The 57,671-nt window shown below is 36.4% G+C and carries 53 protein-coding genes and 2 pseudogenes (1 of these 55 running past the window's edge); 8 read left to right on the plus strand and 47 right to left on the minus strand.

Annotated elements, in window-relative coordinates; translation table 11 throughout:
• The 11 genes and pseudogenes from FNK51_RS19615 to FNK51_RS19670 all read right to left on the minus strand — a co-directional run.
• Positions 1 to 1,156, minus strand: a 1,156-nt coding sequence (locus tag FNK51_RS19615; RefSeq protein ID WP_141994385.1) for a glycosyltransferase, incomplete at its 3' end; no start/stop codon positions are given.
• On the minus strand, positions 1,153 to 1,494 hold the full coding sequence (locus tag FNK51_RS19620) for a hypothetical protein (protein ID WP_141994386.1): 342 nt from the start codon (positions 1,492 to 1,494) through the stop codon (positions 1,153 to 1,155). The genes FNK51_RS19620 and FNK51_RS19615, both read right to left, overlap by 4 nt.
• Before the next feature lie 103 nt (positions 1,495 to 1,597).
• Positions 1,598 to 2,361, minus strand: a pseudogene (locus FNK51_RS27580) (sugar phosphate nucleotidyltransferase).
• Between the two features lie 846 nt (positions 2,362 to 3,207).
• Entirely contained in the window at positions 3,208 to 4,170 is a 963-nt protein-coding gene (locus FNK51_RS19635; protein WP_141994387.1) for a Gfo/Idh/MocA family protein, read from the minus strand.
• A complete protein-coding gene (locus FNK51_RS19640; protein ID WP_141994388.1) occupies positions 4,155 to 5,117 on the minus strand; it encodes a Gfo/Idh/MocA family oxidoreductase in 963 nt (320 codons plus the stop codon). Before FNK51_RS19640 ends, FNK51_RS19635 begins: the two co-directional genes overlap by 16 nt.
• 3 nt (positions 5,118 to 5,120) lie before the next feature.
• Entirely contained in the window at positions 5,121 to 6,599 is a 1,479-nt protein-coding gene (locus tag FNK51_RS19645; RefSeq protein WP_141994389.1) for a CDP-glycerol glycerophosphotransferase family protein, read from the minus strand.
• A 403-nt stretch (positions 6,600 to 7,002) separates the two neighbouring features.
• Complete coding sequence (locus tag FNK51_RS19650; protein ID WP_141994390.1) at positions 7,003 to 8,463, minus strand: glycosyltransferase family protein; 1,461 nt, start codon at positions 8,461 to 8,463, stop codon at positions 7,003 to 7,005.
• Positions 8,464 to 8,526: 63 nt separating this feature from the next.
• Positions 8,527 to 9,240: an acylneuraminate cytidylyltransferase family protein gene (locus tag FNK51_RS19655; RefSeq protein ID WP_098369585.1), complete on the minus strand. Its 714-nt coding sequence runs from the start codon at positions 9,238 to 9,240 to the stop codon at positions 8,527 to 8,529.
• Positions 9,241 to 9,261: 21 nt separating this feature from the next.
• Entirely contained in the window at positions 9,262 to 10,422 is a 1,161-nt protein-coding gene (gene neuC / locus FNK51_RS19660) for a UDP-N-acetylglucosamine 2-epimerase (RefSeq protein WP_141994391.1), read from the minus strand.
• Complete coding sequence (gene neuB, locus FNK51_RS19665) at positions 10,415 to 11,461, minus strand: N-acetylneuraminate synthase (RefSeq protein ID WP_141994392.1); 1,047 nt, start codon at positions 11,459 to 11,461, stop codon at positions 10,415 to 10,417. The genes neuC and neuB overlap by 8 nt, the downstream gene beginning before the upstream one ends.
• On the minus strand, positions 11,458 to 12,576 hold the full coding sequence (locus FNK51_RS19670) for a DegT/DnrJ/EryC1/StrS family aminotransferase (RefSeq protein ID WP_141994393.1): 1,119 nt from the start codon (positions 12,574 to 12,576) through the stop codon (positions 11,458 to 11,460). Before FNK51_RS19670 ends, neuB begins: the two co-directional genes overlap by 4 nt.
• A 459-nt stretch (positions 12,577 to 13,035) precedes the next feature.
• On the opposite strand from FNK51_RS19670, the gene FNK51_RS19675 reads away from it, so the two are divergent.
• The 3 genes from FNK51_RS19675 (at position 13,036) to FNK51_RS19685 (ending at position 15,224) form a co-directional block, all read left to right on the plus strand.
• Positions 13,036 to 14,061, plus strand: coding sequence for an SDR family NAD(P)-dependent oxidoreductase (locus tag FNK51_RS19675; protein WP_286178789.1), 1,026 nt, complete (start codon positions 13,036 to 13,038; stop codon positions 14,059 to 14,061).
• Positions 14,058 to 14,714, plus strand: coding sequence for an acetyltransferase (locus FNK51_RS19680; protein WP_141994395.1), 657 nt, complete (start codon positions 14,058 to 14,060; stop codon positions 14,712 to 14,714). Before FNK51_RS19675 ends, FNK51_RS19680 begins: the two co-directional genes overlap by 4 nt.
• Before the next feature lie 144 nt (positions 14,715 to 14,858).
• The gene (locus tag FNK51_RS19685) at positions 14,859 to 15,224 is read left to right on the plus strand and encodes a hypothetical protein (protein ID WP_141994396.1); all 366 of its coding nucleotides are present in this window, start codon (positions 14,859 to 14,861) and stop codon (positions 15,222 to 15,224) included.
• A gap of 782 nt (positions 15,225 to 16,006) precedes the next feature.
• On the opposite strand, the gene FNK51_RS19690 is transcribed toward FNK51_RS19685, so the two are convergent.
• From FNK51_RS19690 to FNK51_RS19725, 7 genes and pseudogenes are all read right to left on the minus strand, one after another.
• On the minus strand, positions 16,007 to 17,011 hold the full coding sequence (locus FNK51_RS19690; RefSeq protein ID WP_141994397.1) for an NAD-dependent epimerase: 1,005 nt from the start codon (positions 17,009 to 17,011) through the stop codon (positions 16,007 to 16,009).
• Positions 17,012 to 17,426: 415 nt separating this feature from the next.
• On the minus strand, positions 17,427 to 18,608 hold the full coding sequence (locus FNK51_RS19695) for a hypothetical protein (RefSeq protein WP_141994398.1): 1,182 nt from the start codon (positions 18,606 to 18,608) through the stop codon (positions 17,427 to 17,429).
• Positions 18,595 to 20,217 (minus strand): glycosyltransferase, encoded by a 1,623-nt coding sequence (locus tag FNK51_RS19700; RefSeq protein ID WP_141994399.1) that lies wholly within the window; start codon positions 20,215 to 20,217, stop codon positions 18,595 to 18,597. Before FNK51_RS19700 ends, FNK51_RS19695 begins: the two co-directional genes overlap by 14 nt.
• 405 nt (positions 20,218 to 20,622) lie before the next feature.
• Positions 20,623 to 21,942, minus strand: a complete 1,320-nt coding sequence (locus FNK51_RS19705) for a UDP-glucose dehydrogenase family protein (RefSeq protein ID WP_141994400.1) — start codon at positions 21,940 to 21,942, stop codon at positions 20,623 to 20,625.
• A 1-nt stretch (position 21,943) separates the two neighbouring features.
• On the minus strand, positions 21,944 to 22,849 hold the full coding sequence (galU, locus tag FNK51_RS19710) for a UTP--glucose-1-phosphate uridylyltransferase GalU (protein ID WP_061463341.1): 906 nt from the start codon (positions 22,847 to 22,849) through the stop codon (positions 21,944 to 21,946).
• A 951-nt stretch (positions 22,850 to 23,800) separates the two neighbouring features.
• A pseudogene (locus FNK51_RS19720) lies at positions 23,801 to 25,005 on the minus strand (IS3 family transposase).
• A gap of 213 nt (positions 25,006 to 25,218) precedes the next feature.
• Positions 25,219 to 25,815, minus strand: a complete 597-nt coding sequence (locus FNK51_RS19725) for a serine/threonine protein kinase (protein ID WP_141994401.1) — start codon at positions 25,813 to 25,815, stop codon at positions 25,219 to 25,221.
• A gap of 342 nt (positions 25,816 to 26,157) precedes the next feature.
• On the opposite strand from FNK51_RS19725, the gene FNK51_RS19730 reads away from it, so the two are divergent.
• From FNK51_RS19730 to FNK51_RS19740, 3 genes are all read left to right on the plus strand, one after another.
• On the plus strand, positions 26,158 to 26,631 hold the full coding sequence (locus tag FNK51_RS19730; RefSeq protein WP_141994402.1) for an NUDIX hydrolase: 474 nt from the start codon (positions 26,158 to 26,160) through the stop codon (positions 26,629 to 26,631).
• Complete coding sequence (locus tag FNK51_RS19735) at positions 26,631 to 27,719, plus strand: glycosyltransferase (RefSeq protein WP_286178790.1); 1,089 nt, start codon at positions 26,631 to 26,633, stop codon at positions 27,717 to 27,719. Before FNK51_RS19730 ends, FNK51_RS19735 begins: the two co-directional genes overlap by 1 nt.
• 568 nt (positions 27,720 to 28,287) lie before the next feature.
• Positions 28,288 to 29,076: a HipA family kinase gene (locus FNK51_RS19740; protein WP_141994404.1), complete on the plus strand. Its 789-nt coding sequence runs from the start codon at positions 28,288 to 28,290 to the stop codon at positions 29,074 to 29,076.
• Here the strand turns inward: FNK51_RS19740 and FNK51_RS19745 are convergent.
• On the minus strand, positions 29,008 to 29,529 hold the full coding sequence (locus tag FNK51_RS19745; RefSeq protein ID WP_141994405.1) for a kinase: 522 nt from the start codon (positions 29,527 to 29,529) through the stop codon (positions 29,008 to 29,010). The genes FNK51_RS19740 and FNK51_RS19745 overlap by 69 nt on opposite strands.
• Positions 29,530 to 30,139: 610 nt before the next feature.
• Here FNK51_RS19745 and FNK51_RS19750 point away from each other — a divergent pair.
• A complete protein-coding gene (locus FNK51_RS19750) occupies positions 30,140 to 30,784 on the plus strand; it encodes a 2OG-Fe(II) oxygenase (protein WP_141994406.1) in 645 nt (214 codons plus the stop codon).
• 197 nt (positions 30,785 to 30,981) lie between these two features.
• On the opposite strand, the gene FNK51_RS19755 is transcribed toward FNK51_RS19750, so the two are convergent.
• The 8 genes from FNK51_RS19755 to FNK51_RS19790 form a co-directional block, all read right to left on the minus strand.
• The gene (locus tag FNK51_RS19755) at positions 30,982 to 31,761 is read right to left on the minus strand and encodes a hypothetical protein (protein ID WP_141994407.1); all 780 of its coding nucleotides are present in this window, start codon (positions 31,759 to 31,761) and stop codon (positions 30,982 to 30,984) included.
• Positions 31,762 to 32,372: 611 nt separating this feature from the next.
• Positions 32,373 to 32,798, minus strand: a complete 426-nt coding sequence (locus FNK51_RS19760; RefSeq protein ID WP_141994408.1) for a VOC family protein — start codon at positions 32,796 to 32,798, stop codon at positions 32,373 to 32,375.
• Between the two features lie 410 nt (positions 32,799 to 33,208).
• Positions 33,209 to 33,637, minus strand: a complete 429-nt coding sequence (locus FNK51_RS19765) for a DoxX family protein (RefSeq protein WP_141994409.1) — start codon at positions 33,635 to 33,637, stop codon at positions 33,209 to 33,211.
• Between the two features lie 69 nt (positions 33,638 to 33,706).
• Complete coding sequence (locus FNK51_RS19770) at positions 33,707 to 34,561, minus strand: M56 family metallopeptidase (protein WP_141994410.1); 855 nt, start codon at positions 34,559 to 34,561, stop codon at positions 33,707 to 33,709.
• A complete protein-coding gene (locus FNK51_RS19775) occupies positions 34,561 to 34,977 on the minus strand; it encodes a BlaI/MecI/CopY family transcriptional regulator (protein WP_063233685.1) in 417 nt (138 codons plus the stop codon). The genes FNK51_RS19770 and FNK51_RS19775 overlap by 1 nt, the downstream gene beginning before the upstream one ends.
• A 259-nt stretch (positions 34,978 to 35,236) precedes the next feature.
• Complete coding sequence (locus FNK51_RS19780; RefSeq protein ID WP_286178791.1) at positions 35,237 to 35,917, minus strand: NAD(P)H-binding protein; 681 nt, start codon at positions 35,915 to 35,917, stop codon at positions 35,237 to 35,239.
• 73 nt (positions 35,918 to 35,990) lie between these two features.
• Entirely contained in the window at positions 35,991 to 36,560 is a 570-nt protein-coding gene (locus tag FNK51_RS19785; RefSeq protein ID WP_141994442.1) for a histidine phosphatase family protein, read from the minus strand.
• A gap of 27 nt (positions 36,561 to 36,587) precedes the next feature.
• Positions 36,588 to 36,932, minus strand: a complete 345-nt coding sequence (locus FNK51_RS19790) for an avidin-fold protein (RefSeq protein WP_141994412.1) — start codon at positions 36,930 to 36,932, stop codon at positions 36,588 to 36,590.
• 242 nt (positions 36,933 to 37,174) lie between these two features.
• On the opposite strand from FNK51_RS19790, the gene FNK51_RS19795 reads away from it, so the two are divergent.
• Entirely contained in the window at positions 37,175 to 37,696 is a 522-nt protein-coding gene (locus FNK51_RS19795) for a DUF2179 domain-containing protein (protein WP_034306915.1), read from the plus strand.
• 115 nt (positions 37,697 to 37,811) lie between these two features.
• Here FNK51_RS19795 and FNK51_RS19800 read toward each other — a convergent pair whose 3' ends face one another.
• From FNK51_RS19800 to sat, 20 genes are all read right to left on the minus strand, one after another.
• A complete protein-coding gene (locus FNK51_RS19800; RefSeq protein ID WP_311624931.1) occupies positions 37,812 to 38,015 on the minus strand; it encodes an HNH endonuclease in 204 nt (67 codons plus the stop codon).
• A 15-nt stretch (positions 38,016 to 38,030) separates the two neighbouring features.
• Complete coding sequence (locus tag FNK51_RS19805) at positions 38,031 to 38,435, minus strand: cytosolic protein (RefSeq protein ID WP_141994413.1); 405 nt, start codon at positions 38,433 to 38,435, stop codon at positions 38,031 to 38,033.
• Between the two features lie 62 nt (positions 38,436 to 38,497).
• Positions 38,498 to 39,253: an exodeoxyribonuclease III gene (locus FNK51_RS19810; RefSeq protein WP_098369565.1), complete on the minus strand. Its 756-nt coding sequence runs from the start codon at positions 39,251 to 39,253 to the stop codon at positions 38,498 to 38,500.
• A 75-nt stretch (positions 39,254 to 39,328) separates the two neighbouring features.
• Positions 39,329 to 40,834: a cardiolipin synthase gene (gene cls / locus FNK51_RS19815; protein ID WP_141994414.1), complete on the minus strand. Its 1,506-nt coding sequence runs from the start codon at positions 40,832 to 40,834 to the stop codon at positions 39,329 to 39,331.
• 127 nt (positions 40,835 to 40,961) lie between these two features.
• The gene (gene glgA, locus FNK51_RS19820) at positions 40,962 to 42,398 is read right to left on the minus strand and encodes a glycogen synthase GlgA (RefSeq protein ID WP_141994415.1); all 1,437 of its coding nucleotides are present in this window, start codon (positions 42,396 to 42,398) and stop codon (positions 40,962 to 40,964) included.
• Between the two features lie 16 nt (positions 42,399 to 42,414).
• Positions 42,415 to 43,521, minus strand: a complete 1,107-nt coding sequence (gene glgD / locus FNK51_RS19825; protein WP_141994416.1) for a glucose-1-phosphate adenylyltransferase subunit GlgD — start codon at positions 43,519 to 43,521, stop codon at positions 42,415 to 42,417.
• Between the two features lie 21 nt (positions 43,522 to 43,542).
• Positions 43,543 to 44,709 carry a glucose-1-phosphate adenylyltransferase gene (locus FNK51_RS19830; protein ID WP_098369561.1) on the minus strand — a complete coding sequence of 389 codons (1,167 nt, stop codon included), beginning with the start codon at positions 44,707 to 44,709 and terminating at the stop codon, positions 43,543 to 43,545.
• Positions 44,709 to 46,649 (minus strand): 1,4-alpha-glucan branching protein GlgB, encoded by a 1,941-nt coding sequence (gene glgB, locus FNK51_RS19835; protein WP_141994417.1) that lies wholly within the window; start codon positions 46,647 to 46,649, stop codon positions 44,709 to 44,711. The genes FNK51_RS19830 and glgB overlap by 1 nt, the downstream gene beginning before the upstream one ends.
• Before the next feature lie 246 nt (positions 46,650 to 46,895).
• A complete protein-coding gene (locus FNK51_RS19840) occupies positions 46,896 to 47,909 on the minus strand; it encodes a glycoside hydrolase family 15 protein (RefSeq protein ID WP_098369559.1) in 1,014 nt (337 codons plus the stop codon).
• A gap of 326 nt (positions 47,910 to 48,235) precedes the next feature.
• Entirely contained in the window at positions 48,236 to 48,562 is a 327-nt protein-coding gene (locus FNK51_RS19845; RefSeq protein WP_141994418.1) for an AzlD domain-containing protein, read from the minus strand.
• A complete protein-coding gene (locus tag FNK51_RS19850; RefSeq protein ID WP_141994419.1) occupies positions 48,553 to 49,293 on the minus strand; it encodes an AzlC family ABC transporter permease in 741 nt (246 codons plus the stop codon). Before FNK51_RS19850 ends, FNK51_RS19845 begins: the two co-directional genes overlap by 10 nt.
• Before the next feature lie 30 nt (positions 49,294 to 49,323).
• Positions 49,324 to 49,842, minus strand: coding sequence for a mismatch-specific DNA-glycosylase (locus FNK51_RS19855; protein WP_141994420.1), 519 nt, complete (start codon positions 49,840 to 49,842; stop codon positions 49,324 to 49,326).
• Positions 49,843 to 51,014: 1,172 nt separating this feature from the next.
• Entirely contained in the window at positions 51,015 to 51,914 is a 900-nt protein-coding gene (locus FNK51_RS19860) for a sulfite exporter TauE/SafE family protein (RefSeq protein ID WP_098369554.1), read from the minus strand.
• Positions 51,915 to 52,067: 153 nt separating this feature from the next.
• On the minus strand, positions 52,068 to 52,700 hold the full coding sequence (locus FNK51_RS19865) for an NAD(P)-binding protein (protein ID WP_141994421.1): 633 nt from the start codon (positions 52,698 to 52,700) through the stop codon (positions 52,068 to 52,070).
• A complete protein-coding gene (locus tag FNK51_RS19870; protein WP_141994422.1) occupies positions 52,681 to 53,442 on the minus strand; it encodes a sirohydrochlorin chelatase in 762 nt (253 codons plus the stop codon). Before FNK51_RS19870 ends, FNK51_RS19865 begins: the two co-directional genes overlap by 20 nt.
• On the minus strand, positions 53,442 to 54,218 hold the full coding sequence (gene cobA / locus FNK51_RS19875) for a uroporphyrinogen-III C-methyltransferase (protein WP_141994423.1): 777 nt from the start codon (positions 54,216 to 54,218) through the stop codon (positions 53,442 to 53,444). Before cobA ends, FNK51_RS19870 begins: the two co-directional genes overlap by 1 nt.
• Positions 54,219 to 54,237: 19 nt before the next feature.
• A complete protein-coding gene (locus FNK51_RS19880) occupies positions 54,238 to 54,453 on the minus strand; it encodes a DUF3906 family protein (RefSeq protein ID WP_076369513.1) in 216 nt (71 codons plus the stop codon).
• 20 nt (positions 54,454 to 54,473) lie between these two features.
• Positions 54,474 to 56,099, minus strand: a complete 1,626-nt coding sequence (locus tag FNK51_RS19885; RefSeq protein ID WP_141994424.1) for a nitrite/sulfite reductase — start codon at positions 56,097 to 56,099, stop codon at positions 54,474 to 54,476.
• A 16-nt stretch (positions 56,100 to 56,115) separates the two neighbouring features.
• Positions 56,116 to 56,715, minus strand: coding sequence for an adenylyl-sulfate kinase (gene cysC / locus FNK51_RS19890; protein ID WP_061463380.1), 600 nt, complete (start codon positions 56,713 to 56,715; stop codon positions 56,116 to 56,118).
• A 43-nt stretch (positions 56,716 to 56,758) separates the two neighbouring features.
• A protein-coding gene (sat, locus tag FNK51_RS19895; RefSeq protein WP_141994425.1) for a sulfate adenylyltransferase crosses the window boundary here: on the minus strand, positions 56,759 to 57,671 show its 3' portion. 236 nt of this gene lie beyond the right edge of the window; the window shows 913 of its 1,149 coding nt (coding positions 237-1,149); the start codon falls outside the window, past its right edge; the stop codon is at positions 56,759 to 56,761.

Genomic DNA, 57,671 nt, shown 5'->3' on the forward strand with positions numbered 1-57,671 from the left:
CCGTTTTCGTTTCCATTTCGGCTTCCGTCTTCGTTTCCATTTCGGCTTCCGTCTTCGTTTCCATTTCGGCTTCCGTCTTCGTTTCCGTTGTATTAACGAGAGAATATAATCTTTCTTGCTCCATAATTTGTTTATTGACATCAAATTTTTCTTCAATGACTTTCCGTGCTCTTTCCGTATAGGCGTTCCAAATCTCTGGATGGTCTAAAAAGAATTGTATACCTTTCGCTAACTCAATATCATTTTTTTCTGGAGCTAGGTAACCTGTTCTCTGGTGTTCAATTAATTCAGGGATTCCCGCGTGTTGAGTGGAAACGACAGGTAAACCGCTAGCCATTGCTTCTTTTAAGACATTAGGGATGCCTTCGATATCACCAGTTTTAGCTGTCTGACTTGCAAGACAAAAGATATGAGCTTTTTTTAATTCGTTCGAAACTTGTTTTGAATCCATAGCTCCTCTAAGAATCACAACATCTTTAAGGTTAAATTCTGTAATGACCGATTTAATTTTTTCCTCATCTTCACCTGTTCCAATAATATGCAGTCTAGCCCTTGGATATTGTGAATAAATCCGTTTAAATGCATTTATAAGAGTAACAAATCCTTTTTTGTCTACAAGTCTACCTACAGATAAAACTCTTATTTCGCCTTCTTTAGGAAGAATGGGGGTAGAATAGGCGAAAAGATCTGTTTCGATACCACCATATAACACATGAATTTTTTCATCCGGAATTCCTAAACTTCTTAATCCTTCTGCAAGATATTGGCAAACAGGAAAAAAGTGTGCACCATGTTTAATAAATGATGAATATCGCTTAGCATTTTTTCTGAAAATTTCTGGTCTATCAGAACCATCACGTCCTCTAATGCTAACAATCAATGGGATATTATATTTTTCACATACAGGCAAAATTTCTTGTCCATGTTTTCCGTGATGAGCATGAATGGCTATGATTTCTTGTTCTTTGAAGAAATTTTCTAGATCTTTAATCTTGTTTAAATTATAGTAGTTTTCAAAGGGGAATTCTGTTTGGTTGGTATCGTCGAATGGGCCGATTACGATTGAGCGATAGCTACTTATTTTTACGATTTGATTATATATAAAACGTTGGTGTGTTTTAATGTTTTCACTTACAAAATAAGCAATGGTTTTCATCCTGCCTCAGTCCCTTTAACAAGAAATTCATATTTGCTCTTCTCGCGTCCTGCTAAAACTAATAGCTCTTGATAATTGCCTAATTTTTTTATTTTTCCTTGTTCTCCAATTTGTTTCACTTGCTTGTGAAATTCATGAGGGAACATGGAATCAGCTTTATAAAAAATGTCTTTGTATGGTAGGTCTTCAGAACAAACTTTAAGGTAGTTTTCAAACAGAGGATTTAATTTGAATAGAAGATCTTTTGCAGAATTACGTGTAAGGGACGTCATGAGAAAATCTGATAAATTATACTCTTTAAGAACTTCCAATGGAGTTTTCATATTTTCAGGGTTCAAATTACTTTCTCCTTTTATTAACTTACATATTTTTTGCTTGCATGTAATTTACCTATTTACCTATCTCTTTTTATTTGATTTTAGGCTTTTACTCATTAAATTTTTAATTATATTGATCTGCTGCCTTGTACACTTCAAATCTACTAATATCGAATCTGTCTCCATCAATCGTTTTCCCCATAGACATTTTCTAATTTTCAGCATTTCATTAATGGCATCTGTTATTTGACCTTTCATCACCAACTCCAGGATTTTTTCTAAACAAGAAAAATTAAATGGTTTCAAATGACAGCTAAATTTGAAGGTGGATCGTTTGATGGTTTTCAACGATATTGATAACTTTACCTATACCACTATCTATATTTTTCAATTCATCACACCGTAGTTTGACAACAACTGTTTTTCAACTTCATTTAGACCGAGTACACTTTTTTTATTTTTTTCAAAAACTCTTACTGACTGACCTAATCCAGCCGTCTCTTTTTCAATAATAACTTCATCAGGCAACAATACAGCAAGTGGTTCATTTCCAACAAAGTTTTTCCCTAAGAGGATTGCATCACCAAGCCCACTAGCATAGGGCTGTATAGTGTATTGGATATGAAAATTGGGAATCTTGTTTTTTTCTAATAAATGAGTTTTTTGTTTTTTATCAAGAAATGCTTCAAATTCAAGTGACCGATCAAAATAGTTTGCAATCAGATTTTATGATGGTGAAACGACGATTAATATTTCCTCAATGCCTGACGCCATTGCCTCCTCTACGACATAATGAATAGCAGGCTTAACAACTATCGGAAATAATTCTTTTGGAACAACCTTCGTTACGGGTAAACCCCTCGTTCCATATCCAGCCGCAGGAATAATTGCTTTTTAAATTATCGCAAAACCCCTCCTTTACTTTTTTTGTTTAGTTTGGTAATCGTCTAGCAATGTGAAAATTGAATTTTCTATAGGGTAAAGTAAACCTTTTTATTATTAAATGAACTAGTCCTCTTTATTGTTTGTACTATTGTCTATATGCAAAACAATTATTAATTATTTAAGAATTTGTAAATATTGAATGGCAAAAGTCTATTATAAAAAAAGTAGACATTCCTACGCTAATTGGGAGCCTGATAGTCTTTCCGGAAAATATACCACCCTAAGATGTGTTACAAAATTCAACTATTTATTGCATTTAAACATTCCCTATATCACTCAAATTTAAAATGCTTCAGCTTTAAGTTTCATTGAAAGGATTTAATTGAAGAAGGAGTGAACATTTATTATGATTTGCACATGAACTTATGGTGCGATTGTTATATACCCGAATAATATATACTAATAAAAAAGTGCCCTCTAATTCGGGTTTTTCTATGTCTCTCAATGGTAAATATAAAGAGTCCACCCACTAGCCAAATAAGATAGAACCGCTGTTAAATTATTAAGGTTCCTCCCTGAAACTGAACCGGTAAGCCGAAATAAAACCTGCTCTAAAATGCTTCATTTGAGACAAGTATCCCTTTCGTTAGCGAAGAAAAGCATAGCCGTCGATTCAGCTTCATAGTCGTTAGTTAAATCCTCCCTGGCGATCAAACCAATCATATATTCACTTATCCTGTCCCGAGCCATCAAGAACCTTGTATGGCATTTCCCTTTCCTCCTTCACCTTCTATATTAACTTTGAGGAAAAGTAGCATCCTATAAGTTTTTTTCACAAATATTATTACTCTATTTTTGTTTATATCCAAATAATATTGAGTTGTATACCCTGTTAACGGATTGTATCTGCTCTGACACATCGACTAAGTGCCTTTTATCAGTAAGAAAAGCTTGGACTTGTTTAAAAAGACCAGGTTTGAATTCTGTATCATGATGTTTTATGAGGGATATTTCTTCTATATGAAAGGAATTGTGTTTCATTATATATAATCTTTCGAGCGGTTGAAGAATAAGTTTGTATTGGTCAGTCATTACTTCAATTCCCCACCTACCTGGTGATTTCCAATTCGCGTGATAACTGAACAATACATCATTGTTTGTCATTCCAGAGCCTGTAAAGATAGCCGCATCAGGGTGCCAAGCTAGATGATTTGTGGACAAAGATTGTATTACTTTTGGTTTTCCAGCAATAAAAAATGCTAGATCGATGACATGTGAAGAATTGGCAATTAGCCAATTTTTCTTCACTTCATTTGTATTTTTACTTTTTTCTATTTGCTTGCTAAGTTCTGTAAAATCAAAATGTATAGAGCGAATAGGATTGTCTTCTGTGACATACGAAAGCAACTTGTTAACCGATTCATAAAACCTTCTATTGTACCCAATAAATACTTTTGAATTAAATATTTGAGCTACTGCTTGCAATTCTATTAATTCATCACCACTAACTGCTCCTGGTTTTTCAAGCAGGATTTCTTTAACACCGTTTTGCATAAGCGTAATGGCGACTTCTTTTAAATGTTCTACGGAAACGGCCACGATTGCCCTATCATATGAATGCTTTTCATGCAATATTTGATCTAGATTTCCAAATGAAGCCTCCTTTCCAATTAACTCTTGAAAATGAAGAGCTGTTTCCTCAGATCTTGTGAATACATGAAATGATTGATTCATTTGCTTTAAAACTTTTGCATACTCAGAGCCCATATTCCCTGCGCCTACAAGAAGTATTGGTTTTAAGTGATTGGACATTCTATCACCCTATGACCTAGAACCTTTGAGAAGAAAGTATTTAGATTAATAATCAAGTTTACATGTAGTTTTTTAGATGTCTCATAATCCGGAAGAGAACATTTTCCAAGTAATAATAAATCAGTTACTAAGAGAGAGGTAATCGAACTTTGCTTTGGATAGTTGATAACCTTTTCTATAATTTCATTATTTTGAGTGTCTTCTACCGTGATTTTCTCCAACAAAGGGAATATCGTCCAAATTTCTTCGTTAAATTTATATTTCATGACATACTCAAGACTTGATTGGTTACTTGATGAAATGATCAATGTATCTTCCTTATTCGTACAAGCTGTTAATACTCCCAAAACCTCCAAATATCCCTTTCTTTTACTCTCAACTACATTTTCCAATTTACTCGTTTCAATCTTCAGGTCTAGACAATTTGTCAAAAAGGAAAATAAATCTAATTGGTGAATGCTGTTACAACCAATCCCAAAATTACTATATTCAATATAATAGTTTAAACTAGTTTTGATTTTCTCTTTCAGTTCCATAAATATAGGTAGGGTTCTTAACGGACAGTTCACCCAACAACCTTTTACATTGAATTCCTTAAGAAGAGATGACATTTGATCGTAGTCACTCACTTTTTGGAATAGCACTTTTTCTAAAATCAAATATTTCACTGAAGTAGTTTTTAATATCCTTTCAGCAACTTCCAATCTAACTTTTGAGCTGGTAGCAATGATACATAGATCCATTTGACCTGGAATATCTTTTATAGATTCGAAAAAATAACATGTTTTCTCTATTGGATTAGAATCCTCATAACACCTCTGCACTCGATTTAAAGCTTCTACGTTTGGATCAATTACATAAATCACGAGAGATAAATCTGTCTTGAGCAGTCCTTCGAAATGTCTAAATCCAATATTCCCGCCCCCGATAATGATAACTTTAAACATTTGTCATCTCTCTCCCTCCATTAATGAATGTTTTATCATAATTTCTTCTATTTTACTTTTCGCTAAAATAGGAGCCTGCTCTACAGATATAAGTGTCTTTGATAGAAATTTATTTCCTTTCTTTTTTAAATCATCCACATAACTTTGATCGGTTGTTATTTTTGTTACAGCTTTAATTAAATCTGTCGCATTTTCTATTATTTCTCCAGCCTGAGCTTTTGCTAAGTGAGCATTGAGTTTATTATTGTTTAATCTATAATGATAGGGAATGTTGGGTTGTAGGATGAAAAGTGGCTTGTCTAAAATTGCTGCCTCAATTGCGGTATTGGAGGAAATTGTCATTAAACAATTGATATAATGTAAAAAATCATACAATGGGTAATCACTAGATAGGATTTTCACATTCTTATTTTTACCTGATATTGGGTATTCATAGTGATCTCCCTTATGTTTTTTAATTAATATGGTTAAGGGAAGACTTTCGGGAAATGTTTCTATCCATTTCTCTATCTGACAATTGGTATCTAGAAATGGTTGGGTTGTAAAACCTAGGATTTGATGATTGCTTGGAATGTTCAATTTTTGATAAAACGCTTCTTTTGAACTAACAGGACTTTTTTTTTCATAATAAAATCTTATATTTCCAGTCTCAGTAAGTTTATCCTCTTTAATCTTTCGATCGAAAAACCAGTTTTTTTGATTTTTTCCCCATGCAAAATAATAGTCGGCTCTAGAGGGAATTATGGTCCGATCCCCAATTATATAAAGTGGCATGTCGATAAATGGTATCTGATATTTTTTTGCAAGCATTCCTAGAATTGCACCAAATATACTGGCTTCTGAAGGAATTATTATTACAGATGGTCTGGTATTTAAAATTAACTGATCTAAGATATAAACCCATTTTATAATGTTTAAACATACTTTTAATAACCATTGTTGAAATAGGGGTGTACTAAAATAATGATGAGGCACAGACTTTAAAATCTTTTCTACCTGAGCTTTTAATAGTACTTGATTTTGCTTAACCTCCACGTTATTGACTTTTAAGAGTTCATTCCTAAAAAGATATTTTTCAAACTGTTTTGGGAGATTATTATTTTGCCCTTTATCTTGAACACCAAACAGTGTAACTTCGTATTCTTTCAGTTGATCAACCGCAAAGACATAATAGTCATCCGAAAGTAATATTGCATTCTTATTTTTTTTGATTATAACAGGAGAAATATTTTCAAAAGTTAATAATTTTTGATTGATATCTCCCATTGTCTGAAACCTGCTTTGCATACGAAATTTTTTAATCAGAGCTTGATTTACTCGGTTTCGATCAACAAATGGTTGAATATGCAATTCAAATTGTGCTGCTAAACATTGAGCTAATGGTAGTCCATAAATTTTAACCGAAGAAAAATACTGAAAAAAATCATATATTAAATTATATTTGACTAGATGATAATCATTTATCTCGATTTCACCGTACATTAAAACCACTCCTATGAATAAAGATTATTTATTACAAAAAAATCATATAGCAAAGAATATTTTAGTAGATGATAATCATTTACCTCATTTTCACCGAACATTTAAAAGCCCTCCATAAATTATATTATTTACTCTTTTTTTCTCTTTTTTTCTCCTACTCTGCCAAGGCTTAAATTTATCCTTACTAGGTAAGTATTTGGAATTTAACAAAACTGAAATATATGTTTTATATGGTGCTCAAATTAACGAGCCAAAAGCACTAATACAAACTTGGATGAAGGTTGCCATTAACACCTATTTTCACGCGTGTATTTACAAAAAAACTTGGGATAAGAGTGTTTAATTCTCCCCCAAAAGACTTCACTTTTTAACTCAAAAATCACATCCAAATTCGACAAACACTTTATAAATGCTTTAAAATAATTTCTTCTATTTTTTTTTTTGCTAAAATAGGAGTCTGATCCACAGGTACATGCGCCTCTGCAAGAAATTTATTTCCTTTCCTCTTTAAATCATCTATAAAACTTGGATCAGTCGTTATTTTTGTTACAACCTGTATTAAATCTTTAGCACTTTCTATAACTTCTCCTGCTTTAGCTTGGGCAAAGAAGGCATTGTTTTGATTGTTACTTAATACATAATTATAGGGAATAATAGGTTGAAGGATTAAGAGAGGTTTACCTAATAGTGCAGCTTCAAATGCAGTAGTCGATGCAATAGTCATTAAACCATTTATGTTGTATAAAAAGTCATATAATGGATAATGACTAGATAGGATTCTCACATTGCTTTTTTTGTTTATCAACGGGTATTTGTATTGATCTAGCCTGTGTTTTTTAACTATTATTGTTATCGGAAGATTATTTGGTATTTCTTCTATCCATTTTTCAAGCTTATCATTGGTTTGATGTGGTTGAGTTGTAAAACCTAGAATATAATGATTGCTTGGAATATTGAATTTCCCACAAAATGTTTCTTTAAAGCTAGCAGTATATTTCTGTTCATAATAGAACTTCACATTTCCAGTAACCATAATTTTATCTTCTCTAATCTTTCGCTCCATAAACCACTTTTTTTGATATCCCCCCCACGCAAAATAATAATCGGCTCTCGAAGGAATGATGGACCGGTCTCCAATTGCGGTAATTGGCATAAAGATAATTGGTATTTGGTACTTTTTTGAGAGAAGCCCAAGTATTGAGCCAAAAGGGCTTGCTTCTGAAGGTATGATGATTACAGATGGTCTCGTTTTCAAAATTAACCGATTTAAAATATAAACCCATCTAATAATGCCACCACAGGATTTTGAAACCCATTGGTAAAATGATGGTTTACTGAAGTAATAATGTTGTGGCATACCCTTTAACCTATCATCCACCTGTTTTTTCAGGAGTACTTGTTGTTGTTTAACTTCCTGGTTATTAGTTTTTAAAAATTCCTCCCTAAATAGGTAATTTTCAAAATGATTCGGTAGATTATCATGCAGTTCATTATCGGCAACAGCAAATAATGTGACTTCGTAATCTTTTAGTTGATCAGTCGCGAAAGCATAATAATCGTTCGAGAGGAGTATAGACTTCTGATTTTTTTGAATAGTTACCTGAGATATATTTTCGAAAGCTACAAGTTTTTCATAAACATCCCCCATTGTGTGAAATTTTTGTTGCTTATGCAACTGTTCAATGAGGCTTTGATTTACCCTGTTCTTATCAACGAATGGTTGGATATGGACTAAAAATTGTGCTGCTAAACATTGAGGTAAAGGCAAACCTGAAATTTCAATTGAAGAAAAACTGTTAAAAAAATCATACAGTAAAGAATACTTCACTAGATGATAATCATTCACCTCATTTTCACCGTACATTATAAACCTCCCGCTAATAAGTGAAATTTCTATTCAAATCTCATATCAAAAGGTCAACGTTCCTTATTGATCATTTAATCTCTTTTCTATAAGCATCTCTGCTATTAAAAAGTCCATTTCTTCATCAATATCAACCGCTCTTTCTTTCGGAATAATGATTCCCCCCGGATGGTTACCAAGAAATTGTTCATTTTCTTCATTTATCTCATTTAGATAAAACGCATAAACAGCACCATTAAGTTGGTAAGCTTTCGGAAGCTTTTGTCGTGGCAAAAAGGGATTTGCCTTTTCTATGAAAGTTATGGGACTTGTATCCTCAAAAACCCACGCTCTTATTGGGTTTAATTCAGCTTCTGAAAAAGTCGCAACTGCTCTGTAACCTTGATTATTTTCAATAAGAAGATCTAAACAATCATAAATATCTTCTTTGGAGCGAAGAGGAGAGGTCGGTTGCAAATAGAGCATAATATCATAGATCTCCTTTTGTTCATTTATTACATCAATTGTATGCTTAACTACATCAATCGCCAAAGCGTGATCCCCTGATATATGTTCAGGCCTCTTTATGACATCAGCACCAAAATGTTGGGAAATGATCGAAATATTTATATCATCAGTTGATACGACTACTTTATCGATTTCAGGAATTTCCTTTACTAGGTCAAGGGTCCAAGCGATAAGGGGCTTTTGACAAAGAAGTTTTATATTTTTATAAGGAACGGCTTTGCTTCCTCCTCTTGCTGGTACTAAAGCAATAATTTTTTTGCCTTTATACAATCTTGTTCACCCCCACTTGTTTTATTTATTAAAGCTTTTATTGATTAACATCCATTTATCAATTGTCATTTCTTTTAACACCTTAATAACCTGAGTTTCCGGACATTTTACAGTATCATATGGATTTGAACTAATTCTCTTTTCCGTTTGCAAAACAGTTTTTATTGCTGCGATAATTTGAACCTCATTATAGGGAGTCTCTACTACATTACTCCCCCGTTCTCTTCCCTTTTGCCGATTTCCTATTAAGACATACGGGAGATTAAAAAAGGGCGCTTCTATCAATCCACTACTCGAATTGCCAACCAATACGTTCGCTTGACTTAAAAGAAACAAATAATCCTCTTGCGGTATTGAATGATAAAAAGATGTGGCAGCTTTATTAAAGTGGCAAAATTCCTTTATTTTTTGATTAAAGAAATCCCCTCCAGCGTCACTATTTGCCCCAATAAAGATTAATTGTTCATGACAAAATGGTTTTAATGAACAAAGTAGAGTCTCCACTTGTTTTTCAACAGGGACAGCATCACGGGAATCCGGATGAAAAGCCACTATCAGGAGATTTTTATTAGATTGAATAGAATATTTTTTCCTGAACAACTCATTTTCAGAAATGGACTGATTTTTCACCTGATTAATTTCAGTTTTTCGAAGGCTGCCTATCACGTGTATCCGCCAGTCTTCCTCACCTAATCGGAGTAAGGTCCTGTATGATTTTTCAGTAGAAGCAAAATGAAGATGTGCTAATTTTGTAATCGCATGACGAATTGAATCATCGGCCGATCCACTAATTTCTCCTCCATGAAAATGAACAATCGGGATATTTAAATAATGCGCTGTGATTGCAGCAGCAAGCATTTCTCCTCGATCCCCTAAGACTAATAAAAAGTCAGGGTTCTTCTCCTTTAAAATTTCGGAAAAATATATTATTCCCAACCCCAACGATTGGGACATGGAAGCCTTATTATCTCCTTTCACTAATATGGAAGGAGTTGCTGATATCTTTAGTTGATCTTTTTTAATCTCTTGAATGGTCTCCCCATACTCACTAAACAAATGCATTCCCGTTACGATAAGGGAGAGGTTGAATTCTGAATCCTCCTCCAGTTTAAGCAATAAGGGCCGATAGATTCCATAGTCTGCTCTTGTACCAGTAACACAAAGAACTTCTTTTTTAGTCATTGAAATCAGTCCACGATAAAGGTTCATATTTCTTTTTTGGAACTCTTAAGACTTTCCCGATTACTTTTTCAAATTCATTAGCCTCTATTCCAGCTAACGGGCGAAGAGCGATAAGATCATTTTCTGAAATGACGGTTCCGATGGGGACATTTGATTTTAAATAAAGGCTTCTCCTTACTAAAGGTTTCACTCTTTTTTCATTTTCCGTTAACTGCTTTTGTTCGGAACCAAGGGATAATTCCGTTAATCGTACTAATTGAACCATTTCCTTGAATTCCTTTATATTGATAGAAGCTAAATGATCCGGGCCGGGCAAGGTGTTGTCGAGGGTTATATGCTTTTCGAGAATCCTTGCACCCAAAGCAGTCGCAGCAATAGGAATATGGGTCCCGATTGAGTGGTCAGAGTAGCCGATCACATAAGGATATCTATTTAAGTAATCGCTAATGACTTTTAAATTAATTTGTTGCTCGGGAGTTGGATAACTGGAGGTACAATGGAGAATACTAATTTGCAAGTTTTCTTTTAATGCCCTTAAATAGGCGATGGTTTGGTCAATTTCGGATATTAAAGACATTCCCGTAGAAAGAATAATTGGTTTATCTGTTTCAACAATACGTTTTAAGAGGGGGTAGTTCGTAAGGTCTCCGCTTCCCACTTTAAAAGCGTACATATCCAAATCGTTTAAAAAATCAACACTCTTCAAATCAAAAGGAGTTGCTAAAAAAATAATATTTTTTTTGTCACAGTATTTTTTTAGATTTATGAATTCGGCAGATGATAACTCTAATTTCTTTAACATGTCATACTGGTTTTTTTCCTTCGTCTTTTTTTGATACTCTGCTAAATCCGCTTGTCTTGTTGTCAATTCTTCGGTGTCAAACATTTGAAATTTCACGGCATCTGCACCTGCATCAATGGCTGCATCCACTAATTTTTTAGCCAATTCTAATGACCCATTATGATTTACTCCGATTTCAGCAATAATGAATGTTGGACTGTCACGGTCAATCAATATATGCTTTAATTCTAGTTTCATTGAGTATCCCTCGTTAATATATCTAACAGAGTTGTAATAACATATTTTTGTTCCTTTTCACTTAAATCATTAAAAAACGGAATTGCCAGAGATCGTTTTGCCAACATTTCACAGACTGGAAAATCACCATCATTTGTTTGAAAAAGATCTTTATAAAAAGGTTGTAAATGTATCGATGGGAAATATGGTTTTGACTGAATGCCCTTTTTAAGAAGCTCTTCCACCACTTTATCTCGATTCGTATATTCAGGAAGCAATACAGGATACACAAACCAGCTAATCGTTGCATGTTGATGATTTTTTAAGTACATCACTGGAACTTGGTATTCATTTATGAGCTTATGGTATTGTTCGGCAACCTTTTCTCGTTTTTTTAAGATTTCTGGAAGTCTTTCCATTTGGGCAACTCCTATTGCCGCATGGATATCTGAAAGTCTATAATTGTATCCGAGCCTTTCATGGCTTAACCATTCATTGCTTATGCTTCTACCCTGATTTCGTAGACTGGCTGCCATGTTATATATTTCTTCATCATTCGTAACTAACATTCCTCCCTCACCCGTTGTTATTTGTTTATTAGGGTAAAAGGCAAATACACTTACATCTCCAAAGGTTCCGGCAAGCCTGCCATTCCAGGTAGCCCCTATTGCTTCACAAGCATCCTCAATGATCCTTAAATTATATTTTTTGGCTATTTTAACAATTTCATCCATATTGCAAGGGTGACCGAATATATGGACAACTAAAATGGCTTTTGTTTTATCTGTAATTGCTTTTTCTATTAAACTTTCATGCATAACGGTTGTATCAGGATGAACATCCACGAAAACAGGCTTTACTCCTTCATAGAGTAAACAATTACTTGAAGCCACAAAACTATACGGTGACGTAATAACCTCATCACCTTCCTTTAGTCCCAATGCCTTAACTGCAACATGCAGAGCACTAGTACCACTATTCATTCCTACTGCATAGGAAACGTTTAATAATTCTTGGAATTTCCGCTCAAACTCGATAATTTTGTTCCCTAAACTTAATTCCCCTGTATTCAAAACATCCATTACATATGTCTTTTCTATGTGAGTTATATCAGGCTTAGATAATGGAATTTGCACATACATTCTCCTTTCTATTCTAAATAAGGGCTTATTCTAAAATATTCTTTTTGGATTCAACCTCTAAAAATCACTCAGATCCCGATGGTTTTTATTTAAGGGGCTATTGGCTATGCTTTTACTCTAGTCATTCAACCCTTTATGAGTTTTGTACTTAACGTAACACCGAAGTCTTTTTATTATATTAAGATAAGGAATTTCTGTTCACACCAAAAACCTAGCCTATCAATAAAAGGCGCATCCCCATGCTTTGCCTCCATTCGATATTTCTCATAAAATACTTTATCCAAGGAAAATATTATCATTCCAACATTATTCTTCAATTAAAAGGAGCTTTCCAAATCTTTTCTAGTTTTACTTGTAAAATGTTTGAATTCACTAACGCCTTTTGTTATAGATCGACATAATATGATTAATGATAATTTTTACCAAATCTTATTAATTAGGAGGTTTTATATTTTGCAGGGTTCTTCTTTAAATATTAATCCTGATCTATATGATCATTATCAAGATAAAGTCATTCTCATTACTGGCGGCACTGGTTCAATTGGCAGTCAAATTGTAATGGAACTAGTCAAATATTCTCCTAAAAAAATCATTATTTATAGTAAAGACGATAGCAAACAATATTTAATGAAAAAAAGAATGAAAGAATTTAATAACATTTATTATATACTAGGAGATATTCGTGATTTCCAGAGAGTGGAATATGTATCACGAGGGGTAGATTATATTTTTCATACTGCTGCATTGAAACAGGTACCTATATGCGAAGAAAATCCAGATGAGGCCATAAAAACAAACCTTTTAGGGAGTCTAAATATTATTGAAGCTGCCATAAATAATGGAGTAAAGAAAGTTATAAATATTAGTACTGATAAGGCAGTCAACCCGACAAACACCATGGGGGTAACTAAACTTTTAGCAGAAAAATTATTTAAGCAGGCTAATTTAAAATTAAATAATCACCATACAAAGTTCTCTTCTGTTCGTTTTGGGAATGTTCTCGGATCACGCGGTTCTGTCTTTCCTCTCCTATTTGAACAGCTTATGAATCAAGAGCCCTTGACCATTACCGACCTTGGAATGACACGTTTTTTTATGTCTATCAAAGAAGGAGTTCTACTTACTATTAAGGCAGGCGCTTATGCTGAGGGCGAAGAAATATACATTCTTAAAATGAAAGCTTTAAAGCTTTCAGATCTAGTAGTTGGTTTAAAAGAGTATTCAAAACAAAAACAGGTAAAAGAACCTGAAGTGCAAATTATTGGAATAAGACAAGGAGAAAAATTATACGAAGAATTAGTACTGGAATCGGAACTTGAAAATTTGTATGAAAACGAAGAGATGTATGTAATTTCGCCTAACTCCCCCGATACAACCCTATTCAAAAAATTATACTTATCTGATTATCGATCAGATAAAGTTAATCTAATTACTCAGAAGGAAGTTCTCCAAATACTCAAGGATCTTGACCGAACATGAAGTGGGGAATAATCGGGACAGGAGGTCACAGCAAAGTAGTTCTTGAAGCCATTAAATCCTTCGGTCATTATGTTCAGGTTACTTGTTTTTCAAAAGCACTTCCTAATCATCCCTTTTTCCTTCCATATCCGATCGTTTTAGATGAAGAAAAAATGATTCATTTGCATGAAAATACTATTGATAGTTGGCATGTAGCGATTGGAGATATTTCCATCAGGGAAAAAAAGCTAGAACAGTTAGAACAAAAAAAACTAATCATTTCTTCTATTATTCACAAGAACTCTATTGTTAGCCCTTCTGCAACTATAGATGAAGGTACCTTTGTAAATGCAGGTGCAGTAGTTAATGCGTCTACAAGAATTGGCAGAGGCTGTATTATCAATACCTCTGCAAGCATTGATCACGATTGTATGATAGGTGATTTTGTAAATATTGGACCAGGTTCCCGTTTAGCAGGTCATGTTTCAGTTGGAACAAAAACTGAATTAGGGACTGGGGTTTCTGTGGCACCACATGTAAAAATAGGAAAAGGCTGTATAATCGGGATAGGTTCTGTAGTAGTAAAAAACATACCAGACTTCAGCTTGGCTTATGGTGTTCCAGCTCAAGTAATAAAACTTTTAGAGGACAAACAGTGTAAGAAAACCATTTAGATTTAATCTTGCTTACCTTAATCTATATAAGTATTATCCATTTTTCTCAAATTCCACTATTTATCCATAACAATCATTCCAATTATTTCATATAACTAATGGATGAAAGTCAAATTTCTACTATAAAAAGGGGAATTAAATTTTATGTCAGTACTATACTCAACAGGTCCAGTTGAAAACGTGAATGGTGACGGTTCCTTAGACCCTTCATTTACGTTGGACAAGCTTTTTTACACTGTCGTAGTAAACATTCTAAATAATAGTGAAAAAAAGAAGAACAAATTTGATATAGAAGTATTTAATATAGATGGTCTAAAAACCAGAGTAGGACGGTATAAGGGTGAAGTAGAGGAACAATATGGTTACACTTCTGAATTAGAAGTATCTGAATTAAACCGTTTTGAAATTCAAATTGAGCTACGAAAAGACGATGTCCTCGTATCTGTGACCGGGAAAAATGCTTTAGGAGAAATTATAAGAGAACTGCCGTTAACACGCATAAAATCATAAAAAGCTACTTTAATCATCGTGTTTAAGCAAGCTAACATAACTGGTTTTTACTGTGGCTTGCTTTTTTTAGATTATATGAATTGCAGACTTAAATGCGACACCTAGAAAAAAAGCCCTACTTGCCTCTTGTAAAATAGAAGTTACCACACAACTTTTTACATGGAGGACGAGTATGAGCTTACCACATTTGAGCGTGGACAACTAGAAGTGCTCCATAAACTAGGGCATTCTACAAGAGGAAATTAGTGCTGTTCTTAATCGTCATCATTCCTGTTTTGAGCGTGAGTATCCATAAATATAAGCGCTATATATAATATAACAGCTAGGAAGCTCAAGAGCAGTATGCTGAGCGCCGTAAAACTTGAAACCCTTTGGAAAGTATTCTTTAGACTTAGCCAAACAGATTCCAAAGTAGGATCATACACGGTAACCTGAACTAATTCAATTTCCTTACAGAGTAATTATCTTTTTAAACAAATTATTACTGGCTTTATTACGGGAAGTTATTACCATACTGAGTCATTAATGATAGCGCGCCAAAATCCAAGAGAGACCCGGGCCGTTTTAATGTTGGCACCTCCATCTAAAAATGCCCAAAGGAAGTAAAAACACTTGAAATATTTGGTCATTGGAAACTAGATTCATTACCTCCTCTTTTGTTATCATTAACAAAGTTGACGTGATTGATATTTTTTAATCTTACTGACTGAAGCAGAGATTCCATCATTATTTTTTATCCACTAATATCCCACTTAGTAAAAAATTCACTACTTCCTTTTTCCTTATTTATTGTACTTATTGTACCAATTTACAAAATGAGTTAAACCTTCTTCTATTGTTGTTGAAGGATAGAACCCCACATCAGCATGCAAATCGGCAATATCTGCATATGTCTCCTTAACATCTCCCTGTTGCATTGGTAAGAATTCTATTTTTGCCTTTTTGCCAATTAGTTTCTCTAATGTGTTAATGAAATCCATTAATTTTATGGGCTTATTGTTACCGATATTATAAATTTTGTATGGGGCATAACTTGAACTTGAATCAGGATTAGCTCTATCCCATCCAATATTACAAACCGGTGGTTTATCAAGTAATCGGATTATTCCTTCAACAATATCATCAATATAAGTAAAGTCTCTTCTCATATCCCCATTATTAAAAACCTTTATTGTATTCTCTTCAATAATATTTTTAGTAAAAGAGTAATAAGCCATATCAGGTCTCCCCCATGGACCATACACCGTAAAGAAACGGAGTCCGGTGGTTGGAATATTATATAAATGACTATAAGTATGAGCCATTAATTCATTAGACTTTTTAGTGGCAGCATATAAACTTACTGGATGATCCACTGGGTCTTTGGTTGAGAAGGGGATATTAATATTTGCTCCATATACAGAACTTGAGGATGCATAAATTAAGTGCTTTACATTATTTTGTCGACAGACCTCTAAGATATTTACAAACCCAACTAGGTTGGAATTAACATAAGAATCCGGGTTGTCTATGCTATAACGTACTCCAGCCTGAGCTGCTAAGTTGATGACTATATCAATGGTTCTGTCTTTAAATAATTGATTTAATTTTTCTTTATTCAACAAATCCATTTTATAGAATTCGAAATCAGGGTTTTCTTCTAATATCTTGAGTCGATTGTTCTTTAAAGAAACATCATAATAATCATTAATATTGTCTACTCCTATAACATTGATATCTTGGGCTAACAAACGTTTTGTTAAATGGAAACCAATGAAACCTGCAGCCCCTGTTACTATAATGTTCATAGTATTGATTTCAATCCTTTCTATACAATAGGATTTTGACACCTTTCTGGAACACTGAGTAAGCATCCGTATATATATATTGATACTTTCGATCCTTTACAATAACAGAACAGTGTTCATTATGACGGATATAAAGAGGAAGCAAACTCAAAATCTTCATGGGGAGAGACTTACGTTTTATTCGTAATCCACCAATGACATGATATCCTTTTTCGCTTTAAGCCTTATGAGTTTTCCACTCTTATACCCGCTGTGAACTAGCACCTACGAATGAAGTTTAAGCTAAAACGATCTCGGAAACCGTTGAATGCAAAATCAGCATAGGTTTTGATATGCTCATTTTTGTGATAACTAAAACTTCAACAATTAGGAGTAATACCTTTTTAATTTTTTCGTTAGGATTCAGTTGATTCAGTTACATAAGCGTATTTTCATTTTCATCTAATGGGATTGGTGTTTTTGTCCATTCAGCATACGTACCAGGGTCTATCGCCTTCACTTGTTTTAGAAAAGAATCTAAAAAATTTCTTTCTCGCAGGTCTTTAAATAACTCGAGAGGTCTTTTTTGTTCACGTGAAAACGAGTACACATGGTCGACTAATTTAAAACCATTCCTGGTTATAATAATATGCCGTAATGGGGCATCAATTTGCTTAAAACCTGATTTTTCCATTGTTTTTAATATATAGAGTAAACGTTTTGTTATGTCCTCAGAAAGTACTGATTGTTTTTTAAGAAACGTATTTAAATCTGGTCCTAATAGATATTCCATTAAAATATAATTTGGTCCTGTTTCAAAGACTTTCGGGATAAAAGGCAAGTCTTGACTTGATAAAAGAACCATTTTTTCCTGATTTGCATGTTCAGTTTTTCCGTAAAGTTTTACGCATGTGTCTTCAGACACTCGATAAACAGCACCTTGATGCCCTTTTCCAATGAGTGTTTGTGTTATAGCGCTATCTACTTTTACTCCATTCCCTGACCCTCCTGAGAGGACGGGAATGTTTCTAAAGTCCAAACTATTTTGATTGAAATAATCCTCCCACTCATTGAAGGTGTCCGGTTCGAGCTTTTTCACTTGGGCTAAGAACGAGTCCTTTAAAAGGATTATTTTTAAATCTCTTAATAATTTTAATGGTACAGGATGCATTCTTTTAAAGGAATTTACATGGTCAATCACCTTAAGTTCCTCATTCCCAACGACAAAAATATGGCGTAGGGGAGCATCTATCATGGTGAATTTTGCTTGTTTTAATTCCCTTAATATATAGAGAAGTTTCTTTACTATAGAATCAGGGATATACGTACAATTTCTCAGGTATTCTTTTAAGGTTGGAGCATTAAAATATTCCATGACTATATAGTTTGGTCCTGTATCATATACCAAAGGCATAAAGGGTAGATTTTTTCCAGCATTAAGAGCTTCATCCTCCATTTTCGCTTGTACCGGGTCTGAATAGATTTTTACACATTTATCTTCTGAAAGTTTAAATACTGCACCTTGAGCACCCATTCCAATCAGCGAATAGGTTGTGGGATTATGAATTTCCAAAGATTTTTCACCTTTGGTTACAGTAATGGTTTTAAAATTCTCCATGATCTCCTCCTAACTGCTCATCCATCGACTTCTGTTGAAACTGTTGAATTTTATTAAGGGCTTTTTTAACTTTTTCGGATTTTTGAGCTTTATTTTTATTTTTACGAGATGCTATTGTTTCCTCATTACCTTTAGTCTTTTGTTGAATCTTTGCTTTTTTGTCTTTTTTATTAGATGCTACATGTTTATCTTTGACTTTATCTTTAGTCTGCTGCTTAAGCTGCTGAAGCTGCTGAAGCTTTGGAAGCTGTGAAAGCTGTTGAAGCTGCTGAAGCTGTTGAAGCCGTGGAAGCTGTTGAAGCTGTTGAAGCTGTTGAAGCTGTTGAAGCTGTTGAAGCTGTTGATGCTGTTGAAGCTGTTGATGCTCTTGATGCTCTTGATGCTCTTGATGCTGTTGCATATAAATAAGGGCTTTTCTGGCTAAACCGGCTTTTTTTCTAGGCGCTATTGTTTCGCCATCATACTTATCTTGCTGTTGAGGCTTTGTATTCTCCTTAAGGGTTTTTTTATCTATTTGGCGAGGTGTTACTGAATTTTGTTTACTTACTTTATAAGGGGCTAAAAGTTCATCATAAAATTCAGCTTGTTGTTGAAGCTGTTGGACGAGGTTAAAGTTTTGTTCGATTTTTTGACGAGCCACTACTGTATATGTTTCCCATAATTCTCTGTTAGTTAGCATAAATTCAAGAGCATCTGCCAGTTCATCTACATTATTTTCTTGTACTAAAACACCCTCTTTGTTATTTGTTATTAATTCAGGGATGCCGGCATGATTGGTCGAAATCACTGGTACCCCAATCGCCATAGCTTCTTTTAATGTATTAGGTATACCTTCTACATCTCCATCGGCGGCTTCTAGGCTCGCGGCGCAAAATAAATCTGCATTGGTCAATTGTTCTCGTACTTGATCTTTAGGTAGATGATTTAATAAATGAAAAGAGTCTCCTAAATTAAGTTGATTTGCCAAAGAAATGAGATATTCTTCAAGCTCCCCTCTTCCGATGATCGTCAGGGTTGCATTTGGAAATTTATCTTTGATTTTTTGAAAAGCTTGCATTAAGATGTGATGTCCTTTTTTTTCCACCAACCTACCGATGGATAAAATGTTTTGAGAGCCCCCTTTATGTGGAGTCCGGTATTTGAATTCGTTAAGGTCAACGCCACCATATAACACTCTAATTTTTTCTGATGGACAACCCCAAGCAATTAACCTATCTGCTAAATACTGACAAACTGGAAAAAAACGCTCACCTCGATCAAATAGCATTTTCATGTTATCTAGATAGCCAATGGGCTGATTAGCTAGGGTTGCATCCCTGCCTCGAATACTTGTTACCAACGGAAGGTTTGTTCCTTCTTTAAAAGGAAGTAATAACATCCCTAATTGACCATGGTGAGCATGTAAGAGGGAGATATCATTTCTTTCCACATATTCTTTTGGTGAGAAAATTTCATTGAGATAATGAACTTTCTCATTCAAAAGGGAAAGATCTATCATATATTTAGGTTGTCGTACCATATGAATATAATCATAATCAGGAACTTCTCGAATCTGTGGGATATATTGGGTCGGATCAACTCTTAAATTCAAATGCATAACTGTGTGCAAATTAATGTTCTCCTTTCTAGCATAGTAAGCAAATTTCCTGCACCTTTTCAAGTATATTATGCAGGACTCTATAAGTACGCATGGACTAATAACATACAGTAAAGCTAAATGGCAGTGAGTATGCGTTTACTTAATGTAACGGTGAGTTAAGTAAGTGCTATGACACAAGAGTATTTGCAAACAATGATACTAATAATTGACGTTTTTCTATGGTTCTAATGGTCGATGAAGATTTTTCTTTTATTTAAAGAAATAAAAAAAAGCACCTAAGAACTATATCAAAGGTGCTGCATTGCCAGTTTGCCCGCCTATAGAATAACAACTCCCTTGAATGGTTAAGTTAACCTAATATATGGCTTTAAAAAATCATGTTCTCGTTAATAAAGTGTTAGAAAAAGTTTCGTTTTATGTCATACCAATAACAATTGCTGGCCTTCCTATTGGATAATATTCAATTTTCTTGCAAGCTCTGATTCGATTTTCTTCAAGACAATTTCTACCATCAAAAACAATCGGTTGTTTCATTGTGTTCATCAATGTCTCCAGATCTAAATGTCTAAACTCATTCCATTCGGTAACAATAAATACAGCATCCGCATCCACTGTCGCTTCGCGAACTGAGCTGGCAAATCTAATTGTATCCCCTAATATGTTCTTCGCATTATCTATTGCAACCGGATCATAAGCTACCACTTCTGCTCCAAGTTTGGTTAATGAACGCGCAATTTTTATTGATGGTGCTTCCCTCATATCGTCTGTCTCTGGCTTGAAAGCAAGACCAAGCATTGCAACCTTTTTCCCTTTTAAATCCCCCAAGCGATTTACCGCTTTCGTTACAAGGAGTTCCTGCTGATAATCATTAATCGCTACTGTTTCTTTTAACAAGGAAAAATGTACTCCATTTAACTTGGCAGTATGAAGCAACGCTTTAACATCCTTTGGAAAACAAGATCCTCCATAACCAATACCGGGCTGTAAAAAAGCTTCTCCAATCCTTTTATCTTTTCCCATTCCCTTTGCTACATCTTTAACATCTGCACCTACTACTCCGCATAAATTGGCAACTTCATTGATAAAGCTAATCTTAGTCGCCAAAAAGGCATTAGAAGCATACTTAATCATTTCCGCACTTCTAATACTTGTTAATATAAATGGTACATTTAACGGACGATACATTTCTTGTACTTTCTTAGCCGCCTCGTCATTTTCAGAACCAATGATGATTCGATCTGCTTGCATCGTATCCATAACAGCTGACCCTTGTCTTAAAAATTCAGGATTTGAAACCATATTGAAGGTGATCCTTTTGTTACAAAGTTCTTCCATAATTTTTTTAATAAAATCATTCGTACCAACTGGCACAGTACTCTTTATAACGACTACTGAACTCTGTACTAGGTTCGCAGCAATATCCTTCGCGGCTTGCACAATATACGATAAATCTGCTCCCCCATCCTCCATTTGCGGTGTTCCTACGGCAATGATGATAATCTCGGCACCATTTAGCGCTTCTCGATGAGATGTTGTAAATAGCAGTCTACCCGCTGCAGCATTTTGAGCAAGCAAATTCTCCAGACCCGGTTCATATATTGGAGAAATCCCCTGACGTAGACTTTTAATTTTCTTGTCATCTGTATCGATACAAATGACACTATGCCCTATTTCTGACAAACAAACACCAGTGGAAAGCCCGACATAACCTGTACCCAAAACAGCAATTTTCATATTATTCAAGCTCTCTCTTTATAATCTGAAGGTTTTCTTTCTTATTTACATCCCTTAAATAGGAAAGTACCTCGTCTCTTATATCATCCCTGCGCAAAGCAAAATCTATTGTTGCCTTAATAAATCCAACTTTATCACCAATATCATATCGGTTTCCCTCAAAATTATATGCTAATACTGCCTGCTGCTTATTTAGCTCATTTATGGCATCAGTAAGTTGTAATTCATTACCATGTCCAACCGGAAGCATTGACATTGTTTCAAAAATCTCAGGTCTAAAAACATAACGCCCCATTATCGCATATCTGGAAGGAGCCTCTTCCCTTTTCGGTTTTTCCACCAAAGAATCAATATGAAAAAGGTTAGGCTCAATCATTGTCCCTTTTGGCTTAATAATTCCATATTTACTGACATCCTTTTCCGGTACATTCTGAACAGCTACGACGGAACTGTTGCAATACTCAAAAACACTGATGATTTGTTTCAGACAGGGTGTTTCAGACATAACGATGTCATCCCCTAACAAAACAGCAAAAGGTTCATTTCCAATGAAGCTTTTAGCACAGAGAATTGCATGTCCTAGCCCCATCGGTTCCTTTTGGCGGACATAATAGATATTTGCCAAACTAGATATTTTCTGAACTTCCTCTAAAATATCGAGCTGATTTTTTCTTAAAAGTGCATCTTCCAACTCATAGGATTTATCAAAATGATCCTCTATTGATCTTTTTCCTCTACCGATTATGATAATAATTTCCTCTATACCTGAAGCTACTGCTTCTTCAACAATATATTGAATCGTTGGTTTATCAACAATCGGCAGCATTTCCTTAGCCTGAGCTTTTGTTGCAGGCAAAAATCGGGTTCCGAGGCCTGCGGCCGGAATAATAGCCTTTCGGATTTTCATAAGCTGCCTCCCTTTTGTCATTCATTAATCCTTTATATGCAATAGGACAACTTTCGGTCTAGTTAGAAGCCCAATTAGTCCTTTTTTTATTTAACAGGGACTAGTAGGCTATACATGTAAGAATCCCAATCTGGCTGTGGCCGAGCCTCGCAACCTATCGGTTACGTGCCAAATTAAAAACTTCATTACACTTTTTATGCAATGGAGTTACCATGGTTTTCGTGTAATGGTCGGTAAACGGTTTGGATAAACCACTGGATGTACATTTGTAGAACAGGATTGGGCAATACTGTGAAACCGGCCTCCGTGTCGGGGACCTTGCTCCGACTAACCACGCAACAGATCCTGGAACTCAAAGGCAAACAAAACAAGATCTCCGGGTCAAGGAAGGCAAAACAGAAAAAATCCGCGATATGTAAATCGCGAATTGCTTTCAGGAGGTCTGTTGCTATGCCAAAAACGTCCAGAGTCCCTACTATTTATTCCCGTCCAGAAAGGGAGGCCTAACTCAGGCCTACAGGCAGTTAAATTAGGCTGCAGAGTTTGCTGGCGTGGAGTATGTCAGAAATCATACCTTATGAAAGACATTTGGCTATTGGTTTTACAAAGCCACGAAGGATATTACCATGCTGCAACAGATCCTGCATCATTCCTATCCTTCTGTCACCCTACGCTACATGGGTATTACCGAAGAAGAAACAATGTACTAAAAACATTTAGCGTTTTCATTATTAAAAAATAAAAATGACGCATTCAAAACGTTCGTAGTTTTACGAACATTAAAAATGGCTGTCTCAGGAAAAAACGCCACCGTTCGCGAACGTGTACTTTTATGAACGGGAGTAAATTTCGAAAATTTTATAGTCTAAGAGAATTCCAACCTAAAAAGTCGAACTCCTTTACGTGAACTGACCCCATAGAGTTAGACAGGTTATCTCGTTAGGCAGCTTGTTAGACATGAGCTCGGTATTGTATCCCGGGCTCATGCCTTTTAATTTTGCCTTGATTCGATTGTGATTATAGTATTCTATATATTTTGCTAGTTCTTGTTTAAAGTGTTCCACACTTTAAAATTCTTTTAGATAAAGAAGTTCCGATTTCATGATACCAAAGAAATTTTCCATAACAGATTTTATCGTAACAATCCCCTTTGCGAGACATACTTTGCGTAATGCCACGCTCCCTAAGGGCATTACAGTATTGTTTCATTTGATAAGGCCAGCCTTGATCTGAATGAATAAGGAGAGTATCGTCGTCTGTTAACCGTTCAAATGCTTGATCTAACATCGTTGATATGAGTGACTAGTGTTGGTCATAAACCGATTGTATACGTAATGATTTCTCCATTAAATAAGTCCAATATCGGCGATAAATATAGCTTTTCTCCAAATAATTTAAACTCTGTAATATCCGTAACCCATTTCTCATTTGGTTTTTCAGCTTTGAAATTGCGATCTAAAATATTTCGTGTAATCTTGTCCACAGTCCATTTGTAAGAGCGGTATTTTTTCATACGGACAAGACATTTTAGCACTAGTTCTTTCATGATACGCTGTACCTTTTGTGGTTTACTTTGTGTCCGCGATTTTTAAATTCATCACGAATACTCCGGTAACCAAACCGACCCTCATGTTCATCGAAAACAGATAATCAATACTTTCAGTTCTGCATCTGGATCAGGACGACCGAAGTTTTTTACCCAATAGTAATACGTGCTACGATAAATGTTTGCCAGCTGTATAAGTGCTTTCATCGGTAATGCATTCCTTAATTCATAGACTACTTGTGCTTTGTCTTGTTTGGTGATTTTTCCTTGTTTTGAACTATAGGCATTCTCCATACGTAAACGTTCATTCTCCGCCTGTAAAGCCTCTATTGATCCTTCTTCCGGTACTTGAGTACTTGATGTCTTATTTTTTCATGGATGGACGCCCCGTGTTCGTTCATATAATTGAGTACATCTAGTTTAAACTTTGCGGGGTAGGGTGTATAGCGTTTTTCAAAAGCATCTAAACCAAAAAGTTCAAATTGTTTAATCCACTGATGGAGTGAACTCGGATGAACACCAATAGATTTAGCAATTGTTTTTCCTCCCTCATTACCATCTATATATTGTCTTACTGCCTGTATTTTTTCTCTGAAGAAAATCTCGCCATAAAAAAACTGCACCTCCAATTGTAAGTTGTGTCTAACAATTGGGGTGCAGTTCAACGTTAAGGAATCGACTCTTTTAGATTTTCCTGCTTGTACAACATAATTGGTTTTGTGAGGTATTCATCATAAATTTTTTTGACGTATGCCATACTTGAACCGGTTAGAGCCTTTGCTGAAGCCATCTGCCCATATTGTCATCCTAACGGGTAGGTTTCCTATATCGCATTGAAATCGATATTTTTCTGCCAGTCTTCATATGATTCAGGATCGATTTTCTTTGCTTGTTCCAGGAATGTATCCAATAACCCCAATTTCTTTAGATCACGAAACATCTTCGGATTATATGGATCATTCATTGTGAGACCATCTGAATGATCGATTGCTTTCAGCACATTCCCCTCTGTTACAACAAAATGTCCGATTGAGGTCTTGATTCTAATAAATCCAACTCTCTTTAGTTCCTTTCGAATCATTATGATTTGTTCTGTAAACGATTCGGGAATATCTTTCGTTTTTTTCAAATAATCTCTTAAATTGGGACCTTTTAAATATTCCATGATTACATAGTTTGGTCCGACTTCATATAACCTCGGAACAATTTGAGTTTCTTTCGCTGCTTCAAGTGCATTCCCCTCTTTAGTTGCTGCATTTGGATTGACATAAATTTTTACGCAAAGATCTTCATCAAGCTGAAAAACTGCACCTTGACTTCCTTCCCCAATTAGTTTTAACGTGGTTGGATTATGAATAATAAGTTCTTTTTTACCGTTCTTTTCTATTCTTTCAACCTTTATTAATTTAAAATCATCCATCTAATCTTGCACCTCTTTTCTTCTTTTTAATAACCATAACCTATAATATGAAATCATCGATTAGTTGCTTTAGGTAAATAACACTTTTTCACAAAATTAAGTCATACCCTCTTTTACTGGGTTCTTAAGGACGAGAAGGACCTATTAGCAATTGGTGCATAATTCTCTTAAGGAAATCTTTTCCCAGCATTTCTTCAGTGTCTTATGCTCATACACATACAATTAAGAAATTTACAAAAAACATACAAATATATGTACTTGTCCGTTTCGAATCTTTTCTATTTTGCATTTACTATAAAAGAGTAAAAACCAGAAAGGAAATGATCAGAAAGGAGACTTGTGATGGGATACATTGAAGATTTACGTGCTCTCGTTGGGACTAGAGCTTTGATCCTTACGGGGGTCACCGTTTTGGTTATCGATCAGAACAGCCGTTTTCTGATGGTACAATCCGATAATATGTGGAAATTTCCAGGCGGCTTTATTGAATTAGGAGAATCTGCGGAAGAGGCATGCAGACGTGAAATTTTGGAGGAAACAGGGATTAACATTGGCAACCTTCAATTAATTGGCGTTTTTTCAGGGAAGGACTATTTTACGAAGCTTCCTAATGGTGATGAATACTTTCCAGTCAATATTGCTTACGTGACCAAAGAAATACTCAGCGGAGATTTAACACCTGATGATTTAGAAATACAAAAGGTACAATTTTTTAAATGGTCCGCTTTTCCGAAAGATTTAACTGAACGAGATCGACAAATATTTCAAAGTTTTATCGAAAATATGATTTTAGAGGGAAGGAAGGGATTGAAATAGTGAAGACAATCGCTTTTTACATTAGAGAGCCTATTAAAATAAATCAAGGATTTATGTACAATCAGATCATTATGTTGGATCAATATCGGCCTATTGTAATAGGACCTTACCCAAATAGCGACAATGTTCAATTTCAGTTTGAACATTATTATAATTTGAACGAAATTCAAGACCTTGGTACCTTCCTTAAGGAGCAAAATGTCGTCGCGATTCACGCTCATCAAGGGAAACATTCCACCGATATTTTACCAATAGCTTTAGAGTATGATATTCCTTTGATTGTACATTTTCGGGGACGTGATTCATCCACTCAAACATATAAGAGATTTCGCAAAAATGTACTCCGATATCAAAATTTAGTAAAACATGGAGCTGGTTGTTTTGCTGTTTGCCATTTTCTTGCAGATGAATTAAAAAAATTAGGATTTAAAGAAGATAAAATACATGTATTATATGGCGGTCTAGATTTAGATTTATACCCATATGTCCAACGTTCCCTACCTAAGGGAGGTGAAATTCGAATCTTGTCTGTAGCCAGGCTTGTCGCGAAAAAAGGATTTTTTACGCTTTTGAAGGCTTTTCAACGGATTCATCAGGAATACCCAAGAACGACACTGCACATCATTGGGACAGGTGAAGATGAAGAGAAGCTAAGAGTTTTCATTGATGAAAACCAATTAAACGAACACGTTTTTCTTAGGGGGCCAATGGATTCTAACCAAATTTCTAAGGAATTAAGAGATTCCCATCTCTTTTGCCTTGCCAGTGAAACGGGCGAAGATGGCGATGTAGAAGGAATCCCAAATGCATTAAAAGAAGCCATGGCAAGCGGTTTACCAGTCATCTCCACCTTTCATGGAGGGATCCCGGAATTGATTGAGCATAAAAAAACAGGATACCTTGTTCCTGAGAAAGATGATATAAAATTGGCTCAAGGTATAAAATATTTCCTGAACCATCCAAGAGTATGGAAGAGATATACCAGAAGTGCAAGACAGGTTATTGATGAAAATTTTGATTTAAAAAAACAAATCATCGAACAACAAAGGCTATACAGCTTAATGGAAAAAAATAACGAAGTTAATTGAATAGTCAAAGTAAATGATTATGTGCTCAGTAAATTAGCGATGTTCCTTCCCTCCTTTTGTTCCCCTCGGACTAGTATATATCCCAGATGGATTCATAAAAGTACTCCTAAATCACATTCCAAAAAATACAAATTCAGTTCAGAATGACAATAAGCGAGATTGGACCATAATCATTTACATTGTAGTACAGGAAGCCGGTAATTATGTCCATTTGATTGATCATGGAACATGTTTGGGTGGATATCATTGGTCTGAAAAAACGCTTACCCAGAATCTGAAATACGATATCCCTTACCAAGAAACTAACCGAGGGGGCTCCTCTATGCTAAAAAAATTGTACCCCTTTCAAACGAATCAACTATGAAGTTACCCAAACCATCCCTGTAGATGGTGGGGTCCCGAAGGAGTAAAGTGAAGCGCTGTACAAATTTATTTTAGAACAAAAAAGTCATTTACCGAATCTTATAACCAATTTCATTGAACAATGCAAGAGCAATATGGTTAATAAAAAAGATAAGGTAAAAAAGAAATAGAGCTAGACAAATCTTTTTAAAGGAGACAAAGTGATATGACAAAATATCCAGTTCGATATGTACAAACATTAAGGGGCGGAACAGCTCATGTCATTCTTTTCAGCGATGGTAAAGAATATGTCGTGAAGTGGTTCGATACTATTAAAGATAGAGAAAAAGAAGTGGTTAATGAATACCTGATCGGCAAATTGGCAGAGCTCCTTTCACTTCCCGTTATCCCATTTGATCTTGTATATATACCAGAAGAATTTATCAAGAAAACTCCTGAATTACAATCCACTAAACACAACTATAGTTCTGGATACCAATATGGCTGTGTTTTTATTAAAAACAGTACAGTTTTCGAAAATGTTAGATTAAATCCTCCCACTAAGTCGGATGTTAAAAACCGCGATATGCTAGCCGGTATAACGGTATTCGACCAATGGGTAAATAACTCTGATCGAGGTACGATGAATGTCATTTTGGAAAATCTCAGTGATGGTGGCTATTATGTCCATATGATTGATCATGGCAGAGTTTTTCCGGGACGTTACCAATGGTCAGCTCAAACGCTGAGAGAAACACCGGTATATAACTACCATTGGCCTTTTTATAAATGGACCTTCTCTCTTCTCGATGATCACACAGAGCTTACATCGTATATAGAAAAAATAGTGAATTTGCCGAACAAATCGATTTTTCAAGTGATTGAATCAATCCCAAAAGAGTGGAATGTGAGTACGGAGGATAGAGATGCTCTCTACAAGTTTCTTTTAGACCAGAAAATTAAATTGCCAGATATCGTTGATCGTATCATCCAGCATCATAGCAATCCAAGATAACGCTGGTTTTTTCCCCAGAAAAAAGTAACTCCTTATTAGCTTTAAAGGAGTTACTTTTTTTATCTGTAAATCTTTCCATTCCATATAGGACTCGGGATCCATTTCTTTTAACTCTTCCAAGAACAATGGTAATAGACCCAACTTTTTTAAACCTTTGAATATCGACTCTGGCCTGTTTCGATTCCTTGTATAGGAGCTATAATGATCAATTACTTTTAATTCCTCATCCTTAGTTACAATAATGTGGCGCAAATAGGCATCCATTCTGATAAACTTTAAACGCTCCATTTCTTTAAGCGCAAAAAGAATTTGCCTCATCAATTTTCCGGATAGGATCCCTCCAAATTCTAAATATTGGAATATAGTTGACCCCTCAAGATATTCCATAATAATATAGTTTTTCCCCACCTCATAAAGCCGTGGAATAGTGGAAGACTCTTGTGCAATTTTCAATACATCCCCCTCTTTAATGGCATATTCTGGTTTTTACAAATTTTCACACATTTGTCTGAAGAAATTTTTAAAACGGCCCCTTGCGACCCCTTACCATTCAGCGGAAACGAAGTTGGATTTTTTATTACATCACCTTTTTAATCCCTTCAGTAACACTGAAAGATTTAAAGTCCTCCGCTTTCGTTCACTTCCTTCACATTTCCTATCATACATTTCTTTTTCTCTTTATCTCTTTTTCTCTAAGTTTCTTGAACGGCTTATTACAAAATGAAATATGTTCCTTTTTTGAAAAGTCCTTCTATAATTGATGAAGAAGGACATAAATTCACGTATGAATTTTGGTGAAAATACACACATGAATATCTTTACAAAGTGACTTGGGCAGATTGTGAGCTTTCTATATTTTATGTAAATGATTAGAGTTTGCCATAATCAAGCGCCAGGTCACCAGTAATTTTTACTGGTCCACCTCATAATCGGTGCACTGTTAGCAAGAACTAAGAAACAGTTATATAACAAGGTTCATGGTATAATTAACATAGTAAAACGCTTACAGTGGCAATTCAAACTAATTGTTCGGAAAATTCTTTCTATTAGGAGTCGATGAAAGTTGACGGTGGAAAATAAAATAAGTAAAGAACAAACTATTTTTAATCATATTGGAAATAAAATCAAAACGGAAGATCGAGAAATTAATGTAATTGCTAGATTAGATGAACCACTAATTGTAATATTAGGGAATGTTTTGAGTGACGAAGAATGTGACGGACTTATTGAATTGTCAAAAGACAGAATGAATCGTTCCAAAATTGGAGTTAAGCACGAAGTAAATGAGATAAGAACGAGCAGTAGTATGTTTTTTCAAGAAAATGAATATGAAATCATTACCAAAATCGAAAAAAGGATTTCAACAATCATGAATATACCCATTGAACATGGAGATGGTATTCAAATTCTTAAATATACTCCTGGGCAAGAATATAAAGCTCATTTTGATTTTTTTACATCCTCAAGTATAGCAGCAAAAAATAATAGAATTAGCACAATCATCATGTACTTAAATGATGTGGAGCATGGGGGAGAAACTTTTTTTCCTAAACTGAATTTTTCAGTGTCCCCGCGAAAGGGAATGGCTGTGTATTTCGAATACTTCTACAACGACAAAAATCTAAACGAACTAACTCTACACGCTGGAGCACCCGTTATCACTGGTGAAAAATGGGTTGCAACACAATGGATGAGGAGACAAAAATAGTCTGCAGCTTGATAATGTTTAAACGATTGACTTTAAAAGTCTTAATTTTAGGTGCCTTTGTTAATTAGGCACCTATTTGTTCATTAGGATTCTGTTTATTAAAAATGGCCAAACGATGAAATCAAAAAAAGAATGATCAATAGTCTAAATTAACACTGGTTGGTCTCTTTGAACTCCAAAATTTCTGAGTACACTATTCATTTACCCTTAGTACTTTTTCTAAAATTATCGTAATCGGTCTTAATGTAATGGAATACCTTCGCGTTGCCATTATGGTCTGGATGAGTTATTTTTAATAACCCTTTATATTCTGCTAATACTTCTTTATTGCTCGCCGTTTTAGAAAGCCCTAATTTTTCACTATAATCATTTGATTGAGTAGTGGAGTCAATATTGTAATTGTTTCTGATGTTTTCTTTTAATTTTATCAATTCATTACGTAATTCAATATTTTCTTTTAATAAATCCTTTGTTTCATTTTGTAATTCACTCTTCTCATTCTTTAGAATGGTAACTTCCTTTTTGAACATATCCCTCTGCTGAATCAATATTCTTTTTGCAGTCTCATGAAGTTCTTCAATACCTTCTATATGCTTATCTTGAGCTTGTATTTTTAATTTTAATCGATGTATGATTTCGTCCTTATTTTGATCTATGATATCATTTATAGCCAGCTTTGAAGCTGAGCCATCGCTTATGTAACCATTGTTCCTCTTTCCGTTTCCAGAGTATTTAATCTTACCTTCGCGAAGCCAGCGTCTTACAGTTTGTACACTATTACTTTCTGTTACTCCTGCATCTTTCAACATTTCAAATGCTTGATCTGTGCCATCCATTATGTATCCGGCTTTTCTATTCTTGTTTCCTCCCTCATATTTAATCTTACCTTCACGAAGCCAGCGTCTTACAGTTTGTATACTGCTACTTTCTGTTACTCCTGCATCCTTTAACAGGTCGAAAGCTTGATCTGTGTTCACATTGTTCCCCCTTTCTCCTTATTACGCAATGTAATGTTACTCGAATGATATTAGCCTATTAAAAGGAATATATTTTTCAACGAATGCGATTAATTTGTATGTCAATGTTTTAAATAATAGCATAGCCATTTTCTAAACAAAGAACAAATAGATGAAGAATATATGACGAATATCACAGAGAGGTAACGATTAGGTATCAAAATTAAAAGTGTGAAACCAGAAATAAATTATCGGTAACTACTAAAGTCATGAAATCAATGGTGGAGTTCAGTTATTATGAGCAATATATACATTCAGATTGAATCCAGGATCATGGGAAAGTGAGAATGAACGCTACATTATACATATCTTACATGCTATGCTACCGTGCGGGATGATTTTTGGCTGCATATGAAAAGAGATAAGAATCATACCAATAATCCCATAAGGAGTACCGCAAGCAATAAGTGGATTTACAGCGTTAAGGAAATTCCAATATTAAAAATCCCAATCTCTCAGTGATATAAATGAGAAATTGGGATTTATTTATTCATCAATTACGATTTAAGCTGCAACTAAAAGACACTAAAACAGCCGCTATTTCCATGTTGATATTATTTAACTACAGAAAATTATTGTTGACCCTCTGTATAAATTTGGAAGGTTACGCCGAATTTGTCTGATACAATCCCATAAGCAGGGCTGAAAAATGCTTCCTGCAGCGGCATTTTCACTTCTCCACCTTGCGACAAAGTTTCAAAGATTCGTTTTGATTTTTCAATATCATTAATTGAAATACAGATCGTGACTTGATCTCCAGATTGACTGGTTTGACCTGGAAACGTATCGGAAAACATGAGGTCCGTTTCCCCAACCTTTAACATTGCGTGCGCCACAAGATCCTTTGCTTCTTCTGGCAGAGGAAATTCCGGGTTTTCTGGCATTTCTCCAAAAGTTTGATTAAAAACGACTTTTGCATCCAATGCTTTTTCGTAAAATTGGATCGCTTCCTTTGTATTTCCGTTCATCATTAAATATGGAGATAATCGCATTGTCATAATTAAATAGCTCCTTTTGCTTTGAGTTTTTTTACAAAGCTTGAGAAATTTCCAAGCTTCCTTTTGAACTGGTCAGTGGCAATAACCACCATACCATTATTACCCATGATTGTATTTTATAACACGGAACATGTGTTCGTCAATTAAAATTTACTGCAAACTATCAATTTTTTTTGTGTTAACGATTGAAATGAAAATTCCAAGGTGGTTGGTCCGGCCTTTAATGCAGTCATGTAAAACTACTTTTGATTACCAAAATCTGATTGATTTATTATCGGTTTTTCAAATCATGAAGCATTTCAAACGAGAACAAGGTGAAATGAAAAAGGCATGACCCCAGTAGATTGCCGGTTTCATGCCTCAAGTCTGTTTAAAAAGTGTTTAATTTTTTGTGATATCGTTTATTTTAATTAACTTGCTATCATTTCAGAATCTTGTCCTTTTTTAAGGTTTGGTAACTTAGAGTCTATAGATAGGAATCGGCTTCCATTCAATACTAGGTGAAGTGCAATAATCATAAGTACGAGATCCAGTTCGTACCCTGTACCTTCTCCATTCCCCATAAAACCTGCTGGGAATTTCACATAAACAATTGCTCCAGCCATGATGAAAACAAGGAGGGCAGAAATTATTCTTGTTCCAAGACCTATAATTAAGGCAATTCCTCCAACCAATTCAATAATACCTACTACATAGGCCATAAATCCCGGAATGCCTATACTTTGAAACCATCCTGCAGTGTTATCCAATCCACCTTTGAATTTTGACAAACCATGCAAGAAAAATGAAATTCCCAACATAACTCTTAATAAAAAGGTACCGATCTCTTGTTTATTCATGTCACATCTCCTTTTTTTTATTTTACACTACAAAGTGTAGTGTAAAGTGGTAAAAAAATCAAGTGAAAGTCATCCGACAATCACTATAGTCATTCCCAGAAGTAAAACCAAAACATAAATTGAAACGAAAATCGTGATAGTTTCAGCCTTCAAAGGAATTGATTTATGGGGATCAATTAATTGCTGAAGTCTATAGTTAACTGATTCATTGGAGAAGTGGACAAGGACAGGAGAGGATTTATCAGTGCAACCATGTTTAATTAACTTCAATAAAGCGGCACTTATGCCTAATTCAGTCCCCATTTTTTTAATCGCATTCTCGTCGGCTGATAATTCACTTATTATTTTGTAATTTTTATGACACCATTTTGTCAGTGGGACAAACCATAACCCATCTGAGATCAACTGTAAAATAAAGATTACCAGCGGATCATATTTTTTTTGGTGAAAGGCTTCATGCTCCACTACCGCTTCTAGTTCATCAAAGTCCAATAATCGAATTAAGCCAATACTGAACACAATGAAAGGCCGCCTGAAACCAAGAGTAAACGCAAGAGGATGTTCAACGTTCACAACTAAGATATCATTGTTGACCCGATTGAATGTTTCATTTATGGACCTTGTCATATCAACGTTTTTTGAAAGAAAAAGCTTTTGTTTAAATCTTCTGGATAAGAAGTATTGCTCAGCAATTTTGAATAATGTGCTCAATATACTATAGGATATTATTATACTGAGCAGGGTGACAACCACAAAGTAGTATACTGAATCTTCCTTGAATAAACTAAAACAAAATTTAAAAAAGTTGGCTTTAATCTTCACACCAAAAAAGATATGTACTAAAAACGCTCCCATTTGGCACCATACTACACATGCAATTAAAAGGCTCAGACTTATAACAAAATAAGACTTTCTCTTCCACATTATAATTTATCCTTTTTTAACGATTGGATTTTTTGTTCCAATTTTTCAATTAAACCTTGGTCAGCGTCTTTCATGGCATCCAGCATATGGCTTATGACCGCCCCACCAAATTCATCCAGCAAATTCTCAGTCAATTTCTTTGACTGCTCTTCTAAAAACTCCGCTTTGGACTGCACCGGGCGAAATAATGAAAGTCTCCCTTCAGACCTCTTTTCAAGAATGCCTTTTTCTACTAAACGATTCATGACGGTCATTACTGTGTTGAAATTGATAGGTTTGTCAAGTTCCAATGATTGCTGAACCGATTTAATGCTCTGTTCATCTTTATCCCATAAATATTCCATGATATTAGCTTCCAATGGACCAAAGAAACGATTCAGTCCAACTTCATCATATTTAAAATTTTTAATATTCATCCTTTAACACCTCCCACTACAAATTGTAGTGGAAATCCTTGTTACAATCAAGTTTCATCCGGAAGATTAGTATCACGGATGTCTATAGATTGACTTTTCAGGTCTCTATTGTCCTTGCTTTACCAAGTTCCTCTGGTCCTCCACCTCTATTACACTCCACTCCTTTTTCAGCAGAAAATGTTCATCCGTTCCTTTTTCCTTATAAGCAGGGATTAAAATTTGCTAATAAATAAAAAAACGAGCCTATTGGAGGCTCGTTTCACTGATTAATAATTTCTCTTTGTGCAAGTTTCTCTATTTCATCAGAATTATAAAAATGATATCCTTTTGCCGTCGTTTGACCCGCAGCGTACATTGCAGCAGCTACTTTGTTTGCTTCTATTGCACGATATGGGCGTATAGGGCCCACAAAGAAATATTTAGCAAAAGTACTTATCAGCCCAGAAATCTTTTCACCTGCCCTGAATTCCTTGCGTTCTCCAAGAAGTAAGGAAGGGCGGAATATATGTACAGTATTCACTTCCAAGTGTTGTAGTGTTCCTTCTACATCGCCCTTAACACGACTGTAGAAAAACTTTGATTTGGAATTCGCTCCCATTGCCGTTATGACGAGTAATTTTTCAACATTGGCCGTCTTTGCCATTTTAGCTGCTTCGATAACATAGTCATAATCCACTTTACGAAAAGCTTCCTTCGATTTAGCCTTTTTGATCGTAGTACCCAAACAAATGAAAACATCGCTGACTTTGAACAAATCGGCGTACTTGGATAAATTATCGAAATCCACCACATGGCCTATGCACTTGGCATCAGTGATTTTCATTTCGCTTCTTGTCAGTAAATGGATTTCACTATAGATTTTGCTGTTGCTTAGCTCTTTAACCAACTGGGTGCCGACCAAACCTGTAGCCCCTAAAATCAATGCCGTCTTATTAGTCATGATTCCCTTCTTTCTATAATTAGCACCTTACTATCAACCATATCCTTTTTAACTATAACCAAGCTTAATAGGACTAAGATAAATGATTTACTTGATTGAAATTATTAATTATCCAAGAGTCGACTTCAAATCTAATCGTACTCAAACATGCATTGAACAATCGCATTTCGTTGGATACGATTGACTCGTTTGACATCAAGCGTAAAATAAAATGAATGACGGCTCCATGTGCAACAAGTATGACTTTCCTCTCAGGATACTCCTTCTGAATTTCCTGGAGTCCATTCATCAGCCTGTTTCGTAAAGATTTCTGATTTTCTTGACCAGGATATTCTTTATTCACGAATGCTGACTCCCTTTCAGCTGCTGTCATTCCTTCAGCGACGCCAAAATTCTTTTCAATGAATTCCATTTTTTCAATAACCGGGACTTCAATATAATGCGAAATGATATCTGCCGTTTCCCTTGCCCTTTTTAAAGGGCTTGAAATAATTACATCCCAATCATCTTTTGACAAAAATTCACCACATTGCCGTGCCTGAATCTTTCCGAGTTCATTTAAAGGAATATCAGTCTGCCCCTGCAGTTTCCCTAGTGCATTCCAATCTGTTTGACCATGCCGCACTAAACAAATAGTAGTAATTGTCCTCAAACCCCTCTAAGTAAATTGTTATTTCTTCACTTCTTCAATGATGGAATGTCCTTCAGTCTGTTCAAGATCTGACCATTTCCATTTTTCATGCAAACGTATCCTTCCATCCGGCAACATTTCAGGGGTGGAAAGACAGCTGCCTCCTCTAATTTCCCCTTTTTCATTGATATGATTATACCTGAATTCAAGAGTTCCATCCAGATTGACAAGCCCTATTAAAGTCCCTTTAACAATCTCTCCGCCCTGATAACTTGCTGAAAGAATTGAGCCTTCTTGTGAATAGTGGAAGGAAGTATTTCCTGACACTTCTCCATTTTCAGAATTGACTTTAGCCTTGAATATCCGACCATCATAATTAAACATCATCATTCCCCCCATATGAATTAATAAGGATAATGATACCAAATTATTCAAAAAAAGAATATTGAAAAATCTTATGGGATTTTAATTCTGTGTCGATGGAAATGACACAAAAAATACATAATATTCCCCATTGAATTCCACTATTATATTGTGGTTAGATTATGGAAGATGTTACTTATGGAATGAACAATCCCCAAGTTGAAACGTCTAATTAAACTGGAAGATGTTGGTGAGGTGCTCAAGTGAAAGAAATACTTCTGATTCTACTATTACAACTTATTTATGTTCCGATTTACACGTTGCGAACCATTTTCTTAGTAAAAAATATTACCATACTTGCCTCGATACTTGGTATAGCAGAAATGTTAATATACGTTTTTGGTTTATCCCTAGTATTTGGCGGTGACCAAAGCATACTCGCCATGGTTGTATATGCAGTCGGTTTTGGAATCGGAATAATTTTTGGTACGAAAATTGAGCAAAAACTTGCCATCGGTTTTATTAATGTAACCGTTAATACTCAAACCAAAAATGAACATTTGGTAGATACACTGAGGAACAACGGATTTGGTGTAACTCTTTATACGGGCGAGGGCAGGGATAGCAACCGTTATCGTATGGAAATTTTGACAAAACGGAATCGGGAACAAGAATTGATAGCAACCGTTGAAAAGTTTGAACCTAAGGCTTTCATCATTTCATATGAACCACGTTATTTTAAAGGTGGATTTTTATTGGACCGGTTGAAAAATAAAGCAAGCTGAATGAAATGCAAAAGCCCATCTTTTCAAGATGGGCTTTTGCATTATTTCGTTTTTGGTTTTCTGATCTTCATTGCCCTCGTTATCGGTTGTTTTTTAATCCACTTTAAGTATTTTTTTATTCTTCATCATCTTTCAGCAATAGCACGGTATTCAGCCGGATGGCCAGCTCTCGGTTTGAATACAGGGCGTGAATCTGTTTGTGACAAGATTTACAGAGATAGGCAATGGGTAAATGGCTGCCGCCTAATTCTCTAGGTGTTAAATGATGGATGGTCAGTTCTATCTCATCCCTGTCACAAAGCTCACAAGTACCCTTCATCTCATTACTCGTCCATTATGGCTTTACGGATTTTCCTTCTTCAACAATATGAAACATCAAATGGGCAAGATGGTGTATTGGTCCATACTCTTCATTGTCATCATCTTCTTCATTCTCCACTTCCACTTCATCCATCCCTTGTAAATAAAGTGCCATGAACTCATAAAAATCATTTTTAGTAAAGGAGTAACAATCACTTGGATCCTGACTATCTTCTTCATACTGTAAAACTAGATGGGATAAATCACCCTCATCATCTTCAGCATCAAAAAAAACGAAATACCCGATATTTGTATCCAGTTCAAATAATCTGCGAAAACCGAGTGATGTTGATTTTTCAAACTCAGCCGACGTCAATTTTTGCACTTGCATGCTGTCTACATTATCTTCCTTATGAAAGCCCACGATAAATGTGTTCATAATCTAACCTCCTGTTGAATATGGATAACCATAGTATTCCCATTTAACCGGATTTATTCGATTTAGAGATTTGCTTCCAAGACAACAGGGCAATGATCGCTGCCCATGACATCGCAGTGAATGTTAGCCTCTAATAAGGAATCCGCCAAACGTTTTGAAACAATGAAATAATCGATTCTCCACCCGATATTCCGCTCTCTCACTTTAGCCATATATGACCACCAACTATAGGCACCTTCCCGGTCCGGATAAAAATAGCGAAAAGTATCGATAAATCCTGCATCAAGTAAATCAGTCATCTTTCCACGCTCTTCATTAGTGAAACCGGAATTCCCAATATTGGTTTTTGGGTTTTTTAAATCAAGCTCAGAATGCGCGACATTAAGGTCCCCACAAAAGATAACCGGCTTCACCAAGTCCAGTTCCTTAAGATAATTTATCATCCCATCTTCCCATTCGAGACGGTAATTCAGCCTGGATAAATCCCTTTTTGCATTGGGTGTATAAACATTCACCATATAAAATTTCTCGAATTCCAGTGTTATGATCCTGCCTTCCGGCTCCTCGTTCAGCTCCCCTACCCCATATTTCACGGAAAGCGGTTTTTCCTTCGTGAAAATGGCTGTACCGGAATATCCTTTTTTCAATGCATAATTCCAATATTGATGGTACCCTTCCAACTCAAGTGAAATCTGCCCTTCTTGTAGTTTAGTTTCTTGAAGGCAAAAAATATCTGCATCCACATCTTTAAAGTAATCTAAAAATCCTTTTTTTACACAAGCCCTTATTCCATTCACATTCCAGGAAACCAATTTCATATTTTCTTTAATTCTCCTTATGGCCAATTAATTTCTTTACATTTCAACTATACTATTTATCTGCTTTTTTTCCCATTAGAGTACATTCGAAAACAATCTGGCAAATGATTCTTTTGAACGTTCCAGTAAACCACGCTTGTTATAAACGATAGAATCTAGTTTTTCACTATCCCCCATATCCTCTTTGTAATGAATGATGAGATCTTCAATGGAACGGCTGCCCATAAGAAAGACATTGACTTCAAAATTCAGATGAAAACTTCTCATATCCATATTTGCCGTTCCTATGGAAGCCATATCACCATCAACGATAATAAGTTTCTGATGTAGAAAACCCTTTTTATACAAGTATACCTCTACACCGAATTGTAGCAGCTCCCCGAAATAGGAGCGACTCCCAAATTGGGTTAAAAACCCATCATTTACTGCCGGAACCATAAGCCTGACTTGTATCCCCTTAATTGCGGCATGTTTAATGGCTGCTTTAATCGCTTGATTAGGTACGAAGTATGGACTTGCAATCCAGATTGATTCAGTCGCGTTTGTGATAAGTGAATAGTAATAATCACTCATGATTCCCTGTTGTGTATCAGGTCCGCTTGCTACCACCTGAACGGCTCCATCCCCTTGTTCCACTTTATTCTTGAATTCTGGACGATCTTGCAATACATCTTCCCCGCTGACATATTCCCAATCCAAAAGGAAAACAGTATGGAGCATAAATACCGCTTCACCTTTAAGTACCATATGTGTATCTCTCCAAAAGCCAATGTTTTTATTTCGGCCCAAATATTCCTCTCCTACGTTTAAACCTCCAACAAAGCCAACTTCCCCATCTATGATGATGATTTTACGGTGATTCCTAAAATTAAACTTTTGATTAAAAAATCCGTGTTTCAGTGGCGAAAATGGATATGCTTTTATCCCGGCATTTTTCATTCGTTTAACTTCATTATTTGAAAGGCTTAAACTTCCGGCCGCATCAAAAATGAATAAAACTTCCACACCATTTTTTGCTTTTTCAATAAGTATATCTATAATTTCAGTACCAAGCCTGTCGGAACGAAAGATATAATATTCAATATGGATGAATTTCTCAGCTTTTTTTAACTGTTTTATGATTTCTGTAAACGTTTCATTACCATTTTTCAATACTTCCGTTTGCGATGATGTACTAATGATGGTCTCAGAAGCATTTTTGGCAAAAGCTGCAAATGATTGCTGATGATTACTCAAGAACGATAAATCTGGAGATGATACCTGTGTGACAAGACTCTTCCATTCTTCACGATCTTTTTTCCTTTTAGTTTGAAATAAATACCCCTTTAAATAGAGCTGACCTGAGAATAGATAAAATACATATCCAAATACCGGGAAAAACAAAAGCACATACATCCACAAAAGGGTCTCGTGGGCAAATCTATTTTCAAGCATGAGTGAAAATATGGTAATAAACATGACTAAAATATATAATCCAATAAAAAATAGCTTCACGTCGAAGCTAACTTGAGTGAATAGGATCATATAGACTGAAGCAATTAAAATAAATAAAAATACAAATTCCATTCTTCTTCTTTTCATCTTTTCATTCTCCTACACAGCAATATTATATATATATCTATACATATACCCATATTTGATGGTAAAAGAAACAAAACACTTACGAAAAAAATATTCGCAAGTGCTTTGTGTATTACCTATCCAATTATCACTTCATGACAGGAATCAAACTTTCATACAGCTCAATATACTTTAAGGAAGATGATGTCCAACTGAAGTCTAGCTTCATTGCACTTTCGGCCATTTTCCTCCATCTTTTCGACTGGAATTTGTACAGACCAACAGATTGCTCAATTGTATGAAGCATATCGTGTGCATTATAATTCGTAAAACTAAAGCCATTGCCTTCACCAGTAAATTGATTATACGGTATGACCGTATCCCGAAGTCCGCCAGTTTCCCTCACTAAAGGCAGAGTACCATAACGCAACGCCAAAAGCTGGCCGATACCACATGGTTCGAATTGTGACGGCATCAGGAATAAATCAGAACCTGCATATATCCGTCTTGCTAAACCCTCATCAAAATATGTATTGACTGAAACCTGATTTGGATATTGGTCAGCTAAATGGCGGAATGCCGATTCATATTGCTCATCACCCGTACCTAAAAGAATGAATTGAACTCCTTGCTTCATCATTTCATGAAAAACATGGAGAATAAGATCAATTCCTTTTTGATCAACAAGCCTGGTTACCATGGATATAACCGGGACCCCATCATTTACAGGAAGATCCAGCGATTCCTGTAGCTGACGCTTATTTTCCATCTTACCCTCATAGGAATCGAATGGAACAGCAAGATATTCATCTGCCGCCGGATTATATTCCTCATAATCGATTCCGTTGATAATCCCTTTAAGGTCACCATTTCTCTTGCGTAAAAACCCATCCAGATTTTCCCCGAAATAAGGACTTTGAATTTCGTCCGCATAACTTGGGCTTACAGTTGTGACAATGTTAGAAAAAGCTAGGCCGCCTTTCAAATAACTTACATTTCCATGAAATTCAAGACCATCGATATTAAAATATAACTCACTCAAATCGAGTAATTCAGCTAAAACAGCTTTAGGATAAACTCCTTGATAGCGTAAATTATGTATAGTAAATATCGTTTTAATATCCTGATAGAATGGATGGTTACTATAGTGAGCTTTCAGCAAAACACTGACAAGGCCCGTTTGCCAATCATGACAGTGTATGACATCCGGCTTTTCTTCTAAATAGGGTAAAGCCTCTAAAATTGCACGGGAAAAGAAGGCGAACCTTTCGCCATCATCAAAGAAACCATAACTACCATGTCTTTTGAAATAATATTCATTATCCAGAAAATAATATGTAATTCCATTAGCAACAAGTTTTTCGATGCCACAGAATTGCTGGCGCCAACCAACAGGAACTTCAATACTCGTCATATGTTCCAATTCCTGTTTGATTTGGTTAGGAAGATCCCCATATTTAGGAAGGATGACACTTACATGGACTCCCTGTTTTTTCAGCGCTTTCGGGAGCGCGCCTATAACGTCTCCGAGCCCTCCCGTTTTTATAAAGGGGGCGCATTCTGAAGCAGCAAATACAACATTCATTGCCGCACCTCCTCTATTAAATTACTTCCGCTTTTTTTATTACAGTAGGCTGTTTTAATCCAATAACTGATTTTTCACTAGTAATTCTCACTTCTTTATCAGTTATGACATTTTCAACGATGGCTCCTTCTTCAATCACGCCTTTTTGCATGATGATGCTATTTTTTATAATCGCACCCTTTTTCACCTTTACCCCACGGAATAGTATACTGTTTTCGACAGTCCCTTCAATATCACAACCGTTGGCTATCAATGAATTGGTAACCTTCGAAGAACTTGAATATTTGGTCGGTGCCTCATGTTTGATTTTTGTATAAACATCCCAAGTATCCCCGAAGAAAGAACGGATTACCGAAGGGTTCAGGAAATTCATATTACTGGAATGAAAGCTTTCAATGGAATGGATGAATGGCATATCTCCAGTAAAATTATAGCCTTTAACTGTAAAGCGATGAAGATTTGCTTTCACAGCGTCTTTCAAAAAGTCATATTCCCCACTGGCAACACAGCTTTTGATCAAGTTCACCAATAGCGTTTTACTTATGATGAAGGTTTCTAGACAAACATGGTCACCTGGTCTAGGGATGGTATAAAAGCTAATGTCAGTAATGTCTTCATCCGTATTTACCGAGCAAGTGTGATAGATTGGTTTTTCAATCAATTCCCCTACATAATCCTTATATACGACCGTGATATCCGCTTTTTGTTTTTTGTGATAATCAAGCACTTCATTAAAATCCAATTTGCATACATGGCTTCCAGGGGAAATGATTACAGTATCTGCCTCTGCACGTTCGAAAAATTTAAGATGATCATAAAATTGTTTCATATCACCTGTTACCGTTTCATCCGGATGGATAGGGGGCAAGATGTATAAGCCTCCTGAACGCCGAGCCAAGTTCCATTCTTTACCTGAGCCAAGATGATCCATAACAGAAAGATACTTTTCTTTTGGAAAAACGGCTACTTTTGATACATCTGCATTAATGAGATTCGACATCGTAAAGTCAATCAATCGGTAGCGTCCACCAAATGGCACAGATGCTACATTTCGGTGAGCAGTCAGATCTTTTAAATGTTGTCTTTCATTGATTAAGTTAATAATACCCAACACATTTTCCATAGCATCTTCCCCTTTTTCTAGTTAAGAGTGAGTGATCTTTTTTTTGTTTGGATTGATAATGGTCTGATTTTCACCAATTAAGGTAATATCGGATGTAATCGCTGAATTGCCAACTATGGCACCATCTTCTATAACACAATTGCTGGCTATGATGCTTCTTTCTATATGAACGTTTTCACCAATCGTGACATTAGGCATGATGACTGAATCTTTTATGGTTGACCCATAGCCAACCTGAACATTATAGGATAAAACCGAATGTTCAATTTTCCCATGTATCATGCACCCTTCATTGATAAGCGACTGACTGACCTCGGCATCCGGTGATATATATTGCGGCGGATGATTTGCATTGCGGGCAAAAATTTTCCATTGCTGATCATCCAACTGGAAATTTGGCGTATCTTCCAATAAGTCCATATGTGCCTGCCAAAGGCTTTCGACCGTTCCGACATCTTTCCAATAATCATTAAAACGATAGGCATATAGCTTTTTTCGGTCTTCAAGCATCTTTGGAATGATGTTGCTGCCGAAATCATTGGAAGAATTTTCATCCTTTTCATCATTTATTAAATACTTTCTTAGGGTTTTCCACTTGAAAAGGTAAACTCCCATTGAAGCGAGATTACTCTTTGGATACTTTGGTTTTTCATCGAATTGAGTGATTTTATCATCATCATTGGTATTCATGATCCCGAAACGACTTGCTTCCTGCCACGGCACTTGAATGACAGCTATGGTTGCCTCTGCATTTTTTTCGATGTGATAATCCAGCATCTTACTGTAATCCATCTTATAAATATGGTCACCGGAGAGAATCAGTACATGTTCCGGATCATAGTTATCAATATATTGGATATTTTGATAAACAGCGTTTGCCGTCCCTTTATACCATTCACCGCCTTCTTTCCCTTGATAAGGGGGAAGTACGGAAACTCCGCCAACATCCAGATCAAGGTCCCAAGCTTTGCCATTACCAACATAATCATTTAGAATCAATGGCTGGTATTGGGTCAGTACCCCAACCGTATCAATACCAGAATGAGTGCAGTTACTTAATGGAAAATCGATGATTCTATATTTACCGCCAAAGGGAACAGCTGGTTTTGCCAAACCGATTGTCAATTCACCTAACCTTGAACCCTGGCCTCCTGCCAATAACATTGCTATCCATTTTTTCGCTCCCATTATTCGTTCACTCTCCCCCGTCTTTTTTTTGTTTGCTTCATAAAAATAGAAATGCCTAATGGAGGTACTGTTATTTCCATGCTGAATGGTTGATTATGGTATGGTTCCTTTTTGACATTAATGGGTTCTTCATTGATCTGACCAGATCCTCCGAAAGCTGCTGAGTCACTGCTGAAAACCTCTATATATTTACCCTGGGATGGTACGCCTATTTGATATTGAGCATGAGCCTGCGCAGAAAAATTACAGACAACAATGCAATAATCGCCTTTGCGTTTGCCTTTTCTCATAAAGGTAATGATACTCTGTTTACTATTGTTCGGATCTATCCACTCAAATCCCTCCTGGACATGATCCAGTCTCCAAAGGGCGGATGATTGCCTATAAAAATCCTGAAGGGTACGGAAGTAATAGGCCAGATTTTCGTGGGATTCATATTCCAAAAGAAGCCAATCCAATTGTTCCTCATCTTTCCATTCTATGAACTGGCCAAATTCACCGCCCATAAATAGAAGCTTCTTGCCTGGATGTGTCATGAAATACCCAAAGAGTAACCGTAAATTAGCGAATTTCTGCCAATAGTCGCCTGGCATCTTATTCAATAAAGACTTCTTGCCATGAACCACTTCATCATGTGAAAAGGGCAAGACGAAATTTTCTGAAAAAGCATAGAAAAATGAAAAAGTTAAGAGACTATGATGATTTGGCCTTTCCCCCGTTTCAAGTTTCATATAACGAAGGATATCGTTAGTCCATCCCATATTCCATTTGTAATTAAAGCCTAGGCCGCCTATATCGGTAGGAGAAGTTATAAGTGGCCGGTCTGTTGCTTCTTCAGCCATCATTAGTGCATTGGGATATTTCTTGAAAACCACTTCGTTAAGTTTTTGCAAAAATTGTATGGCTTCCAGGTTTTCCTCTCCGCCAAACTGGTTTTTCAGCTTGACCGGCAATGGATTATCATGATTTAAGTAAACCATTGACGATACCGCATCGACACGGATCCCATCAATATGGTATACATCCATCCAAAACATTACATTTGATATAAGGAAACTGATTACTTCCGGTTTGGTAAAATCAAAGTTGTATGTCCCCCATAACGGGCGATCTGCTCTAGTATGATCAATTGGTTCATAGAGAGGCGTACCATCGAAACGGGAAAGTCCATGCGTGTCTTTACAAAAATGGGCGGGAACCCAGTCAAGAATTACACCAATGCCCTTTTGGTGGCAAAGGTTTATTAAATATTTAAAATCTTCCGGTAAGCCGTAACGACTGGTTACAGAATAATAGCCCGTGACCTGGTATCCCCACGATTTATCAAATGGGTGTTCCATTATGGCCATGATTTCAATATGTGTAAAACTATTATCAATCACATAATCAATCAATCTATCAGCCAATTCACGGTACGAATAAAATTCGCCATCTTCTTTCTGTTTCCATGTTCCTGGGTGCACTTCATAAATGGACATGGGTTTATGATAAATATTTTCCTTTTTCCTATCGGCTATCCACTTCGAATCTTGCCATTCAAAATTATCCAGCCTTTTAATGACCGAGGCTGTATTTGGTCTGACTTCCGAATAAAAAGCATATGGATCGGCTTTTAGGATTCGTTTATTTCCAGGTGTATGTATTTCGTATTTATAGATTTCCCCTTCTTGTAGTCCTGGTACGAACAACACCCAGATACCTGATCGCTCGATCCGTTTCATCGCATGATCTTTTCCGTCCCAATTATTAAAATTACCGACTACTGAAACTTGCTTGGCATGGGGGGCCCAAACGGCGAAGCGTACTCCTTCTTTACCTAATGATGTTACAATGTGTGCCCCAAGCATTTTATAGCTTTCATAAAGGGTGCCTTCATGAAACAAATACAAATCAAATTCGCTTGGATAAATCTCTTGCAGCTGGTCAATAATTGTACTCAATAAAACCCCTCCATCAGTATTAACTCGATAGTATTTTACCCATCCTTCCCCAGTTATTATATATATTCGATGAAAATGATATTAATCCTTCAAATGGAGGTGAAGTTATTGTTATAAATAGCCGTTTTTTTGTAAATTAAAACATTTTTTTAAAGAAAATAGACATTTTTTGTAAAAAAATCATTATACCAATAAAAGCTCCCCCTATTTTTTGGAAAGAGCTTTAAGGTATCATGTATGAATGCTTCATGTTATTTGTTCAGTTCGATTCACGGAAGTCTTCGTCAAAAATAAATAGGATAATGAGACTGACCATGCCAAAGGAGTATTCTTGTTTGGAATATTACTGCCTCCTATATATAATTCGGGTACTTCCCAGTTTTCCGGTATGATCATTTTCGTTTTATCTATATATTCCTTAACTTTGTTCATCATTCCAAGTTCAAGGTAGCATAAGCCCAACCACGGAAGCCCGAAACACCATTCCGCTTCTTGACCGTCATTATAATAAAGGTCCTTTTCATACCTTATACAACCATTTGTTCTTTCAAGGCGCTCTGTGACATTTTTCAATATTTTAAGTGCTATTTCACGGTCTACCAGCCGATACGGATAAATTAAGGATAAAAGGGCTAAATCCGTCTCTTTTGAATAACTTTCCCTTGGAAGCAAGAAACGAAGAGTTTCTTCTCCCTTTTTAATCAGTTCTTCCTTGACGTTGACCAGCATTTTGACTGAATTCAAACCAGCAACACATGCACCTATGCTTGAAGCGTGGATTTCTATATTTTCTTCCCACATCCCGTTATCTTCCGACTGCCAATATTGCAGGCATTCCAAGTAATTGACCAACTTTTGAACAATTTGTAAATCACGTTGATTTCTCATCACCTTTTTACCCTGCCTATATCCTTCACCAACACCCCATAAAAAGGCACCTATCGCATCATTTTGGGCATGGCCCCACTCATCGGGCAGTTCTTTAAGCTCAGTGGAATACCTTGCATGGATATGTTCAAATAGAAACTGGGGTTTCTGTTCCGTATGAATATCTATCTTCCACTCATAGGATTGAAATAAGTCGAATAAAGCATGATATGCTTTCTCGTAACGATTGGATGGATCATTTAAAAAAGGCAATACTGTATAAACGACATCCCTTATCCAGACAAAATTATAATCATCGGAAACGCTTGCAGTATATGCGCCATTAGGAAGCCGCATGCGATCAAGAACCTCTAGTGCACCATTTACATTCATTAATTAAGCACCTCCATAATAATTTGCTTATTCCCATTGTTGACAGACTCTCATTTTCTAAACGTTTGTTGTTTCATTTTCAATTAGAAGCGCTTTCAATTCAGCTAACCAACACAATTTTTCAGAAGTACATTCACCTTAGTTTATGTAATCACTGCCCTTTTTGATAATCAAGCTTCCAATGTTCATTAAAAAGCGTCATTTGCCTAACCGAAACCAACTCAAAAAGCTACCGGTCATGACATATGTTCTTTGGAAAATAAAAACCCAGTAATGGCAATCCATTACTGGTTATATCGGCCTATCATTTAAATGTTTAGTATTTATTAAAAGAAAAATCGTAATATCATCAAGGAAAGCACGCCAATCATAACCGTACCCAATAGACTTCTCGTAAAAATGGCAACCAGGAAAGCTGGTAAAGCTGCGACCAAATTCAAAGCATTATCCTTAATTGAAAAGACCTGTTCCGATAATAGAAGTTCTTGAGCCAACAACGCCGCCATTACAGCCACTGGGACATGCTTTAGCCAATCGATGCCCCACTTTGGAATCTCCATTTTACTAAGCAGTATCAAAGGAACGACTCTAGGTATGAAAGTTACAATCGAAATCCCTACAATGACAGCAAGGATATATCCGCTTATTTCCACCTGCCAATCACCATCCCTATCGTTGAAGCAACAACAGTTGCCACTATGACGCCAGTACTGCCAGGAAAGAAGAAACTTACTGCAACAACGATTAATATGCTGCTAAAAGCGACTGCAAGATCAATAAAAAAGTCCTTTTTACTTAATATTTGCAAAACCAAAAGGCCGATAAACATCGCTGGCAGGGCGAAGTCCATCCCATATTTTTCGGGATTTGGAATCCATTGGCCAAAGAAACCGCCGGCCATATTTGCAATGAACCAATTTAAATAGGCTGCAAGATTCAGGCCTAACATCCATTGAAAATCAAGTTGTTTCCTCTTCTGTGCCGTTGTGACGGCCACTCCAAACGTTTCATCAGTTAATAAAGCTCCGGTTATCAGGTTTTGTTTCAAACTTTGCTGCCTGAAATATGGAGCCAATGCAGCACTAAGTAATAGATGACGGCTGTTAACAAAAAAAATCGTGAAAATTATGGCCGATACTGGATGACTTGCAGCTATCATCCCCGCAGCTATGAATTGACCAGACCCTGCATAGAGTAAAAGCGACATAAGTGCCACTTCAATCATACTTAATCCTGACGTTTTTTCGACGACCCCTGCAGCAAAACCGATACTTAGGTATCCCAATAATGTCGGAATGCAATCTCTTACTCCTTGCCAAAAGCCTTCCCCATCATTGACCTCGGAAAATCCATCGCTTTTCCATTCAGCACTATCCTGACTCATATAATTCCACCCTTGTTTTAATTAGTTCCTTCAATTGCTTTTCAGCTTGCCAAGCAGAATTGGCAACTCACTATATATTTCGATGATCTCTTCTATCGGCATTCTAACTAAACCGCTGGAAGAAGGGGCAACGAATTCAATGGTCTCATTCAATGAAGGCTCTTCTTGCAGACCCCAAGAGATTTTTCGTAATTGACGATATTCCTGATAGACACCCTTGCCTACAAAACAGACGAGTTTAGGTTGATACTTTTCTATTTTCCTTTTTAATTGCTTCCTTCCTTTTATGTAATCTTCTTTAGTGATTTCGTCCGCACCCTTTGTAGGCCTGGAAACGATATTGGTAAAACCATAACCTAAATCCAATAAAGACGAGTCTTCAGTTGGTTCATATTTCCTTGGTGTCAACCCGGACTCGAAGAGGATTTTCCAAAAGCGATTGTTTGGATTCGCATAATGATGGCCAGTCTCGCCTGAACGAATGCTTGGATTGAAACCTACGAACAAAATATCCAAATCTTCTTTTAAATGATCAGAGATGCCTTCCATATTAAAACTCCTTTTAAAATTTGCTATTTAATCATTGTACAAAACTGAAATATATTTAACTACCTTTTCCGTCATTTTCACAACTTTTATTCAAAAACTTAAAACGTTTTGAAAAGAATGAACGATGATAGCTAAATAATATGGGTGAAAACATGACAAATTGAATATTAAAAAACCTATTGCTCCTAAAAAATACCGTTCATAACTCTTCACGGGACACACTTCCAGAAATTATTTATAAAAGGTTTTTTACAGTTTACAAATGCCGCGGTTGCAGTTAGTGAACCGGTAAAAAAACATATACAAAAATATCAAAGAATATTTCTTAAATGCAATGGAATTGATAACCGATCTCTCTCCATTCCCCCTCACTGGAATTATTAAGAAAAATGAATATCCTCTGAATGCCAAAATCTATACTTACCAGGACAACTCGGCATAAAGCAAAAACCTGCATGCATTTAATCAAAGCTTGCAGGGATTCAAAATTAAAAGATATCTCAATCTTCATGTAATCACCGTCGGAAACGGCAGCCAGCTAATGGACATTAAAGCATGTAGCTGTTAGCATCCAATTTTCATGTAAGAAAGAGTTCATTCATTTCACTGGGGAACCTAGAGAATGTGAAAGTGCTACGGGGAGGGTTACTTTGTAAGCAATGGCATGCGAAAGACCCGTTATTTCTTGTGGAAATCTCTGAAATTTTGGACGGTGAATAAGCCTCCATCAACCAAATGCCGGTGTTCAAAAAAGCAGGGATTTAAATTCGATAGTAAAAAAATATAATACCGCTTATTATATTATATGAAAGTACAATTCAATCATTTGAACTTAAAGCAGGCCATAAATTAATGGTTCTGCTGTTGTTCTATAATTATTCAAAACACTCACGATGGCTGAATTTATTAATGGGGATACAATTGATTCTTTTTTAGGAGAATAGACTGGGGGCTTAAATCTCACGAAAATAAAGACAGTTAAAAAAATGGGGCCAGAAAATAAATGAAACTATTAAATAGGATCAAGAACCTTTATTAAAACAGCAACAACTTTAAAGGGGGAATCCAATTTGGCAAATGACTTTACTCGTAGGTATTTATGTACCTACGAGTTTTTAAGTTACGTTTCTGAATATGCTTTTGTGTATATTCGCTTCTTTCAGCCTCGGGAATCAGGAAACATTCTGCCGTTGTTCGATATGATCATGTTTTCTCGCATTGGACATCTTATTGATGGTAAGAAGAATTCCAGAAAGCCATATAATCACGATGCCTGTATAGATATATATATGGGCTTCAACCGGAATCCATGTAGCTAATAATGTTCTTACATTGATTAAGATAATGAAACCACCCACTAAAACACCCATTAATTGAGCAGGAAGCATCCTGACGAGCCAGGCTGCAATTGGTGCGGCAACCACTCCACCAATTATCAACGCTACGACCCAAAGCCAATTGACAGCTTCCCATCCGAGCGAAATGATAAAACCAAGACTTCCGAAGAAAGCAATGGCAAATTCACTCGTATCTACAGTCCCTACGGCTTTTCTCGCCGTCATGCCTTTTTTTGACAATAAAACGGGCGTTGCAATCGGTCCCCAACCGCCTCCGCCTGTTGCATCACAAAAGCCTGCAAAAAGGCCTAACGGAATGGATTGTTTTGCGGTCAATGGCTTTACGATTTCATTTTCCTTCGACGGTTTAAAAATAAATAAAAAGCGGAATAAAACGTATACACCTAGGCCAAATAAAAATATGGCAATATACGGTTTAGCTAATTCGGCTGGCAGGTTGCTCAGGAAACATGCACCTACAAATGCACCAACTGAACCTGGAATGATCAAGCGATAGACCATATTTTTATCCACGTTCCCAAACTTTATATGTGAAGCTCCGGATACTGCTGTGGTCACTACTTCCGATAAATGAACGGATGCTGATGCTACTGCAGGGGCGATCCCGAATGTCAGCAATAAGGACGTGGAACTCACTCCATACCCCATTCCAAGCGAACCATCGATTAATTGGGCTAAAAACCCGATAAAGGCCAAAACGATTAACTTTTTCATGACATTCCCCTTTTTTCATTAAAATAGAACCTATATAACATCACCCGATGGAATCGTTTGCCTTTAAAAATCATTTAGATTTCCATTAAGACACAAAGAGGCACCTAACCAAAATGAAATGACATGTTGGTTAGGTGCCTTCAGTTTTTCTGATCAGCCCAATGATATATTTTCTTCGGTTTCTACTGGTAAAAGCCTAGCTAAAAAACGATATCTTTCTTTCAGGGAATATTTATAAATATCCTCTATTGAATCTTTCAGTAACTTAGATTTTTCCTCTTTTGAAAATGAACCATTTTTTATAATCATCCTTGCTTCAAAAAGGAATTCAAGATATTCTTCATATGATTCATCATATACTTTACCTAGATCATTCCGAATTTTTTTTGCGAGTGTTGGGCTTGCTCCATTGGTAGAAACACTTATGGAAAGCATGCCTCTATTCAATGTCGCCGGTATATGAAAATTACCCAGCTCATGATTACTGATTACGTTCACCAACTGACTTTTGGATGCATTCTCGTACACTCGTTCATTAACTTCACTCGAATTTGTTGCAACGATGATTAAAAACGCATCTTTATAGTCAGTTTCTTCCACTTCTTTAAGTAAAACTTGAATCTTACCTTCTTTCTCCAACAGTTGAAAACCTGTGCAAATCTCGGGGCTTACGACGGTCACTTCAGCACCAGCTTCCAATAATGGGCCCGCTTTAAAGTAACCTATTTTACCACCGCCGATGATGATACACTTTCTGTTCTCAATATTAAGCGTAATTGGATACATAAGCTCCCTCCCCACTCACTTCATGAATTCGTTCCGATATGGCTTGTTCAATCTTTGGGTGATAACCTAGATATCGGCAAAGTATGAATTTCTGCTTACCCTTTTTTTGAATCTTTTTTATTCCATTTTCGATGGACTGCATTAAGAGACCGGTAAACAATAGGTAAGGAATGATAAATACTAAGTTTGGTCGAGATTCCTCTGCGAATTCCAATGCTTCTCCAAAGCTTGGTGTAGCAGCTGTCAAATAACACTCTTGCACACGGATTTTTGGAAACCTGTTCCTTAGCAAATCGGCCAATCGAGACAAATCCCTTTTCACGTCGGGATCACTGCTGCCCCTTCCAACCAATAAAACTAAGGAATCCTCCGTAACCCTTACATTTGTTTCCTCCAACCGTTCCACTAAAATGTCAACCATTTTATCACTGACACCAATTGGCCTTCCGTATTTCAAGTCAACGGCTGGGTACCGTTCTTTCATTTTGTTCAATATGACTGGAATATCATGTTTTGCATGTACAGCTGTTAGCAATAGAACAGGAATGGCAATGATTCTCGTCGCACCTTTTTGTACACATCGTTCGTACGCCTCTTCAATCGTAGGAGTTTCCAATTCCAAGAAGCAATACTCCTGAATGGAATTTGGCTGTGCTTGCATACAAACTTTAATAAAATCAATGGCTTGGGCTGAAGCTTCTTTAACACGGCTGCCATGGCAAATATATAAAATGGCTTCCATTAAAATGCCTCATTCGCCAACAAATTTTCGGTTTGTTTTCCTTCAAACCATTTGATTTTTTCTCGTAAATTAACGACATCGCCCACGACTATCATACAAGGATTCGAAATCTGTTCGTTATTGGCCGTTTCCACTACATTAGCCAAAGTACTGACAGCTGTTTTTTGCGTTTTTAATGTCCCCCAATGAATAAGGGCTACAGGAGTCTCTGGACTTTTTCCATGCTCCAAAAGTTTTCCTTGAATATATGGCAGGTTTTTAACACCCATGTAAATGGCTAATGTATCGATTCCTTTTGCAAGGGATTCCCACTTGATATTGTCCTCTTCATCCTTTTTCCGATGACCGGTAATAATTGCAAAAGATGAAGCATGGTCCCTATGTGTAACTGGAATTCCCGCATAAGCTGTAGCGGCGATACCAGCCGTAATTCCTGGAACGATTTCAAAGCTCACGCCACTTTTGGCAAGGGCTTCCGCTTCCTCCCCGCCTCTCCCAAAGACGAATGGATCGCCGCCTTTCAAACGGGTGACTATTTTTCCCTTTTTTGCATATTTGACCAGGAACCGATTGATGGTATCCTGCTGCAATAAATGATAATCCGGCAGTTTACCGCAATTAATCAGCTCTACACCGTCTTTTGCATGATTCAAAAGTTCTTTATTGACAAGTCGATCATATAAAATGACATCAGCTTCTTGAATGCATTTTAATCCTTTTAATGTAATTAAATCTGGATCTCCGGGACCGGCTCCTACTAGATATACTTTCCCCATTTATGCAACCTGCCTTCCCTTAGAGAATCGTTTCGAATTCCGATAAAACGAAACCTGCTCCATTTTTAATTTTCTTTTTTTCATATAATGAGATGTCATCCACTTCAGGCATTTTCAAAAAATGTTTTTCCAGCTCGATATCAACAAGTTCAAACGCCTTTTCATCCGAATCGGCAACAATGATGACATGGATTGGTTTTTCCTTGATAGTGACTTCGAAACGGTATAGATTCATGGATTGCTTACCTTCCCCTATTAAACGGCCACTTCCGTTAATATATCATCAAGCTTACTTTGTAACTGCGATATCCCTACCCTTTCCACAAAATCAAGAAAGGTTTCTGAAAGAAGTTTTGTTTCTTTGAAAAATAGGATCAGTTCTTTCAGAACATGATAGAGCTGTTCAGCTTCCACTTTTCCTTTAAGTTTTTCATTGAACTTACCGCCTTCATTCAGCGTTCCTCCGACGTATATCTCAAAAGCTTCGACCATCTTTTTGTCCTGGTTTTTCATTTTTATGCCTTGAAGCCCTATTTCAGCGATGGCTCTTTGACCGCAATTATTCGGACAACCGACCATATGCATCCTTACAGGTACATCGAGATCTATTTCCTTGTCCAATGATTCAGATATGGTCCTCATTCGTTTTTTTGTTTCAACGAGTGCCAGGTTACAATACTCGATGCCTGTACAAGAAACGGAATAACCAATGAATTTTTTTGGTTGATATGGAAATCTTTCAAAGATGGATTCCTGTTTTAATTCCTCAAGTTTTGCATCCGGCACATTTGGAATGATTAGATTTTGAGAATTACAGTTTCGGATTTCACCATTTCCATATCTCTTCGCAAGTTCGGCAAACTCAATCACTTCGTCTGGATTTAGACGACCAACTGGTATATTGACTCCAACATAATTCAGACCATCTTGCTTTTGTTTATGGATGCCGTAGAAATAGCCTGCATTCCATCCCTTCACCGCACTTTCACCCTTATCAGGAAGCGGACCGGTGTACTCCAGCAATTTTTCCTTGAATTGTTCAGGACCCCAATCAGCGACAAGGAATTTCAAACGCGAGCGATGACGTTTTTCACGGTACCCAAAGTCACGGAATATCGTCGTGATGGCGGCCGCTACTTCGACTGTTTTTTCAGGTAAAATGAATAAGTCAAGTTCTTCTGCCAGCATCGGAACGGAGGATAGCCCACCGCCTACTTTCACGTGAAAACCAACTTCCGTTACTCCATCAATTACTTTAGTGGCTGGATTGAATGAAACACAGTTGATTTCAGCATTTGAAGCATTATGGATATTAGCACTAATGGACATTTTATATTTCCTAGGAAGGTTCGAATAGTCTTCATTAAGGCGGAAATACTCAAATACATCATAAAGTACTTCGCGTGTATCAAAAAGTTCGTCAGGATCGATGCCTGCCAATGCATTACCGATGATATTACGTGTGATATCACCACATGCACCGGCCGTAGTCAGTCCAACCTTTTCCAAACGGTTTAAGATATCCGGGACTTGTTCGATGGTCAACCAGTGGAATTGAATGGCTTGACGGGTTGTAATATCATATACATCCCTCCCATAATCTTTAGCGATGTTAGCTAGAGTTATCTGTTGATCATAAGTCAGGATACCTCCGGGAATAACGACACGCATCATCCAGTAACCAGCTTCTTTTGGCCGTTGCAGGTATAGACCTGCCCACTTGAACATATCCCAATTCTCTTTAGGGATGGAATCAAAACCATTTGCAGCGTAATGTGGAATATCAGCGAATATCTTCAATCCGTCTTTTTCCAATTTCCAGATTTCCGTTTTATTTTTAGCGATTAGTGGATTTTCCGACCAAAATTTCTCGTAAACCATTACATTTCCTCCTTGATTAGATCGCTTTCTTTGCTGTCAAATAGCCGATTACCTGTTCAACGCACTCTTCAATGCTATATTGGTCGGATTCTAAAATGATTTCCGGTTGTTCTGGTTCTTCGTAAGGAGAGTCGATTCCGGTAAAATCTTTAATGATTCCTTTACGCGCCTTGTCATAAAGACCTTTTGGATCACGCACTTCGCACTCTTCGATCGGACACTTTATGTATACTTCAATAAACTCCCCTTCTTCGAGTAAATCACGTACAATCTGCCGATCTGCCCTGAATGGGGATATGAAGGCGGTCAATACGAACTGCCCACTATCCACGAATAACTTAGAAACCTCACCGATCCGCCTAATATTCTCAGTTCGATCCTCTTCAGAAAAACCTAAATCTTTGTTTAAACCGTGGCGGATATTATCACCATCCAAAACATAACTTCGAATATTCCGATTATATAACTCTTTAGCGACCGCGTTAGCAATCGTTGATTTTCCGGATCCCGAGAGCCCTGTAAACCATAGAACTGTGCTTTCATGCCCGTTTTGCTTCCGGCGGAGCTCCTTGGTCAATGACGTTTCATGCCAAGTGACATTCGTACTTTTACTCATATAATAATCCCCCTCTTCATGTGATCCTTCAATTTATGTCCAATCAGTTAAAAACTTCATTCTTTTTTAGACCTTCGATCAACACCTCGATGACCTCTTTACGGCTAAAGGTAGCTGGAGGAATTTCTCCATTACGCAACATTTCCCTAACCTTCGTTCCAGACAGGATGACATGGTCTTCCTTCCCGTGCGGACAAGTTTTAGCGGAAGCCATATTGCCACATGCTTTACAGTAAAAACTATGTTCAAAGAATAATAACGTGATCCCTAACTCATCGGCGTTAAAATTCCCAAAGATTTTTTGAGCATCATATGTGCCATAATAATCGCCCACACCCGCATGATCACGTCCGACGATAAAATGAGTGCAACCATAATTTTTACGGACCATCGCATGGAAAATGGCTTCTCTAGGTCCTGCATAACGCATGGCAGCAGGGAAAACTGCAAGAGAGACGCGATCCTTAGGATAATATTTTTCAAGCAGCACTTTATAACTTTCCATTCTTACATCTGCCGGAATGTCATCGGATTTAGTGGCACCTACGAGAGGATTTAAGAATAAGCCGTCGACAATCTCCAATGCTGTCTTTTGAATGTATTCATGTGCACGGTGAACAGGGTTCCTCGTTTGGAAACCAACAACCGTTTCCCATCCTTTTTCAGCAAAAGCTTTCCTTGTCTCGACCGGGTCCAGATAATTAGCTTGAAATAGCGGACGCTCTATTCTCTTAATCAACTTTATTTCCCCGCCGACATATACATCACCGCGGTTATATAAATTTTTCACTCCGGGATGCTTCTCATCATCCGTTTGATATACTAATGTCGCTTCCAATTGCTTATCCGGAGTGTAAATATCGGAAACGGTGAGAACCCCGTATGTTTCACCTTCATGAGTCAACTTTACTTCTTCACCTATAGTAAGGGTTTCTGCAGTTTCTTCGGTCAAAGGC

This window comes from Bacillus sp. B4EP4a (assembly GCF_006680105.1).
In the GTDB taxonomy this organism is placed as follows: domain Bacteria; phylum Bacillota; class Bacilli; order Bacillales; family DSM-1321; genus Peribacillus; species Peribacillus simplex_E.

Bases quoted from the DNA above. Each gene is read 5' to 3' on its own strand.
- FNK51_RS19635 (WP_141994387.1), bottom strand. From the start codon at position 4,170: ATGTCCAATCACTTAAAACCAATACTTCTTGTAGGCGCAGGGAATATG.
- FNK51_RS19640 (WP_141994388.1), bottom strand. From the start codon at position 5,117: ATGTTTAAAGTTATCATTATCGGGGGCGGGAATATTGGATTTAGACAT.
- FNK51_RS19645 (WP_141994389.1), bottom strand. From the start codon at position 6,599: ATGTACGGTGAAATCGAGATAAATGATTATCATCTAGTCAAATATAAT.
- FNK51_RS19650 (WP_141994390.1), bottom strand. From the start codon at position 8,463: ATGTACGGTGAAAATGAGGTGAATGATTATCATCTAGTGAAGTATTCT.
- neuC (WP_141994391.1), bottom strand. From the start codon at position 10,422: ATGACTAAAAAAGAAGTTCTTTGTGTTACTGGTACAAGAGCAGACTAT.
- neuB (WP_141994392.1), bottom strand. From the start codon at position 11,461: ATGAAACTAGAATTAAAGCATATATTGATTGACCGTGACAGTCCAACA.
- FNK51_RS19680 (WP_141994395.1), top strand. From the start codon at position 14,058: ATGAAGTGGGGAATAATCGGGACAGGAGGTCACAGCAAAGTAGTTCTT.
- FNK51_RS19685 (WP_141994396.1), top strand. From the start codon at position 14,859: ATGTCAGTACTATACTCAACAGGTCCAGTTGAAAACGTGAATGGTGAC.
- FNK51_RS19690 (WP_141994397.1), bottom strand. From the start codon at position 17,011: ATGAACATTATAGTAACAGGGGCTGCAGGTTTCATTGGTTTCCATTTA.
- FNK51_RS19695 (WP_141994398.1), bottom strand. From the start codon at position 18,608: ATGGAGAATTTTAAAACCATTACTGTAACCAAAGGTGAAAAATCTTTG.
- FNK51_RS19705 (WP_141994400.1), bottom strand. From the start codon at position 21,942: ATGAAAATTGCTGTTTTGGGTACAGGTTATGTCGGGCTTTCCACTGGT.
- galU (WP_061463341.1), bottom strand. From the start codon at position 22,849: ATGAAAATCCGAAAGGCTATTATTCCGGCCGCAGGCCTCGGAACCCGA.
- FNK51_RS19725 (WP_141994401.1), bottom strand. From the start codon at position 25,815: ATGGATGATTTTAAATTAATAAAGGTTGAAAGAATAGAAAAGAACGGT.
- FNK51_RS19730 (WP_141994402.1), top strand. From the start codon at position 26,158: ATGGGATACATTGAAGATTTACGTGCTCTCGTTGGGACTAGAGCTTTG.
- FNK51_RS19740 (WP_141994404.1), top strand. From the start codon at position 28,288: ATGACAAAATATCCAGTTCGATATGTACAAACATTAAGGGGCGGAACA.
- FNK51_RS19760 (WP_141994408.1), bottom strand. From the start codon at position 32,798: ATGACAATGCGATTATCTCCATATTTAATGATGAACGGAAATACAAAG.
- FNK51_RS19765 (WP_141994409.1), bottom strand. From the start codon at position 33,637: ATGAATAAACAAGAGATCGGTACCTTTTTATTAAGAGTTATGTTGGGA.
- FNK51_RS19770 (WP_141994410.1), bottom strand. From the start codon at position 34,561: ATGTGGAAGAGAAAGTCTTATTTTGTTATAAGTCTGAGCCTTTTAATT.
- FNK51_RS19775 (WP_063233685.1), bottom strand. From the start codon at position 34,977: ATGAATATTAAAAATTTTAAATATGATGAAGTTGGACTGAATCGTTTC.
- FNK51_RS19780 (WP_286178791.1), bottom strand. From the start codon at position 35,917: ATGACTAATAAGACGGCATTGATTTTAGGGGCTACAGGTTTGGTCGGC.
- FNK51_RS19790 (WP_141994412.1), bottom strand. From the start codon at position 36,932: ATGTTTAATTATGATGGTCGGATATTCAAGGCTAAAGTCAATTCTGAA.
- FNK51_RS19800 (WP_311624931.1), bottom strand. From the start codon at position 38,015: ATGAAGGGTACTTGTGAGCTTTGTGACAGGGATGAGATAGAACTGACC.
- FNK51_RS19805 (WP_141994413.1), bottom strand. From the start codon at position 38,435: ATGAACACATTTATCGTGGGCTTTCATAAGGAAGATAATGTAGACAGC.
- FNK51_RS19810 (WP_098369565.1), bottom strand. From the start codon at position 39,253: ATGAAATTGGTTTCCTGGAATGTGAATGGAATAAGGGCTTGTGTAAAA.
- cls (WP_141994414.1), bottom strand. From the start codon at position 40,834: ATGAAAAGAAGAAGAATGGAATTTGTATTTTTATTTATTTTAATTGCT.
- glgA (WP_141994415.1), bottom strand. From the start codon at position 42,398: ATGAATGTTGTATTTGCTGCTTCAGAATGCGCCCCCTTTATAAAAACG.
- glgD (WP_141994416.1), bottom strand. From the start codon at position 43,521: ATGGAAAATGTGTTGGGTATTATTAACTTAATCAATGAAAGACAACAT.
- FNK51_RS19830 (WP_098369561.1), bottom strand. From the start codon at position 44,709: ATGGGAGCGAAAAAATGGATAGCAATGTTATTGGCAGGAGGCCAGGGT.
- FNK51_RS19840 (WP_098369559.1), bottom strand. From the start codon at position 47,909: ATGAATGTAAATGGTGCACTAGAGGTTCTTGATCGCATGCGGCTTCCT.
- FNK51_RS19850 (WP_141994419.1), bottom strand. From the start codon at position 49,293: ATGAGTCAGGATAGTGCTGAATGGAAAAGCGATGGATTTTCCGAGGTC.
- FNK51_RS19855 (WP_141994420.1), bottom strand. From the start codon at position 49,842: ATGGAAGGCATCTCTGATCATTTAAAAGAAGATTTGGATATTTTGTTC.
- FNK51_RS19860 (WP_098369554.1), bottom strand. From the start codon at position 51,914: ATGAAAAAGTTAATCGTTTTGGCCTTTATCGGGTTTTTAGCCCAATTA.
- FNK51_RS19865 (WP_141994421.1), bottom strand. From the start codon at position 52,700: ATGTATCCAATTACGCTTAATATTGAGAACAGAAAGTGTATCATCATC.
- FNK51_RS19870 (WP_141994422.1), bottom strand. From the start codon at position 53,442: ATGGAAGCCATTTTATATATTTGCCATGGCAGCCGTGTTAAAGAAGCT.
- cobA (WP_141994423.1), bottom strand. From the start codon at position 54,218: ATGGGGAAAGTATATCTAGTAGGAGCCGGTCCCGGAGATCCAGATTTA.
- FNK51_RS19880 (WP_076369513.1), bottom strand. From the start codon at position 54,453: ATGAATCTATACCGTTTCGAAGTCACTATCAAGGAAAAACCAATCCAT.
- FNK51_RS19885 (WP_141994424.1), bottom strand. From the start codon at position 56,099: ATGGTTTACGAGAAATTTTGGTCGGAAAATCCACTAATCGCTAAAAAT.
- cysC (WP_061463380.1), bottom strand. From the start codon at position 56,715: ATGAGTAAAAGTACGAATGTCACTTGGCATGAAACGTCATTGACCAAG.